This window comes from Mesorhizobium sp. L2C084A000, from assembly GCF_000502875.1.
Classification (GTDB): Bacteria; Pseudomonadota; Alphaproteobacteria; order Rhizobiales; family Rhizobiaceae; genus Mesorhizobium.
In genome coordinates this window covers 172,068-229,738 of sequence record NZ_AYWX01000013.1, presented here as the reverse complement: position 1 = coordinate 229,738, position 57,671 = coordinate 172,068, and the positions used below count along the sequence as shown (strand labels likewise).

General features: G+C 63.4%; 39 protein-coding genes and 4 pseudogenes (2 of these 43 cut by a window edge). 31 read left to right on the top strand and 12 right to left on the bottom strand.

Going from position 1 to position 57,671, the window contains the following annotated elements; all coding sequences use genetic code 11:
- The 4 genes and pseudogenes from cysT to X735_RS01000000166285 all read right to left on the bottom strand — a co-directional run.
- On the bottom strand, positions 1–719 hold the 5' portion of the coding sequence (gene cysT, locus X735_RS141520; RefSeq protein WP_013530875.1) for a sulfate ABC transporter permease subunit CysT. The gene continues 133 nt to the left of window position 1, outside the view; the window shows 719 of its 852 coding nt (coding positions 1–719); the start codon lies at positions 717–719; the stop codon falls past the left edge of the window.
- 21 nt (positions 720–740) lie between these two features.
- Positions 741–1,777: pseudogene (locus X735_RS01000000166295) on the bottom strand (sulfate ABC transporter substrate-binding protein).
- A 220-nt stretch (positions 1,778–1,997) separates the two neighbouring features.
- Positions 1,998–2,549 carry a M15 family metallopeptidase gene (locus X735_RS01000000166290; protein ID WP_245273280.1) on the bottom strand — a complete coding sequence of 184 codons (552 nt, stop codon included), beginning with the start codon at positions 2,547–2,549 and terminating at the stop codon, positions 1,998–2,000.
- Between the two features lie 412 nt (positions 2,550–2,961).
- A pseudogene (locus X735_RS01000000166285) lies at positions 2,962–5,116 on the bottom strand (penicillin-binding protein 1C).
- A 5,788-nt stretch (positions 5,117–10,904) separates the two neighbouring features.
- Between X735_RS01000000166285 and X735_RS141525 the strand changes: the two are divergent.
- The 8 genes from X735_RS141525 to X735_RS141560 all read left to right on the top strand — a co-directional run bounded on the left by X735_RS141525 (position 10,905) and on the right by X735_RS141560 (position 26,432).
- The gene (locus X735_RS141525; protein WP_023813219.1) at positions 10,905–12,833 is read left to right on the top strand and encodes an autotransporter assembly complex family protein; all 1,929 of its coding nucleotides are present in this window, start codon (positions 10,905–10,907) and stop codon (positions 12,831–12,833) included.
- A gap of 3 nt (positions 12,834–12,836) precedes the next feature.
- Positions 12,837–18,884 carry a translocation/assembly module TamB domain-containing protein gene (locus X735_RS141530; protein WP_023813218.1) on the top strand — a complete coding sequence of 2,016 codons (6,048 nt, stop codon included), beginning with the start codon at positions 12,837–12,839 and terminating at the stop codon, positions 18,882–18,884.
- A 266-nt stretch (positions 18,885–19,150) separates the two neighbouring features.
- On the top strand, positions 19,151–20,803 hold the full coding sequence (locus X735_RS141535) for an ABC transporter substrate-binding protein (RefSeq protein WP_023813217.1): 1,653 nt from the start codon (positions 19,151–19,153) through the stop codon (positions 20,801–20,803).
- Between the two features lie 227 nt (positions 20,804–21,030).
- Positions 21,031–22,065: an ABC transporter permease gene (locus tag X735_RS141540; protein WP_023813216.1), complete on the top strand. Its 1,035-nt coding sequence runs from the start codon at positions 21,031–21,033 to the stop codon at positions 22,063–22,065.
- 12 nt (positions 22,066–22,077) lie between these two features.
- Positions 22,078–23,235: an ABC transporter permease gene (locus X735_RS141545; protein ID WP_023813215.1), complete on the top strand. Its 1,158-nt coding sequence runs from the start codon at positions 22,078–22,080 to the stop codon at positions 23,233–23,235.
- Positions 23,236–23,302: 67 nt separating this feature from the next.
- Entirely contained in the window at positions 23,303–25,651 is a 2,349-nt protein-coding gene (locus X735_RS141550; RefSeq protein WP_023813214.1) for an ABC transporter ATP-binding protein, read from the top strand.
- Positions 25,652–25,770: 119 nt separating this feature from the next.
- Complete coding sequence (locus X735_RS141555) at positions 25,771–25,998, top strand: CopG family transcriptional regulator (RefSeq protein ID WP_023813213.1); 228 nt, start codon at positions 25,771–25,773, stop codon at positions 25,996–25,998.
- Complete coding sequence (locus X735_RS141560; RefSeq protein ID WP_023813212.1) at positions 25,995–26,432, top strand: TA system VapC family ribonuclease toxin; 438 nt, start codon at positions 25,995–25,997, stop codon at positions 26,430–26,432. The genes X735_RS141555 and X735_RS141560 overlap by 4 nt, the downstream gene beginning before the upstream one ends.
- Positions 26,433–26,519: 87 nt before the next feature.
- Here the strand turns inward: X735_RS141560 and X735_RS141565 are convergent, their stop codons facing one another.
- Positions 26,520–27,110 (bottom strand): transglycosylase SLT domain-containing protein, encoded by a 591-nt coding sequence (locus tag X735_RS141565; RefSeq protein WP_023813211.1) that lies wholly within the window; start codon positions 27,108–27,110, stop codon positions 26,520–26,522.
- Positions 27,111–27,326: 216 nt separating this feature from the next.
- Here X735_RS141565 and X735_RS141570 point away from each other — a divergent pair, with 216 nt between their 5' ends.
- Together X735_RS141570 and X735_RS141575 are read left to right on the top strand one after the other, a co-directional pair.
- A complete protein-coding gene (locus X735_RS141570; RefSeq protein WP_023813210.1) occupies positions 27,327–28,865 on the top strand; it encodes a trimethylamine methyltransferase family protein in 1,539 nt (512 codons plus the stop codon).
- Between the two features lie 243 nt (positions 28,866–29,108).
- Positions 29,109–31,535, top strand: coding sequence for an FAD-dependent oxidoreductase (locus tag X735_RS141575; protein WP_023813209.1), 2,427 nt, complete (start codon positions 29,109–29,111; stop codon positions 31,533–31,535).
- Positions 31,536–31,647: 112 nt separating this feature from the next.
- Here X735_RS141575 and X735_RS141580 read toward each other — a convergent pair whose 3' ends face one another.
- Positions 31,648–32,040 carry a DoxX family protein gene (locus X735_RS141580; RefSeq protein WP_023813208.1) on the bottom strand — a complete coding sequence of 131 codons (393 nt, stop codon included), beginning with the start codon at positions 32,038–32,040 and terminating at the stop codon, positions 31,648–31,650.
- Positions 32,041–32,239: 199 nt separating this feature from the next.
- On the opposite strand from X735_RS141580, the gene X735_RS141585 reads away from it, so the two are divergent.
- Positions 32,240–32,728 carry a hypothetical protein gene (locus X735_RS141585; RefSeq protein ID WP_023813207.1) on the top strand — a complete coding sequence of 163 codons (489 nt, stop codon included), beginning with the start codon at positions 32,240–32,242 and terminating at the stop codon, positions 32,726–32,728.
- Between the two features lie 81 nt (positions 32,729–32,809).
- On the opposite strand, the gene X735_RS141590 is transcribed toward X735_RS141585, so the two are convergent.
- On the bottom strand, positions 32,810–33,586 hold the full coding sequence (locus X735_RS141590; RefSeq protein WP_023813206.1) for a VOC family protein: 777 nt from the start codon (positions 33,584–33,586) through the stop codon (positions 32,810–32,812).
- A 165-nt stretch (positions 33,587–33,751) separates the two neighbouring features.
- Between X735_RS141590 and X735_RS141595 the strand changes: the two genes are divergently transcribed.
- The 12 genes and pseudogenes from X735_RS141595 to X735_RS141640 all read left to right on the top strand — a co-directional run bounded on the left by X735_RS141595 (position 33,752) and on the right by X735_RS141640 (position 45,364).
- Positions 33,752–34,468, top strand: coding sequence for a gamma-glutamylcyclotransferase (locus X735_RS141595; RefSeq protein ID WP_023813205.1), 717 nt, complete (start codon positions 33,752–33,754; stop codon positions 34,466–34,468).
- A gap of 142 nt (positions 34,469–34,610) precedes the next feature.
- Positions 34,611–35,975 carry an NAD(P)-dependent oxidoreductase gene (locus tag X735_RS141600; protein WP_023813204.1) on the top strand — a complete coding sequence of 455 codons (1,365 nt, stop codon included), beginning with the start codon at positions 34,611–34,613 and terminating at the stop codon, positions 35,973–35,975.
- Positions 35,976–35,977: 2 nt separating this feature from the next.
- Positions 35,978–36,328, top strand: a pseudogene (locus tag X735_RS0134890) (NAD-dependent dihydropyrimidine dehydrogenase subunit PreA); the annotation flags it as partial.
- Between the two features lie 25 nt (positions 36,329–36,353).
- A pseudogene (preA, locus tag X735_RS0134885) lies at positions 36,354–37,412 on the top strand (NAD-dependent dihydropyrimidine dehydrogenase subunit PreA); the annotation flags it as partial.
- A gap of 109 nt (positions 37,413–37,521) precedes the next feature.
- Positions 37,522–38,025, top strand: coding sequence for an Rrf2 family transcriptional regulator (locus tag X735_RS141605; protein ID WP_023813203.1), 504 nt, complete (start codon positions 37,522–37,524; stop codon positions 38,023–38,025).
- 43 nt (positions 38,026–38,068) lie between these two features.
- Positions 38,069–38,527, top strand: coding sequence for a carboxymuconolactone decarboxylase family protein (locus tag X735_RS141610; RefSeq protein ID WP_023813202.1), 459 nt, complete (start codon positions 38,069–38,071; stop codon positions 38,525–38,527).
- Positions 38,528–38,589: 62 nt separating this feature from the next.
- Positions 38,590–38,967: a DoxX family protein gene (locus X735_RS141615; RefSeq protein WP_023813201.1), complete on the top strand. Its 378-nt coding sequence runs from the start codon at positions 38,590–38,592 to the stop codon at positions 38,965–38,967.
- 114 nt (positions 38,968–39,081) lie between these two features.
- Entirely contained in the window at positions 39,082–40,143 is a 1,062-nt protein-coding gene (locus X735_RS141620) for a glycosyltransferase family 4 protein (RefSeq protein ID WP_023813200.1), read from the top strand.
- Positions 40,144–40,193: 50 nt separating this feature from the next.
- Positions 40,194–42,356 (top strand): amylo-alpha-1,6-glucosidase, encoded by a 2,163-nt coding sequence (locus X735_RS141625; RefSeq protein WP_023813199.1) that lies wholly within the window; start codon positions 40,194–40,196, stop codon positions 42,354–42,356.
- Between the two features lie 141 nt (positions 42,357–42,497).
- Complete coding sequence (locus tag X735_RS141630; RefSeq protein WP_023813198.1) at positions 42,498–44,276, top strand: trehalose-6-phosphate synthase; 1,779 nt, start codon at positions 42,498–42,500, stop codon at positions 44,274–44,276.
- 53 nt (positions 44,277–44,329) lie between these two features.
- On the top strand, positions 44,330–45,055 hold the full coding sequence (otsB, locus tag X735_RS141635) for a trehalose-phosphatase (RefSeq protein ID WP_196815350.1): 726 nt from the start codon (positions 44,330–44,332) through the stop codon (positions 45,053–45,055).
- Positions 45,056–45,115: 60 nt separating this feature from the next.
- Positions 45,116–45,364, top strand: a complete 249-nt coding sequence (locus X735_RS141640; RefSeq protein WP_023813196.1) for a hypothetical protein — start codon at positions 45,116–45,118, stop codon at positions 45,362–45,364.
- Positions 45,365–45,395: 31 nt separating this feature from the next.
- Here the strand turns inward: X735_RS141640 and X735_RS141645 are convergent, their stop codons facing one another.
- Together X735_RS141645 and X735_RS141650 are read right to left on the bottom strand one after the other, a co-directional pair.
- Complete coding sequence (locus tag X735_RS141645; RefSeq protein ID WP_023813195.1) at positions 45,396–46,118, bottom strand: SDR family oxidoreductase; 723 nt, start codon at positions 46,116–46,118, stop codon at positions 45,396–45,398.
- Complete coding sequence (locus X735_RS141650; protein WP_023813194.1) at positions 46,118–46,960, bottom strand: SDR family oxidoreductase; 843 nt, start codon at positions 46,958–46,960, stop codon at positions 46,118–46,120. Before X735_RS141650 ends, X735_RS141645 begins: the two co-directional genes overlap by 1 nt.
- A 103-nt stretch (positions 46,961–47,063) precedes the next feature.
- Here X735_RS141650 and X735_RS141655 point away from each other — a divergent pair, with 103 nt between their 5' ends.
- Positions 47,064–47,951, top strand: coding sequence for a helix-turn-helix transcriptional regulator (locus tag X735_RS141655; protein WP_023813193.1), 888 nt, complete (start codon positions 47,064–47,066; stop codon positions 47,949–47,951).
- 4 nt (positions 47,952–47,955) lie between these two features.
- On the opposite strand, the gene X735_RS141660 is transcribed toward X735_RS141655, so the two are convergent.
- Entirely contained in the window at positions 47,956–48,591 is a 636-nt protein-coding gene (locus X735_RS141660; protein ID WP_023813192.1) for a TetR family transcriptional regulator C-terminal domain-containing protein, read from the bottom strand.
- Positions 48,592–48,817: 226 nt separating this feature from the next.
- On the opposite strand from X735_RS141660, the gene X735_RS141665 reads away from it, so the two are divergent.
- The gene (locus X735_RS141665) at positions 48,818–50,146 is read left to right on the top strand and encodes an aspartate aminotransferase family protein (protein WP_023813191.1); all 1,329 of its coding nucleotides are present in this window, start codon (positions 48,818–48,820) and stop codon (positions 50,144–50,146) included.
- A gap of 112 nt (positions 50,147–50,258) precedes the next feature.
- Here X735_RS141665 and X735_RS141670 read toward each other — a convergent pair whose 3' ends face one another.
- Positions 50,259–50,897 (bottom strand): TetR/AcrR family transcriptional regulator, encoded by a 639-nt coding sequence (locus X735_RS141670; RefSeq protein ID WP_013530908.1) that lies wholly within the window; start codon positions 50,895–50,897, stop codon positions 50,259–50,261.
- 121 nt (positions 50,898–51,018) lie between these two features.
- Between X735_RS141670 and X735_RS141675 the strand changes: the two genes are divergently transcribed.
- From X735_RS141675 to X735_RS141685, 3 genes are all read left to right on the top strand, one after another.
- Positions 51,019–52,269: a Zn-dependent hydrolase gene (locus tag X735_RS141675; RefSeq protein ID WP_023813190.1), complete on the top strand. Its 1,251-nt coding sequence runs from the start codon at positions 51,019–51,021 to the stop codon at positions 52,267–52,269.
- Positions 52,270–52,330: 61 nt separating this feature from the next.
- Positions 52,331–53,782 (top strand): dihydropyrimidinase, encoded by a 1,452-nt coding sequence (gene hydA, locus X735_RS141680; RefSeq protein WP_023813189.1) that lies wholly within the window; start codon positions 52,331–52,333, stop codon positions 53,780–53,782.
- 38 nt (positions 53,783–53,820) lie between these two features.
- Positions 53,821–54,156 (top strand): hypothetical protein, encoded by a 336-nt coding sequence (locus tag X735_RS141685; protein WP_245273279.1) that lies wholly within the window; start codon positions 53,821–53,823, stop codon positions 54,154–54,156.
- 35 nt (positions 54,157–54,191) lie between these two features.
- On the opposite strand, the gene X735_RS141690 is transcribed toward X735_RS141685, so the two are convergent.
- Positions 54,192–54,596, bottom strand: a complete 405-nt coding sequence (locus tag X735_RS141690) for a cupin domain-containing protein (RefSeq protein ID WP_023813187.1) — start codon at positions 54,594–54,596, stop codon at positions 54,192–54,194.
- A 127-nt stretch (positions 54,597–54,723) separates the two neighbouring features.
- Between X735_RS141690 and X735_RS141695 the strand changes: the two genes are divergently transcribed.
- From X735_RS141695 to X735_RS141710, 3 genes are all read left to right on the top strand, one after another.
- The gene (locus X735_RS141695) at positions 54,724–55,515 is read left to right on the top strand and encodes an ABC transporter ATP-binding protein (protein ID WP_023813186.1); all 792 of its coding nucleotides are present in this window, start codon (positions 54,724–54,726) and stop codon (positions 55,513–55,515) included.
- Between the two features lie 367 nt (positions 55,516–55,882).
- Positions 55,883–56,761, top strand: a complete 879-nt coding sequence (locus X735_RS141705; protein WP_023813184.1) for an ABC transporter permease — start codon at positions 55,883–55,885, stop codon at positions 56,759–56,761.
- On the top strand, positions 56,758–57,671 hold the 5' portion of the coding sequence (locus X735_RS141710) for an ABC transporter permease (protein WP_023813183.1). Its footprint extends 241 nt past the window's final position; 914 of the gene's 1,155 nt are visible here — the first part of the coding sequence; the start codon lies at positions 56,758–56,760; its stop codon lies beyond the right edge, outside the window. The genes X735_RS141705 and X735_RS141710 overlap by 4 nt, the downstream gene beginning before the upstream one ends.

The window sequence follows — 57,671 nt, the reverse complement described above, 5'->3', positions numbered from 1 at the left end:
AGCAGCGGTGCGATTTCTGATTTGTAGGGCAAGTTGCCGGCGATGAAGATGACCGAGCCATATTCGCCGACGCCACGCGCGAAGGCGAGCGCGAAGCCGGTGACGATGGCCGGCGCCAGGCCCGGAAACAGGATGCGGGTGATGATCTGGAAGCGATTGGCGCCAAGCGTGGCGGCGGCTTCCTCCACTTCCTTGTCGATCTCCTCCATGATCGGCTGCACGGTGCGCACGACGAAGGGCAGGCCAATGAAGATCAGCGCGATGACGATACCGAGCGGCGTATAGGCTACCTTGATGCCGAGCGGCATCAGCAATTTGCCGATCCAGCCGTTCGGCGCGTAGAGCGTGGTCAGCGCGATGCCGGCCACAGCCGTCGGCAGGGCGAAGGGCAGGTCGACCATGGCATCGACGATGCGGCGGCCGGGGAAGCGGTAGCGCACCAGCACCCATGCGACCAGCGTGCCGAAGACGACGTTGACCGCAGCTGCGACGAAGGCGGTGCCGAAGCTGATTCTCAGCGCATTGATGGTGCGGCGATCGGTGGCGATCGCCCAGAATTCAGGCCAGCCAAGGGCGGCCGAGCGCCAGAGCAGCCCGGATAGCGGGATGAGGATAATGAGGGTGAGGTAGGCAAGCGAGAAGCCGAGCGTCAATCCGAAACCCGGAATTACGCTCGGCTGCCTGAATCGCCACCCCGCCTGGGCGGGTGCTGTGGTCATGTCGTCCTGAATATCGACTGCTTACTGGGGCTTGTAGATCTGGTCGAATATACCACCATCGCCGAAATGATAAGGCTGTGCCTTCTTCCAGCCGCCAAAAAGCGGATCGTCGATGGAGATCAGCTTGATTTCGGGCGTCTTCGGAATGTCAGCCGCATCCACCAGCTCGGGCTTGGCCGGACGATAGTGGTTCTTGGCGATGATCGTCTGGGCTNCGTCTGCGCTTCTTTGGAATAGAGCCAGCTCAGATAGGCTTCGGCGACCTTGCGCGTGCCCTTGGCATCGACATTGGCGTCGACCACCGCCACCGGCGGTTCTGCCAGGATCGAGGTCGGCGGGTAGACGATGTCGAAATTGTCGGCACCGAACTCGTCGAGCGCCAGATAGGCCTCGTTTTCCCAGGCGATAAGCACATCGCCCAAGCCCTTTTGCGCGAAGGTCACGGTCGAGCCGCGCGCGCCGGTGTCGAGCACCGGGGCATTGGCGTAGAGCTTGCCGACGAACTCCTTGGTCTTGGCCTCGTCGCCGCCGTCATTGGCGTTAGCGTAGGCCCAGGCGGCGAGATAGTTCCAGCGCGCGCCGCCGGAGGTTTTAGGATTAGGCGTAATCACCTGGACACCGTCCTTGACGAGGTCGCTCCAGTCGTGAATGCCTTTGGGATTGCCCTTGCGAACGAGGAAGATGATGGTCGAGGTGTAAGGCGCTGAATTGTTTTCGAATTTGGTGCGCCAGTCCGGATTGATCTTCTTCGCCTTCGAGACGATGGCATTGATGTCGCCTTCAAGTGCCAGCGTCACCACATCGGCGTCGAGGCCATCGATCACGGCGCGGGCCTGGGCGCCCGATCCGCCATGCGACTGCTGGACGGTGACCGTCTCTCCGGTCTCGGCCTTCCAATGCGCGACGAAAGCTTCGTCATAGGCCTTGTAGAGCTCGCGTGTCGGATCGTAGGACACGTTGAGAATGGTGGTATCGGCAAACGCGAAACCGAGCGTGCCGAACTGGACAGATGTGGCGACCAGTGCGCCGAGCAGTTTCCTGAAATGAGGTTTGGTCATTTCTGCCTCCGTTGAACCCGCGCCAAATCTACCGAATTGGTAGAAATTAGATGCATTCAATGTTGCCTTTTTTGCCCCTCTTGAGAAAATGTTCGACGCCATTTCGCCGTTAGGAGAAATATTTTCCTCTTGCGGCCAAAGGAAGAATCCATGGCCCGGCCACTCAGCCTATCTAGCAAGGGGCGGTGCCGAGGCAAGGTGTGGAATTTGGTCCGGTGCATCAATCGGCGGTGATGGGAAAGTCGAAACGCTGTCTGGCGAACGGTTCGCTTTTCAGCGTGAAGTGCCACCATTCCCTTGCATAGTTCTTGAAGCCGCCAGCGCGCATGGCGTCGACAAGCATCTTGCGGTTTGCCGCCGCTTCACTGGCAAGGCCGCGGTGGGCGGTTTCGCTCATCGGATCAAAGCAGTCGAAGCCGGTGCCGAAATCGAGCGTGTCGGCATCAACCGCGCCACAGGCCGGGTTGGGGCTGGACCTGCGGTCCGTCCGGGCGATGGCGACGTCGACGGTCGAGCCTCGTGAATGGGTCGACAGCTCTCCGACATAGCCGTTGGCGATCAGGTCGCTGCGCCTGACCTTCGGATACCATTGCGGATCGGGCGGCCCGCCCTCGCGCGTCCATTCATTCATGTCGGCGACGGCGCGGGCAGGGCGGTAGCAATCGAACAACACCAGGGTCAAGCCTTTGGCGGCGATCGCTTTCTGGACGGCGGACAGTGCCTTTGCCGCCTGCCCAGTGAGGATGCAGGCCGGGGCGTCATAGCCGTCCACTTGCGATGCAGAAAATTATCCGATCCGGCGTAGCGTATGTCCTGGCGGATCGAGGGATCGACATCGGCGAGCCGGACAAAGCCGGCGGGCAGGGCATCGGCCAAAGCGGGGAGTGTGGTTGCCGCGATAAGGATTGTTGCTGCCAGTGCTGAGGCTGCTGACGATAGAAGATGGCGCGAGGCACCCCCCTCTGCCCTGCCGGGCATCTCCCCCGCAAGGGGGGAGATTGGCAGCTTTGCCGTTGCGTATTGTCTTTGACAGTTGGCGAAAGCGGAAAGGACATCCGATCTCCCTCCTTGCGGGGGAGATGGCCGGCAGGCCAGAGGGGGGTGCCTCGGAACAGGCATGGGGTGAGTATCCTGCTATCCGCTGAGCCTGTGGAAAGCCAATTCCATGAATCGCTTGGCGCGATCTATTCGACAAACACCTTCACACTCGCCGCACGCCCCGCGGCGTCGATGACGGTCAGTGTCGAATAGCCGGCGCCGTCGGGCTGCCAGGTCGCGGTGCGGCGACGGTCGATGCCAGTGAGCGGCTTGCCGTTGGCCAGCCAGCGGAACGGCGCGCGGCCGCCTTGCAGCTTCAGCACAAGCGGCGAGGCGTCGGCAGAGCTGGTGCCGAGATCGACGCGGGCGCCGTCGGGCGGGAAGATGATGGTCGGTGCGGGTTCGGTCACTGTCGCCTGCACCAGTCCGTCCGACCCGGCGCCGAAGCGGGCGAGCGTCACCGGGAGGTCCTCGCGCCTGGGGCTGAACATGCCGGGCGGTTTGCCCGGCAAGGGGACGGTGGCGATGCCCGAGCGGACAAAACCCTCGAACAGGATGGGAGCGGCCGAGACATAGCCGGAAAGGCCGGGCACCGCGCCGGCATCGGGGCGGCCGACCCAGACGCCCAGCACATAGCGGCCGTCGAAGCCGATCGACCAGGCGTCGCGGTATCCGTAGGACGTGCCGGTCTTGTAGGCGATGCCGCGCTGCAAGGCACCCTCGGGCGGCTTGACGCCCGACAATATGTCGATGATCTGCCAGTTGGCCTGACCGTCGAGGATGGTGGCGCTGGTGCGCTCGGCATTGGCAGGCTCGGTGCCATCATGCAGCGTGTGCGTCTTGCCGCCATTGGCGAGCCCTGTGTAGAGCTGGACGAGGTCGCGCAATGTCACCCCGACGCCGCCAAGACCGATGGCCAGGCCCGGGGCTTCGTTGACCGGCAGTATGGGGCTGACGCCGGCCTGGCGGAAGCGCGCCATCAGCCGCGTTGGCCCGACCGCGTCGAGCACGCGGATCGCCGGCACATTGAGCGACAATTGCAGCGCTTGCCGGATGCTGACATCGCCCTGGTAGCCCATATCGAAATTCTTCGGTCGGTAGCCGGAGAAATCGACGGGGCTGTCGTCGATCAGCGTTTCCTGCGCCACCAGGCCCTGTTCGAAGGCCAGACCGTAGATGAAGGGCTTCAGCGTCGAGCCGGGCGAGCGGACGATCTTTGTCATGTCGATCCAGCCGGAGCGGCTGGCGTCGAAGAAATTGGCCGAGCCGACTTCGCCAAGGATGTCGCCGGTGCGGGAGTCGGCCAGCACCATAGCGACCGACAGGCGAGGGCCGAGCTTGGTGGCCGCGTCCCTCGCCACCTGTTCCAGCCCCTCCTGGACGCTCTTGCGGATCGTCAGCTGCAAGGGCTGGCCGGGGACGGCCTTGGGCAACATCGCATAGGCGGCGTGCGCGGCGAGCGCCGGCAGCGTGCGGCGCAGGTCCGAGACATCGTCGAGGGCGGCCCGTGCGGCCTCGCGCTCGCCGAGCAGGCGGGAGGAGACCATTCGGGTCAGCACCCGGTCGCGGGCGGCGTGGGCGATCTTCAAATTGCGGTCGGGCCGGCGCTTTTCCGGCAGTTGCGGCAGAGCGACGAGCAGGGCGGATTCGGAAACGGTGAGCCGTTTCGGCTCCTTGCCGAAATAGGCGAGCGAGGCGGCGCGCACGCCTTCCAGATTGCCGCCATAAGGCGCCAGCGTCAGGTAGCGTTCGAGGATTTCGCGTTTNGGCGGCGCGCACGCCTTCCAGATTGCCGCCATAAGGCGCCAGCGTCAGGTAGCGTTCGAGGATTTCGCGTTTCGACAATCGCCGCTCGATCTGGATGGCGCGCAGCATCTGCCTGACCTTGGAGCCGAGGCTGCGGCTTTCGCGCGGCTCGATCAGCCGGGCAAGCTGCATCGAAAGCGTCGAGCCGCCGGAGACGATGTGGCCGCTGGTGGCGAACTGGCCGGCGGCGCGGGCCAGCGCCAGCACGTCGACACCTCCATGGTCCCAGAAACGCTTGTCTTCATAGGTGACCAGCATGTCGACGAACTGCTTGTCGACCTGGTCGAGGCGGGTTTCGAGCCGCCAGTACCCGTCCGGCGTGGCAAAGGCGCGCAACAATTCGCCGTCGCGATCCTGGACTTCGGTGGAGACCGTGAGTTCGGCTGGAAGCGGGGGTGGGAAAGCACGGTCGAGTTCCCAGAGGCTGGCTGCGGAGAGCGCCAAAAGGCAGGCGCCCCCTGCGGCTCCAATAGCGAGTTTGCGAAGTATCTTCATGGCTGGAAAGACGCCCCCTCATCCGGCCGCTTCGCGGCCACCTTCTCCCCGATGGGGAGAAGAGACTGGCGCCGGCGCTGGTCGTCTCCTCTCCCCTCGGGGAGAGGTCGACCGAGCGAAGAGGAGGGCGGGTGAGGGGGCACTTTGCTTATCGCGTCCATCACCATCGGAGCCTTACGGCGCCTTGACCTCCATCATGCCGGTGGCGGTGAGGGCCGAATATTGCGGCCGGTACATGTCCTCCACCGTTGCCGCCGGGTGCGCATAGGTACCCGGCGTCACCGCGCGCACGACATAGGCGAGTGTCAGATTGTGGTCATGATCGCCATCGGCCGGGTTGAACGCCGCGACGAAACGGTCGTCGCGGAATTCGAGATGGGCCGCATCGGTCTGCGCCAGCCAGGAGAAGTTCGTCAGCTGGGCGCTGGAGACCAGGCCGGGATTGTCGATCTCGAAGCCGGCCGGCAACAGGTCGGTGACCAGCAGGCGCGACGGCCATTTGTTCTGCTCGTTGACCTTGAGCACGACGACATAGCGTTCGTTCTGCGTCGCCTCGGTGACATTGGCCTCGGTGCCGTCGAGCTTGTAGTAGGTGCGGCTGATGGTGAAGCCGTCGCCGCCGGCCGGCAAGGGCTGGACCGGCGACGCCACGGTGGTAACGACTGCCTGCAGCGGGGTCTTGCCGGTGTTGGCGATGGTCAGCGGGCTGTCGGCCAGGTCAGAGCCTTCCACCTGGTTGGAGTAGCCGCCGGAATGCGCCGCGCCATTGACGGCCAGCGTGATCGAATCATTGCCTTCCTTCAGCGCGCGGGCCGCAAGCAGCATCCAGGATTCGTCCTGGGTGCTGGTCCAGCGGGCTTCGGCGCGTTCCCTGGTCACCAGCTTGATCAGTTCCGGCACGATTGTCGGCACCGGCTTGGATTCCGCCGCCAGCGCCAGCATCGCCGCGCCATCACGCAGCCGCGAGCCGTAGTCGGAGCGGTAGTAGTCGTAGTCGGTGGTGGACTTTGCCAACTGCAAGGCAGTCTTGAAGGTGGCTTCGGCGCGCGGTGTATCGCCGTAGAGCGCCAGGCTTGCCGCCAGCTGGGCAACGGCCATCGGGCTTGAGAAAGCTTCGAGCTGGGTGTCCGCATAGTAGCGCAGGTCGCCGATCGAGGCCTTCTTGTTGCGGGCCAGAACGTAGAGGGCGTAGGCGATCTCGCTGCCACGGTCCTGGACGCTCTGGTCGTAGCCGAGCGAGTTCTGCAGATTGCTCAGCGCCTGGTTCATGGCCAGGCTCGGCACGTCGTATTTCTGCTCGCGCGCCCTGGTCAGGAAGTCCGTGACATAGGCATCGAGCCACAGATCGCCGGAGCCCGGACCCCACAGGCCGAAGCTGCCGGCCGAAGCCTGGTAGCTCAGCACCTTGTAGATNTCTTTCCCTACACGACGCTCTTCCGATCTATCGAGGCGCCGTCGAGCAGGCTTGCCGCGAGCAGCTCCTTGTCGACGCGCAGCGCGCCGCCATTGCCCTTGAGGTCGACCACCAGCCGGGTGGTGACCGGCAATTGCGCCGGACGCACCGGTACATAGAGCGTCTGCTCGACCTTGGTGCCGTCGGCATGGGCGAGCTTGATGGTAAGCGAGGCATTGCCGGCCGTCTGTGCGATCAGCGGCACGGTCAGCGTCTGGCGCTTGCCCTGGGCGAGCGTCAGCTTCTGGGGCAGGGGCTTGTCGCCCGTCGACAGGTCGCCCGTCGTTTCGATCGAGAAGGCGTAGTCGCCGGCCGGACCATCGGTGTCGGCGACATCGATGCGCATGACGGCGGCGTCACCGGGCGCCAGGAAGCGCGGCAGTCCGGCGGTGATGACGACGGGATCGCGCACGATCACGTCGGACTGGGCGTGGCCGACCGCTTCCTTGGTCCAGGCGACGGCCATGACGCGCACGGTGCCGTTGAACTGTGGGATGTCGAAGTCGATCCGCGCCTTGCCGTCGGCGTCGAGCTCGACAGGACCGGAGAAGAAAGCGACCAGCTTTTCGGTCGGCGGGCTGCCTTGCGCCTGCATGTTGGCGCCGTCGCCGCCGGTCCTGAGCTTGCCGGTGTTGCCAAGCGAGCCGTCGATCAGGCGGCCGTATATGTCGCGGATTTCCATGCCCAGCATGCGCTGGCCGAAGAACCAGTTCTCCGGGTCCGGTACCTTGTAGTTGGTCAGGTTGAGGATGCCGACATCGACGGCGGCAACCATGACATAGGCATTGCTGCCCGGCTGCACGCCGGCGACCGAAACCGGGATCGACAGCTGTTGGCGCGGCATGGTCTTGTCCGGCGGCGTCAAGGTGACGGCCAGCTTCTTCGAGCCCGGATCGACCTTCAGCCATTTCACGCCGATGGCGCGCGCCGGCATGCGCGTTTCCTGCGCCTCGCCCGGCCGGAACAGGGTTGCCGTGACATAGGCGCCGGCACCCCAGTCGTCGCCGACCGGGATGTCGACCGTGCTGCCGCCGGCCGGCACGGATGCCGTGACGGTCTTCAACAGCTTGTCGGAACCGATGTTGATGAGAAGTTCGCCGGCAAAGTGCGGCGAGACTTTCAGCCTGGCCACTTCGCCGGCGGCATAATTGTCCTTGTCGAGGGCGATTTCGAGGCCGTCAGGCGTTTCGGTGGTGGTCGAGGAGACATACCAGCCGGCATCGAACTCGTAGCTTGTCGCCGGTCCCTCGGGATCCGATGTCTCGACTTCGAGGCGGTACTGACCCCAGTCGACCGGCACGGAGACCGTTGCGTCGCCGTCGGCGCTGAGGTCGACCTGGCCGTTGGCGATCGACTTGGTGAAGTTGACCGGCTCGTAGTTCCAGGAATTGTTGGAGCGGTACCACTGGTAATTGCGTTCGACCTTGACCAGCGTCCACTGCGCGCCTTTCAGCGCCTCGCGCTTGCCGTCGGGATCGACGGCGATCAGGCTGAACTTGGCGGTGCCACCCTGCGGCACTTCATTGTCGGCGAAATCCGGACGGATGCCGATCATATGGCCTTGCGGGCGGATGCCGATGTTGAGCGAGCGCTCTATGGCGCGGCCGCCGGATTCGCGCATCCTCACCGTCACCTTGGCGTCGACCAGCTTGGTGGTCGAGGGCAGTTGGTCGACGGAGACCGGGAAGGTCACCTTGCCGTCATCGCCGACCACCGGCAGATCGGCGAGGGGGGTGACCGTGGGTTCGGCCGACTGCTCGTCGGCGAGACCGAAGGAAAAGCCCTGGAAGCGGTCCCAGTCGCGCGACGTCGACAGCGTCAGCTCGCCTTCCAGCGCCAGGCCGGCCGCCGGAGCGCCATAGAGGAAGCGGCCGTCAATGTCGATATTGGCGGTTTCGCCCAGGGCGATTTCCTGCTTGTCGGCCTTCATGTCGAATTCGATGCGATCCGGTACGAAATCCTCGACCAGGAACATGTGGCTGGCCACCGCCGGCTGCTTGGGATCGGTGTAGATCGACACCGACCAGGTACCGCGCATGGCGTTGGGTTCGAGCGGCAGGTCGACGGCATGGCCGCCCGCGGATGCGCCGTCACTGACGATACGGCGGTTTTCGACACCGTCGGGGCGCGAGAAGATGAAGGTCAGCGGCAGGTTCTCGACTGCCTTGGCGGCGCCGTCGCGAGCAAGGGCCGCGACATGAACATCCTCGCCGGCGCGGTAGATACCGCGTTCGGTCCAGGCATAGACGTCAAGCGCACCGGGCGCCGCGCGCCCGGTGACGCCGCGGTCGGACAGATCGAAGCCGGCCCGGCCCATGTCGAGGAAGACGAAATCATTGTCGCCCTGCTTGGCCATCAGCACGGCCGGCACCATGCCGCCGTCGCCGCGCGTCAGGCCGGGGTTGAAGACGGCATGGCCGTCAGCATCCGATGTCGCCGTGCCGAGAACCTCATTGTTCCTGGCAACCAGGGTCAGTTCGGCGCCTGCTATCGGCTTGGCACTGCCCAGCGAACGGGCAAAGACATTGAGCCCGTCCTGGCCGGTATAAGTCGACAGGCCGATGTCGGAGACGACGAACCATTGCGTGGCCATCGAATTGTAGTCGTCGCTCTTGTCGTTGACGGCCTGGGCGGTCAGCACGTAAACGCCGGGCTTGCGCTGCGGCACCGCCTCGTCGACCGGGAAGGAGGTGGTGACCTCCTTGTTGAGATCATCGGCGATGTCGAGCTGGCCTTGCCAGACCGGCGCGCCCATCTGCTCGGAAATGTTGGAGATGTCATAGCCGTCGAGCTGGTGCAGGAACTGGTAGCCCGACAGAAGCTGGGCGAGCGAACGATCGCCGATGCGATAGAGCTTCATCTCGGCGGCGTTCATGTTGACGGTGACGATCGGAATGCCACGGCGCGCGCCAGCCGGCAGCACGAAGCTGTCACCGGTGAAGCGGGCGGACGGTGCGCGGTCCTGCACATAGATCGACAGCACCACGGGGGCCGCGGTCACTTCGCCGATTGCCGCCGGCAGGCCGGCGCGGAAGGTGACGTCGTAGTGCTGGCCATGCTCCAGTCCTTCGACGCAGATTTGCTTGTCCTTGGCCTCGACGCCCTTGGGCGGTGCATTGTCCACGGTGACGAACTGCGCGTAGTCGACGCCGGTCTTGACCAGATCCTCGGAGAATTGCACGCAGATGCGCGGCGCGCTGGTGTCAGCGTCGACGGTATGGTCGATGACGCGAAAACCCTTGCGGGCCTTGAGATCGGCATAGTCGGCCTGGACCGCCGGCGAAGGGTTCAGGGCAAGGCTGGCCTCATAGGCCTGCAGCGCCGGCCGGTAGAGATCGCGCTTGTCGAGCCCGTTGCCGAGCAGCGCCAGCACTTCGGCGCGCGTCTTGGCGGTGCGCAGCAATTTATAGGCATTGAAAGCGGCCGACGTGCCGTTCGCCGGCAAAGTGGATGCTTCGGAGGTGCTTGCGGCGGGCTGAACGGCCAGCGTTTCACGCGCCAGGTTGAGCCAGAGCTGGCCATCATCGGGCAGCACCGAGACCGCGGCCTCGTATTTCAGCATGGCGGAGCGGTGATCGCCGGTCAGCACGGCCTGTTCGGCGGCGTTATGCAAGGCAGCCATGCCTTCTGTAGGTCTGTCATAGGCCGGGCCGAGCAGCTTGTTGCGGTATTGCTGGGCCTGATCGGCCATCCAGTTGGGGAAGAAAGCGAGTTCCGGCGGCGCGCCGATATCAGGATCGCCATCGATGTTGACGACCTTGCCCGCGACCGCGCCGTTGAAGGTTTTCAGCTGGTTGTAGTCGGATTTGAGGAAGCACCATTTGGCTTTTTTGTTGTAGGTGAAGGCGCGGCAGGCCGGGTCTCCCAGGCACGTCGTCTTGCACTGGTCGATTGTCACATTCTGGTCGGACCTGAGATCAAAGCCGAAATAGTCGGAATTGTCCGTTGTCGCTATTCGCCGGGCCTCGGCCGCTTGCGCGGCGCTGCTCCAGGCCAGGACATTGGCCCAGGCGAAAAACAGAAGAATCAGGATAGACAGACCACGAGCCGCGCGCATTGCCATAACACCCCTCCAGACACAGCTGACGTCCGGGCATGATCAAGCTTCAGTCAGGCTTGTCAACACAAGGACGCGGCAGGGTTCCGCCTGCCAGCGGTTTCCTTTCCGGCCGATGACCGGTAGTACCTCCATAGGACAGGGGATCACGCATTCTTGCGGCGACGCAAAAGGTGTGAATTCCAAGCCCGCCCTATTTCAGACAATTGGATTGTGGCCCCTTTACGAGCGCTTCAGAACTTCATTCCAATTTTAGTTTTGTAATCTAGGTTGTCTTAATGCCGGCGCATGAAGAGCAGATGTCAGGAGGTCGCGCGCCAGGGCGTGCGCTTCCGCGCGCCCTGCTGCTGGCCATGATGTGCTCGACCGTGCTCGTCGCCGAATCGCGCCCGGCGGCCGCTTTCGAGCTTTTCGGCATCAAGCTGTGGGGATCGTCCAGCGACGAGGATGCCGATATCGTCGATCCCCTGCGCTACGCCGTGACCATCAATGCCCCCGACGCCGACAAGGATCTGGTCAAGAAGCTCGAAAATGCCTCGGCGCTGAAGAGTGACGAGGAGCGTCCGGTTTCAGGCTCGCTCGGGCTGATGGCCAAGGCGCGCAGCGACCGCGAACAGCTTGTCGCCGCGCTTTATGCCGATGCCCGTTACGAAGGCGTCGTCACCGTCACCATAGACGGCAAGCCGCTCGACGATTTGCCGCCGGATGCCGAATTCAAGGGGCCGCAGCCGGTTCCCGTGGTCATTGACATTGCCACCGAGCCGAAATTCACCTTGGGCAATATCCACCTTGAGGGCGATGCGGCAGGACTGATGAGCGCCGATTATGGCCTGATATCAGGCGGCGACGCCGGATCCGGCGCGGTGCTCAAGGCCGAGGCGCTGATCGTGCGGACGCTGAAGGAGCAAGGCAGACCGCTGGCCAAGGTGACAAACCGCCAGATCGTCGCCGACCATGCGACCTCGACGCTCGACGTGACGCTGACGGTCGCCGCCGGACCGGTCGCCGGCTACGGCCCGACCACGGTGGAAGGCACCGAGAAGGTCGACCGTGACTTCACCGAATACATGACCGGCCTCAAGCGCGGCCGGCAATATTCGCCGCAAGAAATCGACGACGCGCGCGACCGGCTGCTGGCGCTCGAGGTCTTCAACAGCGTGACGTTCAAGGAAGCCGACACGCTCGATGCCGACCGCAACATTCCGATCGGCGTCCAGGTAAGCGAGCGCAAGCCACGCTATTTCGGCGTCGGCGGCACTTTTTCCAACACCGAGGGGCTGGGCCTTGAGGGCTATTGGGGCCACCGCAATTTGTTCGGCCGGGCCGAGAAGCTGCGCATCGAGGGCAAGATCAGCGGCATCGGCAGCAACGATCTCGGCGAGCTCAACTACAATGCCGGCATCATGTTCGAAAAGCCGGGCGTGATCGGGCCGGCATCGAAGTTCTTCGCCAGCGTCAAGACGGTGCTCGAACATCCTGACGCCTACGACCATTTCTCGGTCAAGGGCAGTACCGGGCTGTCCTACGAACTGACGAAGAAGCAGACGGTTTCGGCGGAAGTGGCGCTCGACTATTCTCGCATCCACGACGCTTTCGGCAAACACAAATACCTGATCGCCAGCATTCCGCTGCAATATGTCTACGACAACCGGGACAACCGGCTGAACCCGACAAGCGGCTTCCGGGTGCTGGCCTATGCCGAGCCCAGCTACGACATTTTGAGCGGTGCGGCGTTCCTGAAGCTGAGGGGCGAAGGGTCGGCCTATCAGTCGCTGGATTCGGCTTCGAAGTTCGTCCTGGCCGAACGTGTCGCTATCGGTTCGATCGTCGGCACCAGCCTCGAACATGTGCCAGCCGACCGGCGCTTCTATTCCGGCGGCGGCGGTTCGGTGCGCGGCTATGCCTATCAGGGCATCGGACCCAAGGACTTCACCGGCCAGCCGATCGGCGGCCTGTCATTCTTCGAAACCTCGGTCGAGATGCGCATCGCCATCACGGACACGATCGGCATCGTGCCGTTCGTCGACGCCGGCACCGTATCGACCAAATCGGCTCCCGATTTCTCCGATGTCAAGGTCGGCGCCGGCGTCGGCCTGCGCTATGTCACGCCGTTCGGGCCACTGCGCATCGATGCCGCCGTGCCGCTCAACCGCGATCCGGGTGACCCGCATTTCGGCATCTATGCCGGCATCGGACAGGCATTCTGAGCGATGAAAACAGTCTGGCGCATCCTCCGCATTGTTCTCTACACGCTGCTGATCGTGGTTGCGGGAGCGATCGGCGCGCTGGTGATGCTGACCAAGACCGAGCGCGGCCGCGACAATCTCGCCGGCATCATTTCGCGGCTGGCCTCGAACGACGACCGCAAGATCACGGTCAGCGGCATAGACGGCATCTGGTCCGGGGCGCTAAGCGTCGACCATGTCGTGCTGGAGGATCGCGAGGGCGCCTGGCTGGTGGCGCGCAAGGTGGCCGTCGACTGGTCGCCGCTGGCGCTGCTGTCGAAAAGCTTCAGCGCCGACCGTATCGCTGCCGAGCGCATCGAACTGGCCCGCCTGCCGGTGGCCGGCACGCAACAGCCGGCGCCGAGCGGCACGACGACGCTGCCGGTTTCCATCGACATCAAGCAGATCGATCTGCCCGAGATCGCGCTTGGCCAGCAACTGGCCGGCAGCGGCATCGCAGAGCTTGCGGCCAAGGGATCGGTCAAGGCCGATGCCGCGCCACTGGCGGTCGAGACGGTGCTCTACATCACCCGCCATGACGGCAAGCAAGGTAATGTCGACGCCAAGATCCACTTTGCGCCGGCAGACAACAGGCTCGATCTCGACCTGAAGGCCTCGGAGCCGGCAGGCGGTATCATCGCCAACCTGCTCAAGCTGCCCGACACGCCGCCGGTCGACATAAATGTCTCGGGCACCGGGCCGCTCGCCAATTGGAACGGCATCGGCACGTTCTCGGTCGACGGCAAGATCGTCACCCAGCTGACGGGTCGCCACCAACTGACCGACAAGGGCAATCATATCGAGGCCAAGGGCGATGGCGATTTCGCTCGCTTCCTGCCTGAGAATCTCAAGCCGCTGTTTGCCGGCAAGACCAGTTTCGACATTGCCGGCACCGCCACATCGGCCGGTGGCGTCAGTGTCGACCGCGCCAACATCGACAGCGATGCGGTGCACGGCACCGCGACCGGCATTGTCGATCCTGCCGGCGCCAGCGACCTCTCGGTCGAACTCGCCGCCAAGGGTCCACCCGTGGTGATCAGCGTCGGCAGCAAGGCGCAGCCGATCACGCTGGCGATCAGCAATGCCACCGCCCGCGCCTTCGGCGACGGCAAGGCGCCGATCATCGACGTCGGCGCCTCCTTCGTCTCCATCGTCGCCGGCGGCACGCGGCTGGATGATCTGGCGGCCCAGATCCATTCCGACGGTTTTGACATCCAGAACCGCGCCGGGCCGGTCACCGTCAAGCTGGAGGCGGGCGGCCTCAACACCGACGTGGCGACGCTGGCGCCGCTGATCACCGGCAGGATCGATGTCGATCTGGCCGGGTCGGTCAGCAAGGATGCCATTGCCATCGACCAGGGCACGCTGCGTTCCGACGCGCTCAACGCTTCGCTGACCGCGACGGTGGCGCTTGCCGACCTGTCGATGCAGCTGAAGATGAACGCGGATGCCGTGGCGACGGCCTTTCCGCCGCAGATCGCCTCGGTGCTCGGCGCCCGGGTGAAATTCTCGGCAAGCGCGGCCCGCGATCCACAAGGGTCCTTCGCCGCCAACTCGATCGAGTTCACGTCCGGCACGCTCAGCGCCGCCGGCACGGCCAGCATGCAAGGCACCGACATCCAGGCCGACATCAAGGGCAAACTGGGCGACGTTTCCGTGCTGTCGCCGACGGTCGGCGTGCCAGTTGCCGGTGGCGTCGATTTCGCGCTGTCGGCAAGTGGCGCCATGACGGCGCCGGATTTCACCGTTACCGCCGACAGCGACAGCCTGACGGCATCGGGCCGCACGGTGAAGAGCATCAAGCTGACGGCAAGCGGCAAGGCCGATATCACCAGTCCCGCCGCCAACGTATCGCTGACCGGCTCCGTCGACGACCAGCCGCTCGACATCAAGGCAGCGCTGGTGACGAGCGAAGGCAAGCGTTCGATCAATGGTTTTCTGGTCTCGCTCGGCGACAACAAGGTCTCGGGCGATCTCGCGCTCGACGACAAATTCATGCCGCTCGGCACGCTGACGCTCGATGCACCTGCCATCGACCAGCTGGCCGCACTTGCCGGCCAGGCGATAACGGGCGATATCGACGGCACCATCCGCTTTGCCAAGGAGGGCGACGCGCCCTCCGTCGCCATCGATGCCAAGAGCACGTCGATCGCGCGCGGCGAGGTGACGGCCAAGGCCATCACGGTCAATGCGCTGATCGCCAATTATCTCAAGGCGCCGGCGATCGCGGGTTCGATCAAGGCCGACAGCGTCACCTCCGGAACCACCGAAATCGGCGGCATCGGCGTTGACCTGAAGCGCGACGGCGACTGGACCAATTTCACCGGCGGCGCCACCATAGCGGGCATTCCGGCAACCGCTGCCGGCCGGGTGAAGATCGCCGATGGCACGACCAGCGTCGAGATTGCCTCGGGCGAAGCCACTGTTCGCGGCATCAAGGCGGCAATCGCTCAGGCGTCGACAATGAGCATCGCCAACGGCACGACCAGCATCGAGAAACTGGCTCTCGATGTCGGCGGCGGTTCGGTGACGCTGTCGGGCACTGCCGGTCAGACGCTCGACCTTGCGGCGCAATTTTCGGCACTGCCCGCGGCGCTCGCCAATGAATTTTCGCCCGGCCTCGTGGGCACGCTCAGCGGCACGGCTGGTGTGACCGGACCGCCGGCCGCGCCCGATGTCCGCTTCAATGCGCAACTGGCCGGTATCGAAACCAGCCAGACCCGGCAGGCCGGGCTCGGGCTGCTCGCCGTCGATGCGGCCGGCAGCTACACCTTGGCCGGCGGCGTGATGCTCGATCAGGCGACGCTGACCGGCGACAAGATTTCCGGCAAGGCGGCCGGCACCCTCAACCCGAACGGCGCCAGCGATTTTGCGCTGGATCTCATATCATCCGGCCCCAGCCTGCCCCTGACTGTCGGCAGCGCCGAGAGCCCGGTCAAGATCGAGATCCAGTCGCTGTCGGCAAAGGTGGCGGGCGAGAGCACGCGGGCCCGCCTGGATGTCTCCGCGATCCTGCCCTCGATCGTCACCAGTCCGGCGAGGGTGGACGGGCTTGCCCTGGCGTTGCATTCGGATGCGTTCGATCTCAAGAACCGTGCAGGGCCGGTTTCCGGCACAGTGTCGGTGGACAAGGTCGGTCTCGACAATCCGGTGATCGCGCCGCTGATCGCCGGCAAGGTCACGGCAGCCGTCAGCGGCCGCCTGACGGCCGACCTGTTTGCCATCGACAGCGGCTCGCTCAAGAGCGATGCGTTGAACAGCCAGGTCGCCGGCCAGGTATCGCTGCGAGACGGTGCCATCGACCTCAATCTCAAGGCGGATGCCCCATCGTCGGCCTTGCCGGCGGCGGCGCGCGGCATGCTTGGCGAACGCGCTGAGATCAGCGCCACGCTGAAGCGCGATCCCAAGGGCAGCATCAACATAGGCGGATTGAAGCTGGCCTCGGGTGCGCTGACCGCCGACGGGCAAGCCAGCCTTGCCGACAACAAGGTGGCCGCCGACATCAAGGGCGCGCTGAGCGACATCTCTCTGCTGTCGAAGGATGCCAAGGGCGCCATCGCCTTTGCGTTGAACGCACAGGGGTCGGCCACCGCGCCGGACCTGTCACTGACGGTCGACAGCGACAGGCTGCTGGTGGCGGCGCGAGAGATCACCGGGTTGAAGCTGACCGCCACCGGCAAGGCCGATGCCGCCAATCCGGCAGCCAACGTGCAACTGACCGGCAATGTCGCCGGCCAGGCGCTGCAAGGCAGCGCGGTGCTGGCGACGGCTGACGGCAAGAGCGCCATCAACGGCCTGCTGCTGTCGCTGGGCAAGAACAGGATCTCCGGCGATCTGGCGCTGGACGAGAAGTTCGTGCCTGTCGGCACCATCGCGCTCGACCTGCCCGATATCGGCCCGCTGGCGGCACTGGCGCTGGAAAAGGCCGAAGGCGACGTACGCGGCACGATTGCCTTCTCGAAGAATGGCGCAGCACCCCAGGTCGCCATCAAGGCGGCGACAGCGTCGATTACGCGCGGCGACCTGCAGGCGAAAGCCGTCTCGATCGATGCGCTGGTCGCCAACTATCTGGCGGCGCCCGTGATCTCCGGAAAGGTCCGCGCCGACACCGTCATTTCGGGCGGCACCGTGATCAGCGGCATCGATGTCGATTTGAAGCGCGACGGCGACTGGACCGGTTTTTCCGGCGGCGCCACAGTCAAGGGCATTCCGGCACAGGCTGCTGGCCGCGTGAAAGTGGCCAACGGCACGACGACCATCGAGCTTGCCTCCGGCCAGGCGACCGTCCAGGGCATCAAGGCGGCCATTGCTCAGGCCTCGACCGTCAGCATCGCCAATGGCACGACGACGCTGGACAGGCTGGTGCTCAACCTTGGCGGTGGTACGGCGACGGTAACCGGCAAGGTCGGCACGGCGCTCGACATCAACGCGACGCTGGCGCGGGTGCCGATGTCGCTTGCGAACAGTTTCTCGGCCGGCCTCGACGCCGCCGGCTCGATTTCGGGCACGGTGAAGGTGACGGGTGCGCCGGCCAGCCCTGCGGTCGCCTTCAATATCGATGCGGCCGGCGTGCAAACATCGCAGACCCGAGGCGCTGGTGTCGGGGCGGTGAGTGTTTCCTCGTCCGGCACCTTTGCCGCCAACAAGCTGGCCTTCACCGCCAATGTCAGCGATGGCGCCGGCCTTGGCCTCAAGGGCGGCGGCACCGTGACGACGGCCGGCACGCCGGCGCTGGTGCTCGACTTCAATGGCGCCGTGCCGTTCGGCCTGCTGAGCCAGAAGCTCGCCGCGCAAGGCATGTCGCTGACGGGCACGGCCAATGTCAACGTGCAGGTGCGCGGTCCCGCGACATCGCCCGTCATCGGCGGCAGCGTCAGCACCTCCGGTGCGCGCCTTGTCGATGCGCGCTCCGGCCTCGCCGTCAACGATCTCGCCGCCGATGTCACGATTGCCGGCGGCGTCGCCAGGATCAACCGGCTGACCGGAACGCTGTCGACGCGCGGCAGCCTGTCGGCCAGCGGCACGGTCGGCATCAACCCGGCGCAGGGTTTTCCGGCCGATTTGTCGATCAAGCTGGTCGACGGCCGCTATACGGACGGAAGGGTGGTGACCGCCAATCTCGGGGGCGACCTGACGATCAAGGGACCGCTGACCTCCGCACCGGTCATTGCCGGCACCGTGAATCTCGCCAAGACGGTGATCACGGTTCCGGACAAATTGCCGGGCTCGCTGGCGGCGCTCGACGTCAAGCACAAGAACGCGCCAGCTGCGGTCAAGGCACAGGACAAGGCGCTGCGGCCGCCGACGACCAGCGGCAAGGGCGGCGGTAGCGGCCTTGCGCTCGATGTCACGGTCAACGCCCCGAACCAGATCTTCATCCAGGGCAGGGGCGTCGATGCCGAACTTGGCGGCTCGCTCAGGCTGACCGGCCCGGCCTCGTCGCCGCAAGCGGTCGGCACCTTCACCTTGCAGCGCGGACGGCTGTCGATCCTCGGCAAGCGGCTGACCTTCACCGAAGGCACGGTCGGGTTTTCCGGCTCGCTGGTGCCCTATCTCAATTTGACGGCGACCACGACGACGACCAGCGCCACCGTCACCATCGTGGTGTCGGGCGAAGCGACCAATCCGAAGTTCACCTTCTCCTCCGTGCCGGCACTGCCCGAGGACGAGGTGCTGGCGCAATTGATCTTCGGCCGCTCGATGTCGAACCTGTCGCCGCTGCAGATCGCCCAGTTAGCCGAGGCCGCCGGGCAACTGGCCGGCGTCGGCGGCTCGACGTCGCTTCTGGAAAACCTGCGCAGCGCCATTGGCGTCGACGATCTCGACGTCACCACCGACGACCAGGGCGGCACGGCGGTTTCGGCGGGCAAATACCTCAACGACCGCACCTATGTCACGATCCAGAAGGGCGACAAGCCGGGCTCGGGCAAGGCTACGATCGACCTCAATGTCGGGCGCGGCGTCAAGCTGCGCGGCGAGGCCAACGATGCCGGCGAAGCCAAGGGCGGCATCTTCTACGAGAAGGAATACTGATAATTCGGCAGGGCTTTTGGCCTCATGATGGATCGATTCTGGCGCTGTTCGGGCTGGAGTAAATGTCTCAGTTTAATCGACTATCGAGATTCCAGAAGAATCCATCGGACAGTAGCAAATTTGCGCCAAGACTGTCGTTATCACGCGAACCGCTCCCCTTTCAAAGTTGCACATTCCCTAACATGTTCTCAATCCACGCCGTCTTTGACATCATGGCCTGGATGCGGAATGTTAAAAGGCGGAAAGCCAACAATGGGAGTTAAGTCATGACAATTTATAAGAGTAATGGCGATCGCGTTCCGGATCACATCCTGGCCATGGCCGAAGAAGCCAAGGCAGGCAAGGTGGACCGCCGCGAATTCCTGGCCATGGCCAGCGTCTTCGGCGCATCGACGGCAATGGCTTACGGCTTGCTCGGGCTCGCCGATCCGACGCCGGCGAAGGCCGAAGAGGTAAAGGGCAAGAAGGGCGGCACGCTGAAGATCGCCCAGTGGATCAAGGATCCCAAGGACCCGCGCAAGGCCGACTGGTCGGAAATCGCCAATGCCGAGCGCCAGGCGCTCGAGCCGCTGGTCAAGTACACGTCCGAATACACGTTCCGCCCCTATCTGCTGGAAAGCTGGGACGTCAACGACGATGCCACGCAGTACACGCTGCATGTGCGCAAGGGCGTCACCTGGTCGAATGGCGATGCCTTCACAGCCGATGACGTCATCTTCAACCTGAAGCGCTGGGCCGACAAGAAAGCCGAAGGCAACTCCATGCCCGGCCGTCTCGGCTCGCTGGTCAAGGACGACAAGCTCGACGAAAGCGCCGTGACCAAGCCGGACGACCACACGGTCGTGCTGAAGCTCACCAAGCCGGACATCGCGCTGATTCCGAACATGTGCGACTATCCCGGCCTCATCGTCCACAAGACCTTCGACGAGAAGGGCGGCGACTTCAAGGCCTGCCCGATCGGCACCGGTCCGTTCGAACTCGTCTCCTACGATGTCGGTCAGAAGGTGGTCTACAAGCGCCGCACCGACGACAAGTGGTGGGACGGCGAAGTGTTCCTCGACGGCCTGGAATTCATCGACTACGGCACCGATCCGGCAGCCATGGTCAGCGCTTTCGAAGCCGGCGAAGTGCACACCAATTTCGAGACTTCGGCCGACTACGTATCGATCCTCGACGGCATGGACCTGGTGAAGTCGGAGATCGTCACCGCGTCGACCATCGTCTGCCGCACCAACGTCAACAACAAGCCCTATGGCGACCAGAAGGTGCGCAACGCGCTGCAGCTTGCGGTCGACAACAATGTCGTCTTGCAGCTCGGCTACGGCAATGCCGGCTCGGTCGCCGAAAACCACCATGTCTGCTCGATCCATCCGGAATATTACGAGCTGCCCAAGGTTGCCCGTGATCCGGCCAAGGCGAAGGCGCTGATGGCGGAAGCCGGCCAGGCCGACTTCGAACACGAGCTGATCACTGTCGACGAGGACTGGCACAAGAACACCGGCGATGCGATCGCCGCCCAGCTGCGCGACGCCGGCATCAAGGTGAAGCGCACCGTTCTGCCGGGTTCGACGTTCTGGAACGACTGGACGAAGTATCCGCTGTCGATGACCAACTGGAACATGCGCCCGCTCGGCGTCCAGGTTCTGGCCATCGCCTATCGCACCGGCGAGGCCTGGAACGAGGCCGGCTGGTCGAATCCGGACTGGGATGCCAAGCTCAATGCGGCGCTCGCCGTTGCCGACGCCGCCAAGCGCAAGGAAATGATGAAGGACATCGAGCAGATCCTGCAGGATTCCGGCATCATGATCCAGCCGTACTGGCGCAAGCTCTACAGCCACTCGGTCAAGGCGGTGCAGAACTACAAGATGCACCCGACCTTCGAGCGCGACTACGGCAAGATCTGGCTCGAGCAGGCTTGATCGCATCGACATAGGGGAAGGGGCTCGCTCCCTTCCCCTGCTCTTTGCATCGTCCGTCCCTCCTGGTCCGCACTTTCTCAAAAAAGTTACGGACTCGCGGGCAAGGCCATGCAACAAAAACAGGGTTGATCGCATCCGAAGGCCTGTTTGACAGCCAGCCCCGCCGGTCACGGCAGGGTTGGCTTTCATAGCCGGCTCAAACCCCAACCCATCGGCAGGGGGCCGCCATGCTTTCCTTCGTTATCAGGCGTCTTGGCACCATGGCATTGACGATGCTGTGCCTGACCATGGTCGTCTTCTTCCTGATCAACCTCGAACCCAATCTGAAGAAGCTGGCGATCAGCCAGACCGAAATGCATACGTCGGCCGAGCAGCTCGAGAGCTGGCTGGTCAACCATGGCTATCGGCAGAACTTCTTCGTCCGCTATGGGCAGTGGCTGGGCGTGGTGCCCAAGCAACCTGTGACAGACCCGGCGACCGGCAAGCCGGCGCAGCGTTTCTCCTTCTGCAACGATCCGCTCGTCCCGACCTTCGCCGGCGTTTTCCAGGGCGATTTCGGCTGCTCGACCAAGTTCAAGGCGACCGTCGCCTCAAAACTGTTTCCGGCACTTGGCGCTACGGGCATCCTGATGTTCTGGGTGCTGATGGTGATGGTGCCGATCTCGCTGCTGATCGGCATTCTGGCCGGCATGCGCGAGGGGTCGCGAACCGACCGGGTGCTGTCCGTGGCGTCGATCGCCTCGACGGCGACGCCTGAATATGTGTCGGGCGTCATCTTCACCGTCATCTTCGCCTCATGGCTAGGCTGGCTGAACGGCTCGGCGGCTTCGGCCAGCCAGGGCATCACCTTCTACAATTTCACTTTGCCGGTGATGACGCTGGCGATCTACGGCATCGGCTATATCGCCCGCATGACGCGTGCTTCGATGGTCGAAGTGATGACGCAGCAATATATCCGCACTGCCAGGTTGAAGGGTCTTTCCTTCGGCAGCGTCGTGGTCAAACATGCCTTGCGCAACGCGCTGATCGCGCCGTTCACAGTCATCATGCTGCAGTTTCCCTGGCTGCTCACCGGCGTCGTCATCGTCGAGGTGATGTTTCGTTACCAGGGCTTCGGCTACACGCTGGTCGAGGCGGCCGGCAACAACGACATCGACCTTTTGCTCGGCTGCTCGCTGGTCTCGGTGTTCATCGTCTTGATCACGCAGCTCATTTCCGATGTCGGCTACGCATTTCTCAATCCGCGTATCAGAGTTCAGTAGGGAGCGAAGCGGATGCCGGTTCAATACATCAGTGGCTTCACCGTCGTTCTCGAAGTGCTGTCGCGCTTCTGGCCGGTCTGGATCGCGCTCGTCATCGTCATGGGCGCGAGCTTCGCCTACAAGAAGAAGCTGGCGCTCTACGGCCAGCTGTTCGACAGCGGTGTCGGCATCGTCGGCGTCGGCATCTGCCTGTTCTGGCTGTTCACGGCAATCTTCGCCGCGACCGTTTCTCCCTTCGATCCGCTGGCCCAGATTCCCATCATGAAGGATGTGCTGCCGGGCGCCGTCGAACCGAAATCGGGGCTGACCTATCTGTTCGGGGGCGACAAGCTGGCGCGCGACGTGTTTTCGCGCATGGTCTATGGCAGCCAGATCGTGCTGATCATCGCGCCTGCGGCAACCGGCTTCGCGCTGATGGTCGGCATCACGCTCGGCCTGCCCGCCGGCTACTACGGCGGCAAGATCGACACCGTGCTGTCGTTCCTGGCCAATCTCGTGCTGGCCTTCCCTGTGATCCTGCTGTTCTACCTTTTGGTGACGCCGGGCATCATGGACACGCCGATCCCTTATGGCATGGCCGGCGTCTTCTTCCTGTTCCCGATCATCTTCTTCAGCGTGCTGTTCTGGACCCGCTACAAAAACCGGCCCGACCGGCTCTACATCCTGCTCGGCATCACCCTGATCCTCGGCGGCTGGATCTATGCCGGCCTGGTCTTCGACGCCGATCCGCTGAAGATCGTGCATATCGACCCCAACCAGCTCAATATCTTCGTGGCGGTGGTGTTCGCGTCCAGCCCCGGCGTGTTCCGCATCGTGCGTGGCTTGGTGATGGACATCAAGACGCGTGACTATGTGGCGGCGGCGCAGACGCGCGGTGAATCGCCCTGGTACATCATGCTATGGGAGATCCTGCCCAATGCGCGCGGGCCACTGATCGTCGACGCCTGCCTGCGCATCGGCTACACCACGATCCTGCTCGGCACGCTCGGTTATTTCGGCCTTGGCCTGGCGCCGGAAAGTCCGGACTGGGGCACTGCGATCAAGGACGCCAGCCGCCTGCTGCGCTCCTTCATCCACCCGGCGTTGCCGCCGACGATCGCACTGATGTCGTTCGTGCTGGGCTTGAACCTGCTCGCCGACTCGCTGCGCGAACAATCGATGAAAGACTGATCTCGCGGGTTTCGACCCGATGCGCCTGATAGAAACAGGCCTAGAAGAACCAGGATTGGAGCGACCCATGAACGAGGCAGTTCGAAATCCCGCCACGCCAACCAATGGGCCGGCCAACGCGCCGATCATCGAGATCGAGAACCTGTCGATCTCCTTCTTCACCCGCAAGGGCGAGATCCCGGCGGTCATGGATTTTTCCTGCACCGTCATGCCCGGCGAGGCGATGGGCATCGTCGGCGAATCCGGCTGCGGCAAGTCGACCGTGTCGCTCGGCATCATGCGCGACCTCTCCAACATCGGGAAGATCGTCGGCGGCAAGATCAAGTTCCAGGGCAAGGACATGGGCGAGCTCTCCGACGAGGAGTTGCGCTCCATTCGCGGCAACAAGATCGCGATGATCTACCAGGAGCCGATGGCGAGCCTGAACCCGGCGATGAAGGTCGGCCAGCAATTGATGGAAGTGCCGCTGATCCACGACAAGGTGTCGAAGGAAGAGGCCCATAAACGCGCGCTTGACATGGTGCGCGCGGTCAAGCTGCCTGATCCCGAGCGCATGATGCGCTCCTATCCGCACCAGCTCTCGGGCGGCCAGCAGCAACGCATCGTCATTGCCATGGCGCTGCTGTCGAAGCCGGCGCTGCTTTTGCTCGACGAACCGACGACGGCGCTCGACGTGACGGTGGAGGCCGGCATTGTCGACCTGGTCAAGGGGCTCGGCGAGAAGTTCGGCACGTCGATGATTTTCGTGTCGCACAATCTCGGCCTGATCCTGGAAACCTGCGACCGCATCACGGTTATGTATTCGGGCGAAGCGGTCGAAACGGGCAAGATCAAGGACGTGTTCGACCGGATGCGCCACCCTTATACGCAAGGGCTGTTCCGCTCGATCCCGCTGCCCGGCGCCGACAAGAACTCGCGGCCGCTAATTTCGATCCCCGGCCAGCTGCCGCTGCCGCACGAGCGGCCCAAGGGCTGCAATTTCGGCCCTCGCTGCCACCATTTCGTCGAGGGCGTCTGCAACGCCGCCGAAATCCCGATGATCGAGGTCGCGGGTCACGAAGGCCATTTCTCGCGCTGCGTGCGCTTCAACGAGATCGACTGGGAGGCGCTGCCGCCCGGCGCCAAAAAGGTCAATGAGCGCGTCGTGCCCGGCGCTCCGGTGCTCAAGATCGAGGATCTCAGAAAATACTACAGGGTGGGCGGCAGCGAGGTGTTCGGCTCGAGCGAGGGCCGCGTCGTCAAGGCCAATGAGACGATCTCGTTCATGGCGCGCGAATCCGAGACGGTTGCCATCGTCGGCGAATCCGGCTGCGGAAAGTCGACGCTGGCCAAGGTGCTGCTCGGGCTGGAGACGGCAAGTGCCGGCACGGTGACGCTGGGCAACAAGGAAATCCAGTCGACGGGCATCGAGAAGCGGAGTGTCGACACGGTGTCGTCGATCCAGATGGTGTTCCAGAACCCGTTCGACACGCTCAATCCCAGCCATTCGGTCGGTTCGCAGATCATCCGCACGCTGGAGAAGTTCAATGTCGGCAAGACGGTCGCCGACCGCCGCAAGCGCATGCTGGAGCTGCTCGACCTGGTGAAGCTGCCCAGGGCGTTCGAGACCCGCAAGCCGCGCCAGCTATCCGGCGGCCAGAAGCAGCGCATCGGCGTGGCGCGGGCCTTTGCCGGCGACGCCAAGGTGGTGGTGGCCGACGAGCCGGTCTCGGCACTCGACGTGTCGGTGCAGGCGGCGGTGACCGAACTGCTGATGGACATCCAGCGCAAGAACAAGACGACAATGCTGTTCATCAGCCATGATCTGTCGGTCGTGCGCTACATCGCCGACCGCGTCGTGGTCATGTATCTCGGCTATATTGTCGAGCAAGGCACGACCGACCAGATCTTCGCGCCGCCCTACCATCCCTATACCGAGGCGCTGCTGTCGGCGATCCCGATCGCTGACACCAGCGTGGTCAAGCGGCACATCGTGCTGGAGGGCGACATTCCCTCGGCGATGAACCCACCGTCCGGCTGCCCGTTCCAGACCCGCTGCGGCTACAAGAAGCTGGTGCCTGACAATCTGTGCGAGACCAAGGTGCCACCGGTCAAGCATCTCGGCGGCGGCCATATGAGCCTGTGCTGGCTCTCCGACGATGTGCTGGCAACGATGGAGCCGGTGATCAAGTTCGACAAGGAGCACGCCGCGCACGAAGGCGTGCCGGATGACGCGCCGCATGGCGATGGCCCCGGTTTTGCCGGCACGCCACCGAAGCGTCCGCGCGGCAAGACGGGCAGCGCGGAAGCCGATGCAGCGAGGCAGGCCGGCGAGGAGACGGAAGCCGTTTCGAAAGCCCGCCGTCACGAGGTCCGCGACGAGGTTTCGGAAACCGGCGATACCCCAAAGCCGGGCGATTCTAGGAAACCGAACTGACCGGCATCAGGCAATGCCATCAATTTCATATGCTGCGCAAAAACATGCATCCCTTGAGAATCTCAGTCTGTTGCTCTATGTGATGCGTGATGTTTGATGCTTGGAAAGGAGGACGAATTGTGAGAACGACACTTGCAATCGATGATGATGTCCTTCTTGCCGCCAAGGCTATGGCGCGGCAGCAGGATCGCAGCGTGGGAGAAGTCATTTCCGATCTGGTTCGCCGTTCGCTGCGTCGGCCGCAGGCGGGCGGTGAGCGCAACGGCATTCCCTTGCTTTCGTCGCGGCCCGGCGGGCCGATGGTCGATCTCGAAACGGTCAATGCGCTTCGCGACGAGCTGCCGTGACCTTCCTGCTCGACGTCAATGTGTTGATTGCGCTGATCGATCCGGCTCATGTCGCGCATGACGATGCCCATCGGTGGTTCGAATCCACCGGGCATCACTCATGGGCCACATGCCCCATCACCGAGAATGGCGTTATCAGGATCGTGGGCAACCCCAAATACCCCAACTCTCCTGGCTCCCCTGCCGTCGTCGCGCCGATCGTCGGCAAATTGCACGCACTTGCCGGACACCAGTTCTGGCCCGATGACATCAGCCTTGTCAGTTCCAGAGAGATCGACGCGGGCAAGATCCTGACTTCGACGCAAGTAACCGACAGTTATCTGCTGGCGCTGGCCAAGTCGCATGACGGCGAGTTGGCGACGTTCGACCGAAAGCTATCGACGACGGCGGTAAAATCAGGGAAGGCAATCCTTCATCTGATCCCAAGCAAATGAATCGCTGAGATCTTTTCTGCTCGAGGGGCGACATCGCTTTTCGCAGCGCCAAGTGATTTCACTTGGCTGCGTAATGCTCCGGCAAAGTCAGTTGCCGCACTCGCTCAGTTGCTGCGCATAGTCCCGCGCCATCTTGTCGGTGGCCCGGGCATAGCCCTGGACGCCGGCATCGCCCCGGTTGCCGCGGCCATAGGCGGTCCAGCCGAGATAGTAGGCCAGATAGAGGTTGTAGGTATCGTTGCGGGCAACGCCATACGTGTCTGCGGTCTTGGAATGATACCAGCCGACAAAGTCGACGGCGTCGGCGAATTTCGTCCGCCGTGCCGCCCAGTTGCCGGTTTCGCGCTGATATTGCGACCAGGTGCCGTCCAGCGCCTGCGAGAAGCCGGTGGCCGACGAGACATGCTTCCACGGAATGAAGCCGAGCAGCTTGGTGCGCGGCGGCCGTGCATTGCTCTTGAAACCGGATTCCTTGCGCACCGTCGCCATCAGCACGGGAACGGGGATGCCGTATTTCTGCTGGGCGCGCTCGGCGGCCGACTGCCAGTTGTCGAACCAGCCGTCATTCTGGTCGAAGACGGCACAGACATTGTTGATGTGGCTGGGCGGCGTGGCGCAGGCCGAAAGCGCCAGCAGCACGCAAACCGCACCAATTTTACTAAAACTCGAACTACGCATGGGCAGAGCAATAGGCCGAAATCATAAAGGGAATCTTGCGGCGTCCGTTAACGCTTCGCCGGCGCAGTCTCTCAAGGAAATCCAGTATCGATAATCCGACGCACTTCGTCGCTTTTTCTAAACAGACATTGCAGAAATGCCGCCGTGGCTAAAATCGCGCCCGCAGACGACGTATTTCTGACAGCTTGCCCGGTTTGCCGGGGCTTTGATACCGGCATGAACGAACCAAGACGCAAACGCGGCGCCGAGCGCACCAGCAACAGAGGGCCATCGGCCATCCCGCAACTGTCGCTCAGGCGGGTGACAAATCCCTATCCGCCAATGGCGATGCTGTCGCCCGACCAGATCGAGCAGATCCATCAGGCGTCGATGCACATATTGGAGAATTTCGGCATCGAGGTGATGAGCCCGCGGGCGCTGTCGCTGTTCGAGAAGGCCGGCGCCAAAGTCGATCATGCCTCGGCGAATGTCCGCATCGATCGCGGCCTGGTCGAAGACGTGCTGAAGACCACGCAGTCCAGCTATGTGTTGACGCCGCGCAACCCGGCCAACGCGGTTCATCTCGGCGGCAACACCATCAATTTCACGCTGGTTGCCGGACCGCCCAATGTGCACGATATGGAGCGCGGCCGCCGCGCCGGAAATTTGCGCGACTATTCGGATCTGACCCGGTTGGCGCAGCATTTCAACTGCATCCACATGCTGGGCAACCAGGTCTGCGCACCGGTCGAACTGCCGGCCAATTCCCGCCATCTCGACACCTATTTCACCAATCTGACGCTGACCGACAAGAGTTTCCATGTCTCGGCGATCGGGAGGGGCAGGGCGCTTGACGGCATCGAGATGATGGCGATTTCGCGCGGGCTGACGCTCGATCAGATGCGCGACGATCCCGGCATCACCACGATCATCTCGGTCAACTCGCCGCGCCGCTTCGACGAGATGATGGCCGAAGGACTGATGACCATGGCCGAGTTCGGCCAGTCGGTGGCGGTGACGCCGTTCACGCTGATGGGGGCGATGAGCCCGGTGACGCTGGCCGGCGCGCTGGCGCAGCAGAACGCCGAGGCGCTGTTCGGCGTCGTGCTGACGCAGCTTGTCCGTCCAGGCGCGCCGGTCATGTATGGCGCCTTCACCTCCAATGTCGACATGAAGTCCGGCGCGCCGGCCTTCGGCACGCCTGAGAACACCAAGGCCAACATTGCGTCGGGGCAACTGGCACGGCGCTACGGGCTTCCGTACCGCACGACGCCGGGCTCGGCTTCCAACGCCGCCGATGCGCAGGGCGCCTATGAGACGCTGATGGCGCTGTGGGGCGCGGTGCTCGGCCACGGCAACCTCGTCTACCACGCCGCCGGCTGGCAGGAGGGGGGGCTGACGGCGTCGTTCGAAAAATTCATCATCGATGTCGAGATGATCCAGCACATGATGGAGTTCTTGCGCCCGATCGAGGTCAATGAGGCCGAGCTCGCCGTCGAGGCTTTGGGCGCGGTGCCGACCGGCGGGCATTTCTTCGGCGAACCGCACACGCTGGAGCGCTACGCCACCGCCTTCTATCAGCCGATGCTGTCAAACTGGCAGAATTACGAAGCGTGGCAGGAAGCCGGCGGGCTCGACGCCACGGCGCGCGCGACGCGGCTGTGGAAGAAGGCGCTGGAAGACTATGTCGAGCCGGTGATGGATATCGCCGTGCGCGAGGCGCTGGAGGCTTACATGGCCAGGCGCAAGGAAGCGATCGGGCAGGGCGAGCCGTGATGGTCACAGGTTTGCGCGCGTGCACCCCCCTCTGTCCTCCCGGACATCTCCCCCTCAAGGGGGGAGATTGGCTGGCACGTTCTTCTTCGCCAACTACCAATGTTGAAAAGAGGGTCGCGGCGCAGCCGCTGCTGAATTCCCCCCTTGAGGGGGAGATGGCCGGCAGGCCAGAGGGGGGCGGCTTGGCTCCTCCCATTTCGATTCATTCCACCGATCCAACTCACTGATATCAGAGAAAAATCCATGAAATCGCCTGCAAAGGTCGTGGTCATTGGCGGCGGTGTCGTCGGGTGCTCCGTGCTGTTCCATCTCGCCCGCCATGGCTGGACCGATGTTGTCCTGCTGGAACGCGACGAATTGACGTCCGGCTCGACCTGGCACGCGGCCGGCGGCATGCACACCATCAATGGCGACCCTAACGTCGCCAAGCTGCAGAAATACACCATCAACCTCTACAAGGAGATCGAGGAGCTTTCCGGCCAGGCGACCGGCGTGCATCTGACCGGCGGCGTGCTTCTGGCGGCAACCGAGGCGCGGCTGGACTGGCTGCGCGGCGTCGTCGCCAAGGGCCGCTATCTCGGCATCGAGCTGGAGGAGATCTCGCCCAACGAGGCGGCCGAACTGATGCCGCTTCTCGACCCCAGGCAGTTCGTCGGCGCCGTCAGGAACAAGGAGGACGGCCATCTCGATCCCTCGGGCGTCACCCATGCCTATGCCAAGGCCGCGCGGAAACTTGGGGCGGAAGTGGAGCGTTTCACCAAGGTCGAGGACATTGTGCGGCGTCCTGACGGGCTGTGGCGCGTCATCACCAACAAGGGCGAGGTGGTGGCCGAGCATGTCGTCAATGCCGGCGGCCTGTGGGCGCGCGAGGTCGGCCGCATGGTTGGTCTCGAACTGCCGGTGCTGGCCATGGAGCACATGTACCTGATCACCGAGGATATGCCGGAGGTCGCCGCCTGGAACGCCAAGACCGGCACCGAGATCATCCACGCGGTCGACTTCGATGGCGAGCTTTACCTGCGCCAGGAGCGCGGCGGCATGCTGATGGGCACCTATGAGAAGGCCAACAAGCCGTGGTCCGAGTACCAGACGCCATGGAATTTCGGCCATGAATTGCTGGCGCCCGACATCGACCGCATCGCGCCATCGCTGGAGGTCGGCTTCCGGCATTTCCCGGCCTTCCAGAACACCGGCATCAAGCAGATCATCAACGGCCCCTTCACCTTCGCGCCGGACGGCAACCCGCTGGTCGGGCCGGTGCGCGGCCTGCCGGGCTTCTGGGTCGCTTGCGGCGTCATGGCCGGTTTTTCGCAAGGCGGCGGCGTCGGCCTCGCTTTGTCGAACTGGATGATCGAGGGCGATCCCGGCGCCGATATCTGGGCGATGGATGTCGCGCGCTACGGCGACTGGGCGACGATGGCCTATACCAACGCCAAGGTGCGCGAGAATTATTCCAGGCGCTTTTCGATCCGCTTCCCCAATGAGGAGTTGCCCGCCGGGCGGCCGCTGAAGACGACGCCGATCTATGATCTGCTGTCTGCTGGGGGTGCGCAATGGGGCGTTGCCTATGGGCTGGAAGTGCCGCTGTGGTACGCGCCGGAAGGCGTCAAGGACGAATTCTCGTGGCGCCGCTCGAGCGACTTCACGCAGGTCGCCAGGGAGGTCGCGACGGTTCGTGACGGTGTCGGCCTGTCCGAGATTTCGAGCTTCGCCAAATACAAGGTGACGGGTGAGGGGGCGGCCGCCTGGCTCGACCGGATGCTTGCCTGCAAACTGCCGAAACCCGGCCGCATGACGCTGGCGCCGATGCTGAAGCAGGACGGCAGGCTGATCGGCGACTTCACGCTGGCCAATCTGGGGGAAGACGGCTGGTTCCTCGCCGGCTCCGGCATCGCCGAGCAATACCACATGCGCTGGTTCGAGCAGCACCTGCCAGACGACGGCTCGGTCCGCATCGAGGCGCTGGGCCAGAAGCTCAGCGGCTTGTCGATCGCGGGGCCGAAGGCGCGGGATGTGCTGGCAAAGGCCACGCGTTCGGATGTCTCCAATGCGGCATTTTCCTTCATGGCCATTGGCCGGATGGATATCGGCATGGCGCCATGCCTGATCGGCCGTGTGAGCTATACCGGCGATCTCGGCTACGAAATCTGGGTGGCGCCGGAATACCAGCGCGCCGCCTATCAAGCGCTGATGGCGGCGGGCGAGGAATTCGGCATCGGCCTGTTTGGCTCGCGCGCCCTCAATGCGCTGCGGCTGGACAAGAATTACGGCTCATGGGGGCGCGAGTACCGGCCGATCTACGGACCGCTGGAAGCGGGGCTCGACCGCTTCGTTGCTTACGGCAAGGACGCCGATTTCATCGGCAAGGCCGCGGCGCTGGCCGAGCGCAAGCTGGGCGGCAAATTGCGCCTGCGCGCCTTTATCGTCGATGCCGACGATGCCGATGTCATTGGCGACGAGCCGATCTGGTTCGATGGTGCGGTGCGCGGCTGGGTGACGTCGGGCGGCTATGCGCATCATTCGAAGAAATCCGTTGCCGTCGGCTATGTGCCGAAGGAGATCGCCGATGAGAGCGACGGCTTCGAAATCGAACTGCTGGGCAAGCGCCATGCGGCGCGCATTCAGGTGGTGCCGCTTTTCGACGCCAATTTCGAACGGATGCGTGCCTGAAGCGCATCGGCAAAGCCGAAGCGCTTCAGATTCCTGTTTTGTACATGTCGTTGTCCCAAAACCGCGGGCACTTTTGGGCGACGTGCACTAGGCCCGCATCCTCTTTCTGGCGTCAGGCGCTGCGGCGGTTGTCCAGCGCGAAGGCGCCGGCGCCGGCAAACACCAGATAGAGGAAGATGAAGCAGAACGAGATCGCCGAATCGCCGCCATTGTTGACCGGGAAGAAGTCGCGCGGCGCGTGCGCCATGAAATAGGCGATCGCCATTTCGCCGGCCAGAAGGAACGCGACCGGCCGGGTGAACAGGCCCAGCGCCAGCAGGATGCCGCCGGCGAATTCGAGGATGCCGGCGGTGAGTGACAGCCCGCTCAAAGCACCGGCGTGGTCGCTGACCGGGAAATTGAACAGCTTCTGGGTGCCGTGTTCGATGAACTGCAGCGCGGTCACAATGCGCAGAATGCCGAGTGCCTGCGGCTGATATCTGGCAAGGCCGTCGAAAGGCTTCATCTAAAACTCCTTTAGCTTCCGGGATCGGCCATAGTTTATCGCCCGGCATTGGACCATTCATTTCCCCTGGTTTGCCATCAACAATCAGTGATTGGGAATGTTCCCAATTCCCTTCAAATGTTTCTCGCCAGGGTTGCATTAATACCTCTATGGTTGTATTAATGCGTGTACAACAATCTGAATGTGTGGGGGTCTTGCCATGAAAAAAGTCGTCATCAGCCTGTTCGCGATCGTCGCAGGCACCAGCTTCGCCATGGCCGAGGACGCCGGCTGTGAGGCCTTCAAATGGCCGGTGACGCGGGAGCAGACCCTGTTTGCCGCGGCACCGGCAACGCCGCCCGGAGCGGCGCTGGCGGTTGGTGCGGCTGCGGACCTGGCGCTGGTGCCGGTAGAGAAAGCCGGTTTTGCGGTGGCGCCCGAACGTGCGCCGGCATCAGACACGTTTGGGGCCGTCGCCAGCGTGGAAGTGCCGTCCGAGGGAGCCATTCAGATAAGTCTCTCGGGGGAGGCCTGGATCGATGTCATCCAGGATGGCCAGGCCATCAAGTCGGCGGGCTATAGTGGCGTGAAAACATGCCCTGGCATCCGCAAGAGCGTGCGCTTCAAGCTTGCGCCCGGCCCGGCCACCGTCCAGTTCAGCGGCGCGAAAAAAGCTGAGTTGAAGGTTGCGGTGCTGGCGCCGGAATGAGACGGCGCCAGGCAGGGGTAGAGGCCTTCATCGGTGGTCTGATGAAAACCCGCGCTTTGTGTCAGCGGTTTTCGATCGCGGTCAGCGGACTGGCGCCATCAAGGCGAAGTGCGCGTCTTGCGGGTCCTGGCATTGGACGATCCAACTGCCGCCGGGGACCTCCATCGGGCCCATCAGGATCTTGCCGCCATTGTCGGTGACCCGTTTTGCGGCCGCGTCGATGGCCGCAACGTTGAAGTAGAATTGCCAGACCGGCACCGGGATCTGCTCCGGCTTGTTCATGATGCCGCCGCCGGATTCGGGGCCAGCCGTAAAAGTCTGGTAAGTGCCCATCGGACCCATGTCGAAATCGCCGGCGTCGATCCAGCCGAACTGCTCGGAATAGAAATCGAACGCGGCTTTCCAGTCGCTCGTATAAAGCTCGTGCCAGCCGATGTGGCCCGGCGTGCCGGCCGGCACGACAGGCTGGTCGGGACCGTTCGGCTGCAGGAACATGAAGGTCGTGCCTTGCGGATCGGCGACGACGGCAAAGCGGCCGACACCCAGAATGTCGTCGGGCTGGCGGTGAACGGTGCCGCCGGCTTTCTCCAGCGATGCCGTGGCGGCGTCGACATCCTTGGTGTGAATATAGCCAAGCCAGGCAGGCGGCATGCCCATCTTGGCGGCATCCTCGGGCAAGGTCATCAGTCCGCCGACGCCACGTTCGCCGACATTCATCACGATATAGCGCGGCATGCCGGGTGCCTTATCGAAGGGCTGCGCCGTCCAGCCGACCACTTGGGTGTAGAACGCCTCGGCGGCGTCGAGATCTGATGTCATCAATTCGTACCAGAAGAAGGGCATCGGGGTTTTCGGCATTTTCGGTCTCCTCACCTTTCATGGATCGATCGTCGTCCATCTTAGGACGATCCTCACGACGGAAATCCGACACGCCCGGACAACAATGGGTGTGTGTGCCAAGCGTTCCCTGGTTGCGCGAGCTCTGGTTTTCGATTTCTCTGCGGTGATGAGGGGTTGTCGTCCATGCGCTTGATGTCGCTCACGCCCGAGCTTGTCGCACTGTGCCATCGGGAAGAGGCCGATCCCGGCCCGGACCCGAGTTGGACAGACATGAACGACGAGGATTTCCGCACCCTTGCCTTGCGGCTGTCCAATGAAGCCGATGAGGGACCACTATGGGTGTTCGCTTACGGGTCCCTGATCTGGAAGCCGGAATTCGAGTCGGTCGAGCAACAGCTCGCCACGGCCTTTGGCTGGCACCGCTCTTTTTGCCTCGACATGGTGCGTTGGCGGGGCAGCGCCGAGCAGCCGGGGTTGATGATGGCGCTCGAACGGGGCGGACGCTGCAACGGCGTGATCTACCGCTTGCCGGAGGGCGAAAAGCCGGCGCAGATCGAAAGGCTGCTGCGACGCGAGATCAGCGACCACGAAAGCATCGAGACGGTCCGGTGGCTGCCGGTGCATACGCCGCAAGGTACGCTGCGCGCGCTTGGCTTCTGGGTCGGCGTGAAGGGCAGGGGAACGTCGCTGAACCAGCCGCTGGACAGAGTGGCGAGCGTGCTGGCCAGAGCCTGCGGGCATATTGGATCCGGCGCCGAATATCTCTACAACACGGTCAGCCATCTCGAGGAATTCGGCATCCATGACCGCAATCTGTGGCGGCTGCAGCAACTGGTAGCCGACGAGGTCAAGACCATTCATGGCTGTAAGCTTGAACCCGGCCATTCGCGCGCACTGTAAAAGTGGCCCTCGCCTCCAATAACATGACTAAAAAAATCATGTTATTGTCGAGCCTTTTCAGTGGCTTGCGCCGAAAATTGACCAATTGATAAAAAAATAAAACGTGCTAGCCTTCCTCAAAAGAAAATATGGGGAACTGACGATGCCAGAAGGCCAATTCAGGGAAGGCATTGCGGGCGGCAGGCTCTCGGCCGACCAGTATGCGGACAATTTTTCCGACCTGCATCCGCCGCTCGATCACCACGAGGCGCTGGTCGAATCCGATCGTTGCTATTTCTGCTACGACGCGCCGTGCATGAATGCATGCCCGACCTCGATCGACATTCCGCTGTTCATCCGCCAGATCTCGACCGGCAATCCGATCGGTTCGGCCAAGACCATCTTCGACCAGAACATATTGGGCGGCATGTGCGCCCGCGTCTGCCCGACCGAAACGCTGTGCGAGGAAGTCTGCGTGCGCGAGGTGGCGGAAGGCAAGCCGGTGCAGATCGGCCGCCTGCAGCGCTACGCCACCGATGTCGCCATGGGCGAGAACAAGCAGTTTTATCCGCGCGCCGAGCCGACCGGCAAGACAATCGCCGTGGTCGGCGCCGGGCCGGCCGGCCTTGCCGCCGCGCACCGGCTCGCCCGCCACGGCCATGACGTGACCATCCTGGAAGCGCGCGCGAAGGCCGGTGGCCTCAACGAATACGGCATCGCCGCCTACAAGAGTGTCGACGATTTCGCCCAAGCCGAAGTCAACTACGTGACCGCGATCGGCGGCATCGACATCCAGAACGGCAAGGCGCTCGGCCGCGACTATCAGCTGTCGGACCTGATCCGCAATTACGATGCGGTGTTTCTCGGCATGGGCCTTGGCGGCGTCAACGCGCTGCGTGCTGATGGCGAGGAGGCCGACGGCGTCATCAACGCGGTCGAGTTCATTGCCGAACTGCGCCAGGCCAGCGACCTTTCCGGCCTGCCGGTTGGCCGCCGTGTCGTCGTCATCGGTGGAGGCATGACGGCCATAGACGCCGCGGTACAGTCGAAGCTGCTCGGCGCCGAGGAGGTGACGATCTGCTACCGGCGCGGCCAGGAGCACATGAACGCTTCCGAATTCGAACAGGATCTGGCGGCAGCCAACGGCGTCAGCATCCGCCACTGGCTGCAGCCGAAGCGGGTGATCGCCGAAGGCGGCAAGGTCACCGCCGTCGAACTCGAATACACGGCGCTGAACGGCGACAGGCTTGCCGGCACCGGCGAGACACTGACGCTCGTTGCCGACCAGGTGTTCAAGGCGATTGGACAGAGTTTTGTGCCGGTCGCCCTTAATGGCAGCGGTGCGTCGATCGATCTTGAAGCCGGCCGCATCAAGGTCGATGCGGAAGGGCGCACTTCTCTCGCCAGGGTCTGGGCCGGCGGCGACTGCATCTTCGGTGGCGACGACCTGACCGTCTCGGCGGTCGCGCAAGGCCGCGACGCTGCGGAGAGCATCAATCGGGCACTGACCTCGAACGGGAGGGCATGAGCATGGCAGATATCAGAAACAATTTCGTCGGCATCAAATCGCCAAATCCGTTCTGGCTGGCCTCGGCGCCGCCGACCGACAAGGCCTACAACGTCATCCGCGCCTTCAAGGCCGGCTGGGGCGGCGTGGTGTGGAAGACGCTGGGCGAGGAAGGCCCACCGGTGGTCAACGTCAACGGCCCGCGCTACGGCGCGATCTGGGGCGCCGACCGCCGCCTGCTCGGCCTCAACAACATCGAGCTGATCACCGACCGCGACCTGCAGGTCAATTTGCGCGAGATCAAGCAGGTCAAGAAGGACTGGCCCGACCGCGCCATCGTCGTCTCACTGATGGTGCCATGCGTCGAGGAAAGCTGAGATCGGAAGAGCACACGTNGACCTGCAGGTCAATTTGCGCGAGATCAAGCAGGTCAAGAAGGACTGGCCCGACCGCGCCATCGTCGTCTCGCTGATGGTGCCATGCGTCGAGGAGGCCTGGAAGGCGATCCTGCCGGTGGTCGAGGAGACGGAGGCCGACGGCATCGAGCTCAATTTCGGCTGCCCGCACGGCATGTCGGAACGCGGCATGGGTGCCGCCGTCGGCCAGGTGCCGGAATATATCGAAATGGTGGTGCGCTGGTGCAAGCAGAACACCCGCATGCCCGTCATCACCAAGCTGACGCCCAACATCACCGATGTGCGCAAGCCCGCACGGGCGGCACATGCCGGCGGCACTGACGCGGTGTCGCTGATCAACACCATCAATTCAATCACCGGTGTCGACCTCGACAGCTTCGCGCCGCAGCCGACAATCGACGGCAAGGGCTCGCATGGCGGCTATTGCGGCCCGGCGGTGAAGCCGATCGCCATGAACATGGTGGCCGAGATCGCGCGCGATCCCGAAACCCGCGGCCTGCCGATCTCCGGTATCGGCGGCATCACCACCTGGCGCGATGCTGCCGAATTCATGGCGCTCGGCGCCGGCAATGTGCAGGTCTGCACGGCGGCAATGACCTATGGCTTCAAGATCGTGCAGGAAATGATCGCGGGCCTCGAAAACTGGATGGACGAGAAGGGGCACGCCTCGCTCAACGACATCGTCGGCCGCGCCACGCCCAATGTCACCGATTGGCAGTATCTCAACCTGAACTACGTCGCCAAGGCGCGTATCGACCAGGATGCCTGCATCAAATGCGGCCGCTGCCACATCGCCTGCGAGGACACTTCGCACCAGGCGATCACCAGCATGGTCGACGGCGTCAGGCACTTCGAGGTGATCGAGGCCGAATGCGTCGGCTGCAATCTGTGCGTTAATGTCTGCCCGGTCGAGAACTGCATCACCATGGAACCGCTGGCGGCAGGCGTGATGGACCAGCGCACCGGCAGGCCGGTATCGCCGGTCTATGCCAACTGGACGACGCACCCGAACAATCCGATGGCCAAGGTGGCTGCGGAATAGGGACTTACCCCAACAAAAGAGCGGCGCTTTCGAGCGCCGTTTTTAATTTTCCTATTGCAGATAATAATTATCCACGATAGTATATATCCATGATAAAGGAGCCGATCCAATGAAGCTGGGCGAGGGCGTTGAGGCAGCTATCCATTGCGCTGCCACGCTGGCCAGTGTGGAGGGGAACAGCACCATGCCTGGCGCCGCTCTGGCCGAGTCCTTTGGCCTGTCGCCTAGCTATCTGCTGAAGCATCTCAACATGCTGAGCGCGGCGCGCATCCTGGAATCGGTGCCCGGGCCTGCCGGTGGCTATCGGCTGGCGCGGCCGGCCGAGCGCATCACGCTGCTCGACATCGTGCTGGCCATCGAAGGGCGCGAGCCGGCTTTCCGTTGCGGCGAGATCCGCCAGCGCGGTCCGGTGAAGCTCGATGCTTCGGCCTATGTCAAACCCTGCGGCATCAACGCCGCGATGCTGAAGGCCGAGCGTGCCTATCGCGCCGCGCTCGCCGAGACCAAGCTGTCCGATATCGTGGCCACCTATGCGGCAGAAGGCGATCCCAGGTCGCTTGCTGCGAGCTGCGCCTTCGTCGAGCGCCACCAGCGGCCGCAGAAATCCAGTTAACCCCGTAGACCCAAACCCAAAGCAGATTTGAAAGGACAGGAAGATGAAACAGAGGCTGCAATTTTTCGCCAAGGCGCCGGAGATCATGAAGGCTGTGTCGGCGCTCAACAAGGCGGTGGACGAATGCGGGCTCGAGGTGAGCCTGCTGCACCTGATCAAGCTCAGGGCATCGCAGATCAATGGCTGCTCGTTCTGCGTCGAGATGCACAGCCGCGAGGCGAGGCGCGACGGCGAGACCGAGCAGCGGCTCTATCTGGTTTCAGCCTGGAAGGAATCGCCGCTGTTTTCCCTGCGCGAACGCGCTGCCCTGGCCTGGACCGAAGCCGTCACCTTGATCGCCAGCAATGGCGTGCCGGACGAACTCTATGCAAAGACGCTCGAGCATTTCTCGGAAGAGGAACTGGTCAAGCTTTCCGTTGCGCTCGGCATGATCAACACCTGGAACCGGCTGTGCATCCCGTTCCAGGCCATTCACCCGGTGCCGGCGGCGAAGGCCGCCTGATTGTCCGGTTATGTTGGGAGCGCCGTCGAAAGGCGGCGCTCCACTTTCAAAGGGAGCGTTTGATGCCTGCCGATTTGCCTTCGACCTTGTTGTTTCTCGCTCGCCTGTTGCTCGGCGGCGCCTTCGTCTTCGCCGGCCTGCGCAACATCCAGAACGCGGCCTTCCTGACCCAGCTGATGGCCGCGCGCGGTGTGCCGCAGGCAAGATTGGCGCTGTGGCTCGGCATCGTGCTTCAGATCGCCGCCGGCGTGCTGGTCATCGCAGGATTGTGGACGGCACTCGCGGCCGCGGTGCTGCTGCTGTTCCTCATCGTCGCCACGCCGATGTTTCACAATTTCTGGGACCATCAGGGCCAGGACCGTGCGTCCCGCATCAACGGCTTCGTCGGCAATGTCGCGCTGAGCGGTGGCTTTCTGACCCTGATCGCGCAATCTGTTTGACGCACAGTTCCATGCCGACTGCGGCCTCTGGTGCCCACGGCTCGATCATAAAATCGGAACCAATCGAGCCGTTGACGCATTTCACACCTGCATGCCCAGCATCCAGGATGGAATATGAAAATCGCCCATGTCGCGCCGCTTTATGAATCGGTGCCGCCAAGGCTCTATGGCGGCACCGAGCGCATCGTCTCGTATCTGACCGAAGCGCTGGTCGATCTGGGCCATGAGGTGACGCTGTTCGCCAGTGGCGACAGCCAGACTTCCGCGACGCTGGTACCCAGCCGGGAACGCGCGCTGCGCCTCGATCCGCGTCCGCTTAAATCCGAGATCGCGGCGCATCTTTCGATGCTTGCGCAGGTGAGGGAACGGGCGTCGGAGTTCGACGTCATCCACTTCCATCTCAGCCATTTCCTGCACTTTTCCTTCTTCGAGGATCTCGCCGACCGCACGGTGACGACACCGCATGGCAGGCTGGATTATGTCGACCTGGCGCCGGCCTATGAACGGTTTCCGCGTTTTCCCCTGATTTCCATTTCGCACAGCCAGAAGGCGGGCTTTGCCAACGCCAACTGGTTGGCGACGATCCATCACGGATTGCCGACCACTCTCTACGAACCGACTTTTGAGACGACGGCGGAAGAACCCTACCTTGCCTTCCTCGGCCGGTTCTCACGCGACAAGCGCCCGGACCGCGCCATCGAGATCGCCTTGCGTTCGGGGCTCAAGCTCAAGCTCGCGGCAAAGATCGGCGACGACGACCGCGCCTATTTCCACGAGGTGGTCGAACCGTTGATCGACGGCGATCGCATCGTCTATGTCGGCGAGATCGAGGAGGACCAGAAGGCGGAATTTCTCGGCAAGGCGGCCGGCCTGCTGTTCCCGATCGACTGGCCGGAGCCGTTCGGCCTTGTCGCCATCGAGGCCATGGCCTGCGGCACGCCGGTCATCGGCTGGAATTGCGGCGCGCTGCCCGAAATCATCGATCAAGGCGTCACCGGTTTCATCGCTGACACGGTGGACGGCGCGGTCGCCGCGGTGCCCGACTTGCTGCAACTCGACAGGCGAAAGGTGAGGGCCGTTTTCGAAAAGCGGTTCTCCGCTCGAAGAATGGCTGGCGATTATCTGGCCGCCTATGCGGGCCTGATCGGCGTCCCGAGCGCGGCGAAGGCGTCTTGAGCAACGACGTGCTCGAGCCACGACAACGAAACAACAGGGATCTTTGACGAATGGCCCAACTCGATGAGCGCCAGCTCGATCCCGCGGTTGCGCTTGCATCGCTCGACGCCACCGCCCCTCGCGAGCCGCATCGGTTGTTTGCCCTCAAGCAGGGCGATTGCTTCGCGGTTGCCGACGCCTATGGCGACATACGCGGAGCCGGCGACGGTTTCTTTCGCGACGACACACGGGTTCTTTCCGAGTTCCGGCTGACCGTCGGCGGCAGGCAGACATCGCTGCTCGGCGCCTCGCTCAGCCAGGACAATGTGCTGTTCACCACCAATTTGACCAATCTGCCGATACAGAGCGCCGGTGGACGCGACATCCCGCAGGGAGCCATTCACATCGAACGCGTCAGGCTGCTTTGGCAGGACAGGCTGTTCGAACGCATCACCCTTTCCAATTACAGCCGGGAACACTCGACGATCAGCGTTTCTCTGCACTATTCCGCCGATTTCCGCGACATGTTCGAAGTGCGCGGCTCGACACGGCTGAAGCGCGGGCTGGCCCATGCCGCCGAAACAGACGCGACGTCCGTCCTGCTGCGCTATGACGGGCTCGACGGCCTGGCCCGCCTCTCTGCGATATCGTTCTCGCAGGCGCCGGACCAACTGACAGCCACCCGTGCCGATTTCCTGATCGCCGTGACCAAGCGCAGCAGGAAGGTGCTTTATGTCGAGGTCGGTCCCGAGGTGGCCGATAAGCCCGACCGCGACCGGTTTCGCGCCGCTGCCGCCCGCGCCCGCTTTGGCATGCGGGCCAAACGTCGCCATGGCGCGACGGTGCGCAGCTCGGGCCGTGTCTTCAACGACTGGGTCGAGCGCGCCCGCGCCGATGTCGCGCTGCTGACCACCGAACTGGCGACCGGCCCCTATCCCTATGCCGGCATTCCCTGGTTCTCGACGGCGTTCGGTCGTGACGGTGTCATCTCGGCACTGCAGATGCTGTGGCTCAATCCGGGCCTGGCGCGGGGCGTGTTGGCCTTTCTGGCCCAGCACCAGGCGACCGAGACATCGCCGTTCAGCGATTCGCAGCCGGGCAAGATCATGCACGAGACCCGCAAGGGCGAAATGGTGGCGCTGCGGGAGCTCCCCTTCGGCCGCTACTACGGTGGCGTCGATACGACACCGCTCTACATTTATCTTGCTTGTGCCTACGCCGATCGTACCGGTGACATGGCGTTCATCGACGGCTTGTGGCCATCGCTGTGCGCTGCGGCCGAATGGACGGAGGAGGCGGGCCGGGAGACCGGATTCGTCACTTACCAGCGAGCGGCCGAGTCCGGCCTCGCCAACCAGGGATGGAAGGACAGTTTCGATTCGGTCTTCCATGCCGATGGCCGCATTCCCAAGGGTCCGATCGCCCTGGTCGAAGTGCAAGGCTATGTCTTTGCCGCTTTCCGGGGGCTGGCCAAGCTTGCCCGCCGCCGTGGGGAGGACGACAGGGCCGACCATTGGGATGGTCGCGCCGAGGCGATGCGGGTCGCCGTGGAACGCGATTTCTGGCTTGACGATCTCGGCTTCTATGCCCTCGCGATCGACGGTGCGGGCGAGCCCTGCAAGGTGCGGACCTCGAATGCCGGGCATCTGCTTTTTGTCGGATTGCCTGAGCCGGCGCGGGCCCAGATGGTCGCCGACCAGCTGCTTTCCGCCTCCTTCCATTCCGGCTGGGGACTGCGGACGCTCGCCGACGATGCCGTGTTCTTCAATCCGATGTCGTACCACAATGGCTCGATCTGGCCGCACGACACCGCCCTGTGCGGTGCCGGCCTGGCACGCTATGGCGAGCGTGAAAGCGTGGTTCGCCTGATGAGCGGCACATTCGAATCCGCGGTCCATTTCAACATGCGGCTGCCCGAACTGTTCTGCGGTTTTACACGCGCGCCGGGCGAAGCACCCATCGCCTATCCTGTCGCCTGCCTGCCGCAAGCGTGGTCGGCGGGCTCGGCCTTCATGCTGATGCAGGCCTGCCTTGGCCTGGAGATCGACGGCTGGGATGGCGAAATCCGCGTCACCCGCCCGAGGCTGCCGATCGGCATCGACACGCTGACACTGCGGCACCTGGGCGTCGGCGACCGGGTCGTCGATCTCACCTTCCAGCGCGTCGGCGATCGGGTCGTCGCTTTCCTTGCCGACCGCCATGAAGGGCTGGTGCCGCTCATCGTAAGGACATGATCCGAACAAAATTGGCGGAACCGATCCGAGCTTTGTGCGTTGCAAAAATACGGGTCCGAACGCCGACCACGTGGTCGGCGGACCTTTTCAAACGGGAAACACGAAAAAACGGTCGCCGACGGCCGGGTGAGTTGACATTCAATGACAAACTACGGTGCGGAACTGCTCTGGGTTCTGATCTTCGCGAGCCTCGGTTTTTCCGCTCTTGCCGTATTCCTCTCCCTATCGCGGCAGCGCCGCAGCCACCCTCCGGCGGTTGCCCATACAGCGGGCGAAGACGTGGCCGCGGAGGCGGCGCGCAAGGTGATACGTGAGTTCGAAAAGAACGGCCAATCGGCCGATGCGGCGCTGGTGACGTGGTCGCCCGAGACATTGCGCAAGATCCTCGCCGACGATCTGCCCGATGCGCAGGTCATCGTGGTGTCGAACCGCGAACCCTATATCCACAACATCAGGGATGATGGCGTCGAATTGCTGGTGCCGGCCAGCGGGCTGGTGTCCGCGCTCGAGCCGATCACCCGCGCCTGTGGCGGCACCTGGATCGCCTATGGCGGCGGAACGGCGGACCGCCTCACCGTCGACGACCACGACCGGGTACAGGTGCCTCCCGGCCATCCGTCCTATACGCTGCGCCGGGTCTGGCTGACGGAGGAAGAACATCAGGGTTATTATCTCGGTTTCGCCAATGAGGGGCTCTGGCCGCTTTGCCACATCGCCTTCACCCGACCGATTTTTCGCGCCTCCGACTGGGCTGCCTATGAAGCCGTTAACCGGAAGTTTGCCGATACGGTGGTTGCCGAAGCGCGCAACGAGCGGCCGATCGTGCTGGTCCAGGATTACCACTTCGCGCTGCTGCCGCGCATGATCCGCGAGCGCCTGCCGGAGGCGATCGTCATCACCTTCTGGCACATCCCATGGCCGAACTCGGAGGTGTACAGCATCTGCCCTTGGCGTGAACGCATCCTCGAGGGGCTGCTCGGCAGCTCTATCATCGGTTTCCACACCCAGTTCCACGCCAACAATTTCACCGAAAGCGTCGATCGCTTCCTGGAAAGCCGCATCGAGCGGGCCGATGCGGCGATCTCCTATGGTGGCCAGACGACGCTGGTGCACGCCTATCCCATCTCGATAGAATGGCCGGCGGACCTGTTGGCAAAATTGCCTCATGTCGATGACTGCCGCGCCCGCCTGCGCAATAGGTTCGGACTGAAAGCGGATGTGAAGCTGGCCGTGGGGGTCGAACGTCTCGATTACACCAAGGGCATTCTGGATCGGTTTCAGGCGCTGGACGAATTGTTCAAGCGATACCCTGAATGGATCGGAAAACTGGTTTTCCTGCAGGTCGCGGCCCCCAGCCGTGGCACGCTGCCGGCTTACAAGCTGCTCCACGACGAATGCCACCGCTATGCCGAGGAGCTCAACCAACGCTATGGCAGCGAGGGTTACAGGCCGGTGGTTATGGTGGCCGAGCATCACTCACAGGAACAGGTCTACGAGATCTATCGCGCCGCCGACATATGCATGGTCACCAGCCTGCATGACGGCATGAACCTGGTCGCCAAGGAGTTCGTCGCGGCGCGCGACGACGAACAGGGCGTCTTGATGCTCAGCACCTTCGCCGGCGCCTCGCGCGAATTGCTGGAGGCGCTGATCGTCAACCCTTACGACGCCGCCATGATGAGCGAAGCGCTGCTGCAGGCGCTGATCATGACTTCAGACGAACAGCGCGAGCGCATGCGGCCCATGCGCGAGACGATCCGCAACAACAATGTCTATCGCTGGGCCGGCAGCATGCTTCTGGATGCAGCGCGCTTGCGCAAGCGCGGTGACCTCGACCGGGTAACCGGTGTCGGTGACCGGCCGCCTAGCGTCGACAATGTCGTGTCCATGTTCGAGCGCAAACGGGTAGTCATGTCATGAACGAGGTCCTGCAAAAGATGATCAGCGAAAGCCCGCAAAAGCCGCAGGCCGTCATGCCGAAACCGCAGACTGTGCTGACCGGCGAATGGGCGTTGTTCCTCGACATCGACGGCACCCTGCTGGAACATGCCGAGCACCCGGACGCCGTCTCGGTCAGCGACGAGCTTCGCTCCTTGCTGCAAGGCCTGGACCGCAAGCTGGACGGGGCATTGGCCTTCATAACAGGCCGCTCCGTTGCGGCTGTCGACCATCTGTTTCAACCTTTGAAACTGCGCGCCGCCGGGCTCTATGGACTGGAGCACCGGCTTCTGCCGGGCGACGACGTCGAAGTCGCGGACGAGCCGGCGGATATCGCGGCCCTTGCCGACGAGATCGAGGCCGAGCTCGGTCGTGGGGCCTATATCGAGCGTAAGGGAAGGGTGCTGGCCATCCACACGCGCGCCGCCCCGCATCTGCTTCCCCGCGCGACGCAGCTCGTCGAGCAGGCGCTGGCCACGCTGCCAAAGGGCTACCGGGTGGTTGCCGGCAATGCCGGCGTGGAATTGCTGCCGCTGGAGGCCGCCAAGGGCGCCGCGATCCGGCGTTTCATGGAGATTGCGCCATTCGCAGGTCGCCGCCCGGTCTTCCTGGGCGACGACACGTCGGACGAAAACGGCTTCGAAACGATCAATGATGCCGGCGGCATATCGATCCGGGTCAAGCCACCGGCGCATACCACAGCGCGGTACGGGCTTGCCGGCGTTGTCGAGACGCTGGCCTGGCTGAGAGGTCAACTTTAGATCCAGCCGACGCAACCGCGATCGCGCCTCCTGGAAAAAACAAGGAAAGGAACGGTTTCGATGGGACGCTTTGCACAATTGGTCCGAGAGATCACCCCGAACTGGCTGCACTCTCGCTCCTCCCGCCATGAGATTGCCGACGTTTCACCGTCGGAGGCGGATTTCAGCTGGCAAGAAGCGATCGACAACAAGATGTATGGGGCGGATACATCTGACTATTCCCATGTGCCGGAAAAGCCTGTTTCGGCAAAACCGACAGGCGACAGGCCTGCGGACGAGAACGACCGTGTTCCAAAGAAGGCCAATTAAGGGTCCCGCCGGAGCCCGATAATCGCTGTTCCTATGCCGCAAATCGCAGGCCGCCATCGCAGGTCAGCACCTGGCCGGTCATGAAGCCGTTGGAGACGAGGAAGGCGATTGCGTCGGCTACGTCTTCGGCCCGGCCGACGCGGCCGACCGGGGTCTTGCCGGCATAGTCGGCAAAGATCGTTTGCCTCTGCTCCTCGGCCAGAAAATCCCACCAGGGCGTGTCGATGACGCCTGGCGCCACAACATTGACGCGCAGCGGCTTTAGTTCCACCGCCAGAATCGGCACCACGGTCAACAGCATGCCGTTGATGGCGGCGATGCCGGCAACGCCGGGCGTCGCGAGTTGCGCCGAGACCGCCGAGACGAAGGTCACCGAGCCGGCCTTGTTCAGCGTCGGCAGGGCCGCCTGCAGGCAGGACAGCTGCGGCCGGACTTTCTCATCGACGCCACTGCCGATGTCGCTCAGGTCAAGCGTCGAGAAGGGGCCAAGGCCCTTGCCGCCGCTGGCCGCCAGCACCAGATGGTCGATAGGCCCGAGGCTCTCGAAGAACTGGCGGACCTCATCCGGCTTCGAGGCGTCGAAAGCAGCCTTCTCGGCAGCGCCACCAAGGTTTTTCCAAGCGCTCTTCAGTTTCTCCTCATTGCGCCCAGTGATGGTCACCTTCATGCCCGGGCCGAGCAGCTTGCGTGCCGTCGCCAGGCCGATGCCGGACGAGCCGCCGATGATGACGGCATGTTGGATTGTCTTGGTCATCAATGGTCTTCCTTCGATGTGGGGGAGGCCGTGCCGATGAGATCGAGGCTCAAGGCTCGCAACTGTTGCCTTGCCTTGGAGTCATAAGCCTGGGCGTCGGCACGGGATTCCCGCAGGCCGTCGAAATAGAGGCCGCTTTTTCCGTCGAGCGCGGGTGAGGCGGCGAGGTTGAGGATGGCCTCGGCACCGGTCTCGACCGAACTCCACGGCGTCACACCAGCCTGCCGGACCATGGTGGTATTCATGTAACTCGCGGGGTGCAGCGCGTTGACGGTGACGCCGGTACCTTTCAACTGTTCGGCCAAATCGACGGTGAACAGGATCTGCGCCAGCTTGCTCTGGCAATAAGCGCGCACGCCGTCATAGGCGCGGGTCAGCATGACATCGCTGAAATCGATCGCCTGCTGCCCCGCCGAGGCGACATTGACGATGCGGGCCGGCGTGCTCGCCTTCAGCAATGGCAGAAGCTCCGATGTCAGCACGGAACCGGCGAGATAATTCACCGCGAAGCGCAGTTCGTACCCGTCGGCGCTGATCTGTCTTTTGGCACCTTGGCCCGCCGTGCCGATGCCGGCATTGTTGATGAGGATGTCCAGCCGATCCGTCCTGGCGCGCACCGCCTCGGCGAGATGGCGCACTTCGGCCAGCGACGAGAGGTCGGCGACCAGAAGCTCGGCCTTGCCGCCGGCGGCTTCGATCTCGGTGACTGTGGCCTTGCCCCGCGCCGCATCACGGCCATGCACCAGCACGCGGGCGCCAGCGGCACCGAGCCGTTGTGCGACGACGCGGCCGACGCCGTCGGTCGAGCCGGTGATGAGGATTGTCTTGTCTTTGAGTTCCATGTTCAGAGCCTCCGTTCTGTTGCTCTGAACGGAAGATGGGACAGTTGTCGGATGCCAAACAGTTCAAACTTTATCCTGGTATCAATACTGCTATAATAAGCGCATGGAGTCCCAACCCCACGCTGCTCCGACCCACTCCGCTGAAGACAGCCGCCGGCGCGAACTCGGCGCCTTCCTGCGCTCACGCCGCGAAAGGCTGACGCCATCGGCAACCGGCATCGCCACCGGCCTCAGGCGGCGCACGCCGGGGCTGCGGCGCGAGGAGGTCGCGATGATCGCCGGCGTCGGCACGACCTGGTACACATGGCTGGAGCAGGGGCGGGAGGTCAGGCCCTCGGTCGAGGTGCTGACCGCGCTTGCCGAAGCGCTGCGCCTCGACGCCGCCGAAAAACAGCATCTGTTCATCCTTGCCGACCGCCAGCAGCCGGAGCGCCGTGCCGTGGCGCCGGAAAGGGTCGACGGCCCCTTGCTGCACATGCTGCAGAGCCTGGTGCTGCAGCCGGCCTATGTGGTCGGGCGGCGCTGGGACGTGCTGGCCTGGAACCCGGCGGCGGTGGCGGTGTTCGGCGACTATGGCCTGCTGGAAGGGGATGCCCGCAACATCGTCCACATGGTGTTCACCAGCCCGCACCACCGGCGCCTGCTGGTCGACTCGGAGCAACTGGCGCGCACCGTGCTGGCCTCGTTCCGGGCGGCGGGCGCCCGCTATGTCGGCGATCCGGATTTCGAGCGGCTGATCGAGTTGATGACGCGTTCGAGCCCCGAATTTCGTGCCTGGTGGCCGCAGCGCGACGTCGCGCACCGATTGTCGGGGGTGAAGCATGTCCGGCACCCGAGCGCGGGCGCCATGACCTTCGAGCATATGAGCCTGTCGATCGGCGACGGCTCGGACATGAAGCTGATCGTCTACACGCCGCTGGCCGAGCAGAATTCGGTCGCCAAGCTGCAGACATTGCTGGACGTGCTGCCGGCCGAGCGGCGCAGCGCCTGAAGCGTCAGGTCTTCGGCTTTAGCCCATCAAGAAACAGTTGTTCCAGGAAGCGGGCCGCGTCCTCGAAGCGGCCGTCGCCGCCGCGGTTCGGCCCGAGCACGGCGCGGACCTGGACGTCGAAATCGGCATAATGCTGCGTCGTTGCCCAGATCGAGAAGATCAGGTGCCACGGATCGGTCTTGGCGATCTTGCCGGCGCGCATCCAGCCCTTGATGACGGTCGCCTTCTCGTCGACCAGCGTCTTCAACTCTCCGGCCAGCAGCGGCATGATGCGCGGCGCGCCTTGCAGGATCTCGTTGGCGAACAGCCGGCTCTCGCGTGGAAAATCGCGCGCCATCTCCAGCTTGCGCCTGATGTAGCTGCGCAGTTCGGTAAGGGGATCCCCAATGTCGTCGAGTTCGCGCAGTGGCGCCAACCAGGTGTCGAGCAGGCGCTGCATCAGCGTTTCGTGGATGTCTTCCTTGCGGCGGAAATAATAGAGCAGGTTGGGCTTCGACATGCCTGCGGCTTCGGCGATCTGGTCGATGGTCGAGCCGCGGAAACCGTTGGCGGAGAAAACCTCGAGCGCCGCCTCCAGGATCAGTTCGCGCTTTTCCTGCTGGATGCGGGTGCGGCGGGGGGCGTCCGTGGCGATGGTCACCGTTGCAAGCCCTCGTGTTGAGGGTCGTCTGGACCAATTCTCTGGACCAGTTTTTCCCTAGCCTGTGGAACGCACTTCAGGTGCCGCATTTCCGCTAGTAATCCTTGACCGCCGAGAGGGCGGTGCTAACGTTTGTCCAATCGGTCAAAAATTTGCGTAGCATGAAAACGCGGCAAAGACCAAGCGTTGGGCGCAGCGAAACAGTTTACAAGGGGAAGTCCTGGTCATGTCCAACCGGCTGAAAGTCACGCCGAACGATCTCAGCGCATTCTGGATGCCGTTCACGGCAAACCGGCAGTTCAAGCAGGCGCCGCGCATGATGGTGTCCGCCAAGGACATGCACTACACGACCAGCGACGGCCGCAAGGTGCTCGACGGCACCGCCGGCCTGTGGTGCGTCAATGCCGGCCATTGCCGGCCGAAGATCACCGAAGCGATCCAACAGCAGGCCGCCGAGCTCGACTATGCGCCCGCCTTCCAGATGGGCCATCCGATCGTGTTCGAACTGGCCAACCGCCTGGTCGACCTGGCGCCCAAGGGCATGGATCATGTCTTCTTCACCAATTCCGGTTCGGAATCGGTCGAGACAGCGCTCAAGATGGCGATCGCCTATCACCGTGTTAAAGGCGAGGGCTCGCGCACCCGGCTGATCGGCCGCGAGCGCGGCTATCACGGCGTCAATTTCGGCGGCATCTCGGTCGGCGGCATCGTCACCAACCGCAAGATGTTCGGCACGCTGCTCGGCGGCGTCGACCATATGCCGCACACGCATCTGCCGGAAAAGAACGCCTTCACCAAGGGCGTGCCGGAGTATGGCGCGGAACTCGCCAACGAACTGGAGCGTATCGTCGCTCTGCACGACGCTTCCACCATCGCCGCCGTCATCGTGGAGCCGGTCGCCGGCTCCACCGGCGTCATCCTGCCGCCGAAGGGTTATCTTCAGAGGCTACGCGAGATCTGCACCAAGCATGGCATCCTGTTGATCTTCGATGAGGTCATCACCGGTTTCGGCCGTCTCGGCACGCCGTTCGCCGCCGACTATTTCGGTGTCACGCCAGACATCATGACCACCGCCAAGGGCGTCTCCAACGGCGTCATCCCGATGGGCGCTGTGTTCGTGAAGAAGGAGATCCACGACGCCTTCATGACCGGCCCCGAGCACATGATCGAGTTCTTCCACGGCTACACCTATTCGGGCAACCCGATCGCCTGCGCGGCCGCACTCGGCACGCTCGACACCTACAAGGAAGAGGGCCTGCTGACCCGTGGCGAGGAGCTGGCGCCGTACTGGGAAGACGCGCTGCATTCGCTGAAAGGCGAGCCGAACGTCATCGATATCAGGAACATCGGCCTGATCGGTGCGATCGAGCTGGCGCCGATCGCCGGCCAGCCGACCAAACGGGCCTTCTCGGCCTTCGTCAAGGCGTTCGAGCGCGGCGCGCTGATCCGCACCACCGGCGACATCATCGCGCTGTCGCCGCCGCTGATCATCACCAAGGGCCAGATCAACGAATTGATCGACCATGTGCGCGAAGTGCTGAGGTCCATCGATTGACGGACTGACACGATATCCCTCGCCCTGGAGGAGAGGGTCGCCGCGAAGCGGTCGGGTGGGGTCGGCGCGGCAGCGCGCCGACCTGATCTTTTGCTGCAACGAACGGTTACAGTCAGGCGGGCAACGCGCCGATCCCGGTCAGGATCACCCGCTTGATATTTTCCTTGGCTTCCCGCCATTGCCGGTCGGACAGCGGCTTGCCGCCATTGAGCGTCTCGATCTGGTGACCGAAATCGGCGTAGTGCTGGGTCGTAGCCCAAAGCATATAGAGCAGATGGCGCGGATCCACCGGGTCCATCTTGGCTTCCTCGATCCAGCGCCTGATGATCTCGACGCGGCCGTCCGTCCATTCGCGCAGCGTCGATTCCATATAGTCCTGAAGCACCGGCGCACCGTGCATCACTTCAGAGGCCCAGACCTTCGAGCCGTCAGGATGGCGGCGTGATATTTCCATCTTGGCGTCGATATAGGCACTGATGCCGTCTATGGGTCCGCGCGCCGCGTCGAAGCAATTGGCCGCCTGTAGCCAGATTTCAAAGATGTTTTGAACTACCGACCGGTAAAGCTCTTCCTTGGTGGCGAAATAATAGTGGAGATTTGCCTTCGGCAGTCCCGCCAGATCCGCGATCAACTGCATCGTGGCGCCGCCGAACCCTGCCTCCGCAAACACCTTCTCGGCAGCGACGAGAATGGTTTTTTCATTCTCTCGTCGGATCTCCTGTCGCCGCATGGGGCGGGTGGGTTCTGCCATGTCTACCCCAAGATTCTAGTTGACCGCTTGGTCAGGTTGTGTAGTTTAAAAGCTGACCATACGGTCAAGCTGTAAATCACTCAAGGGGCGACAAGAACCCTGGTGTAGATGGGAACTCAAGATGGCCGCACCCGGCGAGAATCTGCGAATCAATTCAGACCGTTTGTGGGATTCCATCATGGAGATGGCGAAGATTGGCCCCGGCATTGCCGGCGGCAACAATCGTCAGACCGTGACCGACGAAGACGGCGAAGGGCGGCATCTGTTCAAGCGCTGGTGCGATGCGGCCGGGCTCGAAATGGGCGTCGATGAAATGGGCACGATGTTTGCCCGCCGCGAAGGCACCGATCCCAGCCTGCCGCCGGTCTATGTCGGCAGCCATCTCGATACGCAGCCGACCGGCGGCAAGTATGACGGCGTGCTCGGCGTGCTGGGTGGGCTTGAAGTGGTGCGCTCTCTCAACGATCTCGGCATCAAGACCAAACATCCGATCGTCGTCACAAACTGGACGAACGAGGAGGGCTCGCGCTTCGCGCCGGCGATGATGGCGTCCGGCGTGTTCGCCGGCGTGCTCGACCAGGCCGATGTGTACGGGCATGTCGACAAACAGGGCAAGAAATTCGGCGAGGAACTCGAGCGCATCGGCTGGAAGGGCAGCGAGAAGGTCGGCGACCGTAAGATCCACGCCTTCTTCGAACTGCATATCGAACAGGGTCCGATCCTCGAGGACGAAGATATCGACATTGGTGTCGTCACCCATGGCCAGGGCCTTAAATGGCTGCAGGTGACGCTGACCGGCAAGGAAGCCCACACCGGCTCGACGCCGATGCCCAAGCGCCGCAATGCCGGGCTCGGCATGGCGCGGGTGATCGAACTGGTGCACGAGATCGCCATGGACTACCAGCCCGATGCCGTCGGCGCGGTCGGCCACATGGAGGTCTATCCCAATTCGCGCAACATCATCGCCGGGCGCACCGTCTTCACCGTCGATATCCGCTCGCCGGAAAAGGAAGTGCTGGACGCGATGGACGGCCGCATCCGCGAAGGCATCGACACGATCTGCGATGCACTCGACATTCGCTACGAGATCGAACAGGTCGGTGCTTTCGATCCGGTGACCTTTGATGCCGGCTGCGTCAAGGCGATCCGTGATGCCGCCGAACGCCTCGGCTATTCCCACCGCAACATCGTCTCCGGCGCCGGCCACGACGCCTGCTGGATCAACCGCGTCGCGCCCACCGCCATGGTGATGTGCCCTTGCGTCGATGGCCTCAGCCACAACGAGGCCGAGGAGATCACCAAGGAATGGGCTTCGGCGGGCGCGGACGTTTTGTTCCACGCGGTGGTGGAGACGGCTGTCATCGTGGAGTGAGCTTAGAATCTACCTTCAAACGACGCTCGTAAGAAGCGCGGCAAGAACAACGGAACAACCAATGACCAAAGTCATCCGAAACGGCACCATCGTCACTGCCGACCGCACCTGGAAGGCCGATGTCCTGATGCAGCACGGCAAGATCGTGGCCATCGGTTCGGGCCTGCATGGCGACCACGAGTTCGATGCCACCGGCTGCTATATCATGCCGGGCGGCATCGACCCGCACACCCATCTCGAAATGCCGTTCATGGGCACCTATTCGGCCGATGATTTCGAATCCGGCACGCGCGCGGCGCTCTCCGGCGGCACGACGATGGTGGTCGATTTCTGCCTGCCGGCGCCGCAGCAGTCGCTGCTCGAAGCCTTGCAGATGTGGGACAACAAGACCTCGAAGGCGTCCTGCGACTATTCCTTCCACATGGCGATCACCTGGTGGGGCAAGCAGGTGTTCGACGAGATGGCCACTGTCGTCGACAAGGGCATCACCTCGTTCAAGCATTTCATGGCCTACAAGGGCGCGCTGATGGTCGACGACGACGAGATGTATGCGTCGTTCCAGCGCTGCGCCGATCTCGGCGCGCTGCCGCTGGTGCATGCCGAGAATGGCGACGTCGTTGCCGCCCTGTCGCAGAAGCTGCTGGCTGCCGGCAACAACGGCCCCGAGGGCCACGCCTATTCACGGCCACCCGAAGTGGAAGGCGAGGCGACCAACCGCGCCATCATGATCGCCGACATGGCCGGCGTGCCGCTCTATGTCGTGCATGTCTCCTGCGAGCAGAGCCACGAGGCGATCCGCCGGGCGCGGCAGAAGGGCATGCGGGTGTTCGGCGAACCGCTGATCCAGCACCTGACGCTGGACGAGAGCGAGTATTTCGACAAAGACTGGGATCATGCGGCGCGCCGCGTGATGAGCCCGCCCTTCCGCAACAAATTGCACCAGGATTCGCTGTGGGCGGGCCTGCAGGCGGGCTCGCTGCAGGTGGTGGCGACCGACCATTGCGCTTTCACCACCAAGCAGAAGCGCAACGGCGTCGGAGATTTCACCAAGATCCCGAACGGCACCGGCGGGCTCGAAGACCGCATGCCGGTGCTGTGGACCACAGGCGTCAACACTGGCCGGCTGACGATGAACGAGTTCGTCGCGGTGACCTCGACTAACATCGCCAAGATCCTCAACATGTATCCGAAAAAGGGCGCCATCGTCGAAGGCGCGGATGCCGACATCGTCGTCTGGGATCCCAAGCGAAAGAAGAAGATCACTTCTAAGCAGCAGCAGTCCGTCATCGACTACAATGTGTTCGAAGGGTTCGAGGTGACCGGTCTGCCGCGGTTCGTGTTCTCGCGTGGCGAACTGTCGATCCAGGAGGCCGAGATCAAGGCCAAGCCCGGGCATGGAGAATTCGTCGGCCGCGAGCCGAATGCGGCGGTCAACCGGGCGCTGTCGACGTGGAAGGAAATCTCCGCGCCGCGCAAGGTGGAACGCACCGGCATCCCGGCGACCGGGGTTTGAGCTTGGCGCGTTCGGCCGCGCTCATTTCGTTGGTCCTGATGGCAACTGCCTCAGGTCCGGCAGCAGCGGACGGCCTACTGGCCGGCTCCTGGGGCAATGATGTCGGCTGCGCCGGCGTCAAAGCCGGTTATCAGGAGAGCGATGCCTATATCGTGCTGACCGCCGAAGGCGTCGAGACCTATGGCAGCGGCTGCCGGTTCACACAGCAATTGACATCGGTGCTGGGCGCGCAATCGCTTGGCGCGACCTGTTCGGCGGAAGGCGAGGCGGGAACGACAATCGAAACCGTCATGGTCACCAACAAGGGGGAGGATGGTTTCTTCGTCACCATCCCCGGCCTTGAGGAAATGGGGCCGCTGCAATTATGTTCGTGACGGTGCCGATGGCGGCCATTCCGTCGATGCTGGCCTCACGCGACCAGCGCATCCAGTTCCGGCAGCAGGACGACGCTTTCCTGTTCGTTGGGATCGGTGCGCGCAATGACGGCCGAAGACGGGGCGCTGCTCAGATTGGCCTGCAGATGCGGCACGCCGGCGGGAATATAGAAAAGGTCGCCGGCCTTGGTGACGATATGATGCTCGAGCCGGTCGCCGTACCAGGTGTGGACTTCGCCGGAGAGCACATAGATCGCCGTCTCGTGGCTCTCATGCATATGCGCCTTGGCGCGCGCGCCGGGCGGGATGGTGAGCATGTGCATGCAGATGCCGGAGGCGCCGACGGTTTCGGCGGTAATGCCGGCGAAATAGGTCAATCCCTGCTTGCCTTCATAAGTGCTTTCAGGGCGGATAAGATGACAAGTGGGTTTGGGCGACATCGGGGAAACTCCGGGCGTCGATCGAGTGGGACAAGACCAATGGGACAGGGCGAGTGGAAAACAACGTCGCGATAAAAGCAATCGGATTCCAGCCGCCGCAGGGACGGAAACAGGCAGGCGGCAGCCGATGACGGGGACTTCGCCAGCCGTCGTCGCGGCAAGCAAACTCGGACTGACCTTCCAGACCAATGACGGGCCGGTGCAGGCGCTGTCCAATGTCGATCTCACCATCGGCAAAGGGGAGTTCGTCTCCTTCATCGGGCCTTCGGGCTGCGGCAAGACCACGCTGCTGCGCGTCATCGCCGATTTGGAGAAGCCGACCTCGGGGACGATTTCGGTCAACGGCATGACAGCAGAACAGGCGCGCGAGAAACGCGCCTATGGCTATGTTTTCCAGGCCGCCGCCCTGTTTCCGTGGCGGACGATCGAGCGCAATGTCGGGCTGCCGCTGGAGATCATGGGTCTGTCCAAGGCGGAGCAAGGCGAGCGTATCAAGCGCACGCTCGACCTCGTCAACCTCTCTGGTTTCGAGAAGAAATATCCCTGGCAGCTCTCGGGCGGCATGCAGCAGCGCGCCTCGATCGCCCGTGCGCTGGCCTTCGACGCCGACCTGCTGCTGATGGACGAGCCGTTCGGCGCGCTGGACGAGATCGTGCGCGATCATCTCAACGAGCAATTGCTGGAATTGTGGGGACGCACCAACAAGACCATCTGCTTCGTCACGCATTCCATTCCGGAAGCCGTCTATCTGTCGACGCGCATCGTCGTCATGTCACCGCGCCCGGGCCGCGTCAGCGACATCATCGAATCGACGCTGCCGAGAGAGCGGCCGCTCGACATCCGCGAGACGCCGGAGTTTCTGGCGATCGCAGCGCGCGTGCGCGACGGGCTGCGGGCAGGGCATAGCTATGATGATTGAGCGCCCTGGCAAGCGAGCGGCCACCCACGCCTTCGTCATCCTAGGGCGCCGCGAAGCGGAGTGCGAAGAGGGAGCGCCCCACCAGACCTTCGTCATCCTAGGGCGGAGCAGGCGCGAAGCGGCCTGCGCAGACCCTAGGATCCATGCCGCGACGTGCGCCGAAGGGCAAAAACGGTTCAGAATATCGGCCAAGCAGGGCGAGGCACAGGGAGCCTTGTTCCGCACCGTTGCGGAGCACAGAGGTAACGGCATGGATCCTAGGGTCTGCGCCGCGTCGCTTCGCTCCTTGCTTCGCCCTAGGATGACGAAGGCGTGGTGGGCCGCCCGCGTTACGCAGAGCGCACGCCTCGCGGGCGAGGGCCGCTAGATGGACACCTTCCGCGACAAACTCATCCCCGTCACCTCGATCCTCGCTGGGGTGGTCGTGCTCTGGTATGTCTTCGCTGTCATCCTCAACACACCGTTCCAGCGCGATCTCGACCGCCGTGCCAATGAGACCTCCACGTTCAGCGAACTCATCGGCAAGACGTTGTCGCAGCCGAAGCCGACATTGCCGGCGCCGCATCAGGTGGCGGTGAATTTCTTCGAGAACACCTTCCTGCGGCCTATCACCTCGAACCGCAGCCTCGTCTACAATGCCTGGGTGACGCTGTCGTCGACGCTGCTCGGCTTTGCCTTCGGCACGGCGCTCGGCATCATCATTGCGGTCGGCATTGTCCATGTGGCGACGCTCGACCGTAGCCTGATGCCGTGGATCATCGCCTCGCAGACCATTCCCATCCTGGCAGTGGCGCCGATGATCATCGTCGTGCTGGGGGCGATCGGCATCAGCGGCCTGATCCCGAAGGCGATGATCTCGACCTATCTGTCGTTCTTCCCGGTGACTGTCGGCATGGTGAAGGGGCTGCGCTCGCCCGAGATCATGCATCTCGACCTGATGCACACCTACAATGCCAGTCGTGCGCAGACCTTCTGGAAGTTGCGCGTGCCGGCCTCGGTGCCGTTCCTGTTCACATCGATGAAGGTGGCGGTCGCGGCAAGCCTGGTCGGCGCCATCGTCGGCGAACTGCCGACCGGCGCTGTCGCCGGCATCGGCGCCAAGCTTTTGGCCGGTGCCTACTACAGCCAGTCCATCGACATCTGGTCGGCGCTGGTTGCTGGGTCTGTGGTGGCGGCACTTCTGGTCATGGTGGTCGGCATTGCCGGGCGCCTCGTCGACCGCGCCATGGGCGGGAGGCCGGCATGAACCGGCTGAAACCCTCCTGGCAAGCGGTGCTGGCGATCACGCTGTGCTTGATCGCTGTGGCGCTCGGCCCGATCGCCGCGCCGAAAGTCGATGCACTGGCGCAGCCTTCAGGGACGTTGATATACCCCTATGTGGCGACGAACTGGCTGATCTTCGGCGTGCTGCTTCTTGTTGCCTTGATCACGATGGCCAGAATACCGTCCGTCGTCGAAGCGGTTGTGCTTTTCATCGGCGCACATCTGGTCGCCTGGCTGCTGATTGGCGGCATCGCCGGCTTCGAGGGCCTGGCACGGGCGCCCTATTTCCTGCTGCTCACGGGTGCCTGGCTGCTTGGCTGGCGCTGCGTGGCGGTGCTGTCATCATTGCGTCCCTTCGCCAAATGGGCTCGCACCGCGCTGCGCCTGATCATCCCGGCCATCTTCGGCGCCTGGATACTGATCATCTGGGAAGCGGTGACGCGCGGGGCCGGCATACCCTTCATCCTGCTGCCGCCGCCAAGCGCCATCGGCGCACGCATTGCCGGTTCGCTGCCGGTGCTCGGCGCCGATATCAGGCAGACCATTTTCAAGGCGGTGATCTTCGGCTATGTGGTGGGCAGCGGCGCCGGCTTCATCACCGCGGTCCTCGCCGATCGCGTGCCGTTCCTGCGGCGCGGCCTCTTGCCGATCGGCAACATGGTCTCGGCACTGCCGATCATCGGCGTCGCCCCGATCATGGTGATGTGGTTCGGGTTCGACTGGCAGTCCAAGGCGGCGGTGGTCATCATCATGACCTTCTTCCCGATGCTGGTGAACACGGTCGCCGGCTTGGCCGCCTCCGGCCACATGGAGCGCGACCTGATGCGCACCTATGCGTCGGGCTACTGGCCGACGCTGCTGAAGCTCAGGCTGCCGGCAGCCGCGCCCTTCAT

Excerpts from the sequence above, each read along its gene's own strand:
- X735_RS141690 (WP_023813187.1), bottom strand. The coding sequence starts at position 54,596 with ATGTCGCCCAAACCCACTTGTCATCTTATCCGCCCTGAAAGCACTTAT.
- X735_RS141685 (WP_245273279.1), top strand. The coding sequence starts at position 53,821 with ATGGCAACTGCCTCAGGTCCGGCAGCAGCGGACGGCCTACTGGCCGGC.
- X735_RS141580 (WP_023813208.1), bottom strand. The coding sequence starts at position 32,040 with ATGAAGCCTTTCGACGGCCTTGCCAGATATCAGCCGCAGGCACTCGGC.
- X735_RS141565 (WP_023813211.1), bottom strand. The coding sequence starts at position 27,110 with ATGCGTAGTTCGAGTTTTAGTAAAATTGGTGCGGTTTGCGTGCTGCTG.
- X735_RS141655 (WP_023813193.1), top strand. The coding sequence starts at position 47,064 with ATGGAGTCCCAACCCCACGCTGCTCCGACCCACTCCGCTGAAGACAGC.
- X735_RS141695 (WP_023813186.1), top strand. The coding sequence starts at position 54,724 with ATGACGGGGACTTCGCCAGCCGTCGTCGCGGCAAGCAAACTCGGACTG.
- X735_RS141585 (WP_023813207.1), top strand. The coding sequence starts at position 32,240 with ATGAAAAAAGTCGTCATCAGCCTGTTCGCGATCGTCGCAGGCACCAGC.
- X735_RS141525 (WP_023813219.1), top strand. The coding sequence starts at position 10,905 with ATGCCGGCGCATGAAGAGCAGATGTCAGGAGGTCGCGCGCCAGGGCGT.
- X735_RS141645 (WP_023813195.1), bottom strand. The coding sequence starts at position 46,118 with ATGACCAAGACAATCCAACATGCCGTCATCATCGGCGGCTCGTCCGGC.
- X735_RS141620 (WP_023813200.1), top strand. The coding sequence starts at position 39,082 with ATGAAAATCGCCCATGTCGCGCCGCTTTATGAATCGGTGCCGCCAAGG.
- X735_RS141675 (WP_023813190.1), top strand. The coding sequence starts at position 51,019 with ATGGCCGCACCCGGCGAGAATCTGCGAATCAATTCAGACCGTTTGTGG.
- otsB (WP_196815350.1), top strand. The coding sequence starts at position 44,330 with ATGCCGAAACCGCAGACTGTGCTGACCGGCGAATGGGCGTTGTTCCTC.
- X735_RS141570 (WP_023813210.1), top strand. The coding sequence starts at position 27,327 with ATGAACGAACCAAGACGCAAACGCGGCGCCGAGCGCACCAGCAACAGA.
- X735_RS141665 (WP_023813191.1), top strand. The coding sequence starts at position 48,818 with ATGTCCAACCGGCTGAAAGTCACGCCGAACGATCTCAGCGCATTCTGG.
- X735_RS141630 (WP_023813198.1), top strand. The coding sequence starts at position 42,498 with ATGACAAACTACGGTGCGGAACTGCTCTGGGTTCTGATCTTCGCGAGC.
- X735_RS141530 (WP_023813218.1), top strand. The coding sequence starts at position 12,837 with ATGAAAACAGTCTGGCGCATCCTCCGCATTGTTCTCTACACGCTGCTG.
- X735_RS141545 (WP_023813215.1), top strand. The coding sequence starts at position 22,078 with ATGCCGGTTCAATACATCAGTGGCTTCACCGTCGTTCTCGAAGTGCTG.
- X735_RS141610 (WP_023813202.1), top strand. The coding sequence starts at position 38,069 with ATGAAACAGAGGCTGCAATTTTTCGCCAAGGCGCCGGAGATCATGAAG.
- X735_RS141615 (WP_023813201.1), top strand. The coding sequence starts at position 38,590 with ATGCCTGCCGATTTGCCTTCGACCTTGTTGTTTCTCGCTCGCCTGTTG.
- X735_RS141590 (WP_023813206.1), bottom strand. The coding sequence starts at position 33,586 with ATGCCGAAAACCCCGATGCCCTTCTTCTGGTACGAATTGATGACATCA.
- X735_RS141540 (WP_023813216.1), top strand. The coding sequence starts at position 21,031 with ATGCTTTCCTTCGTTATCAGGCGTCTTGGCACCATGGCATTGACGATG.
- X735_RS141535 (WP_023813217.1), top strand. The coding sequence starts at position 19,151 with ATGACAATTTATAAGAGTAATGGCGATCGCGTTCCGGATCACATCCTG.
- X735_RS141605 (WP_023813203.1), top strand. The coding sequence starts at position 37,522 with ATGAAGCTGGGCGAGGGCGTTGAGGCAGCTATCCATTGCGCTGCCACG.
- X735_RS141600 (WP_023813204.1), top strand. The coding sequence starts at position 34,611 with ATGCCAGAAGGCCAATTCAGGGAAGGCATTGCGGGCGGCAGGCTCTCG.
- X735_RS141625 (WP_023813199.1), top strand. The coding sequence starts at position 40,194 with ATGGCCCAACTCGATGAGCGCCAGCTCGATCCCGCGGTTGCGCTTGCA.
- X735_RS141670 (WP_013530908.1), bottom strand. The coding sequence starts at position 50,897 with ATGGCAGAACCCACCCGCCCCATGCGGCGACAGGAGATCCGACGAGAG.
- X735_RS141575 (WP_023813209.1), top strand. The coding sequence starts at position 29,109 with ATGAAATCGCCTGCAAAGGTCGTGGTCATTGGCGGCGGTGTCGTCGGG.
- X735_RS141595 (WP_023813205.1), top strand. The coding sequence starts at position 33,752 with ATGCGCTTGATGTCGCTCACGCCCGAGCTTGTCGCACTGTGCCATCGG.
- X735_RS141550 (WP_023813214.1), top strand. The coding sequence starts at position 23,303 with ATGAACGAGGCAGTTCGAAATCCCGCCACGCCAACCAATGGGCCGGCC.
- X735_RS141650 (WP_023813194.1), bottom strand. The coding sequence starts at position 46,960 with ATGGAACTCAAAGACAAGACAATCCTCATCACCGGCTCGACCGACGGC.
- X735_RS141705 (WP_023813184.1), top strand. The coding sequence starts at position 55,883 with ATGGACACCTTCCGCGACAAACTCATCCCCGTCACCTCGATCCTCGCT.
- hydA (WP_023813189.1), top strand. The coding sequence starts at position 52,331 with ATGACCAAAGTCATCCGAAACGGCACCATCGTCACTGCCGACCGCACC.
- X735_RS141640 (WP_023813196.1), top strand. The coding sequence starts at position 45,116 with ATGGGACGCTTTGCACAATTGGTCCGAGAGATCACCCCGAACTGGCTG.